Here is a 55218-nt window from a genome sequence, read left to right on the forward strand (position 1 = left end):
TGATTATTTTTTTGCAACACTAAGTTAAGTGAATCCTCTGACATGGCAAAATCCTGAGCAACTTTTTGTTGCTCAGGTACTTAAAAAAAATATTTTATAATAGTGTTGCGGAATTAAGGTTTTTCATCTTATTGCGTTTTAGTCGTTTGTCAAATAACCACGGAGAAGCGTTCCGCTATCCTCTCGTTCAGCACACGGGTGTCGGCATTTATCTTGTCGTCAGTCACTTTGGCATAGATTTGGGTCGTCTCAATCCGGGCGTGTCCCAACATCTTGCTGACCGTTTCAAGCGGAACCCCATGTCCGAGCGTGATTTCGGTCGCATAGGTATGGCGGCCGGCATGAAAAACCAGCGGACAGTCTATGTCACAGAGTTTTGCGATACGTTTTAAGTTAAGGTTCATCGTGCTGTTGGAATACATGGGTAGCAGTTTCCCGTCCGGCGCTGTGTCCCTGTATTTCTCCATGATATGTAACGGCAGGTCCAGCAGGGGGATTTCAAACTCGACTCCGGTTTTCCGGCGCGAGCTTCTGATCCACCATGTGCCGTCATCGGCAAGTGACAGATGCTCTTTCGACAGAAGCCGCATATCACTGTACGGGATGCCGGTGTAGCATGAGAAGAGGAACAAATCCCGTGTGAGATAAAGGTTCGGTCTGTGAAGAGGCATGGTCATAAGCCGTTGCAGTTCCTCGGATGTGAGATACCTCCGTTTCTGTTTCGGGCGCACGGGTTCATAGCCGGTAAACGGGTAGGTGGTGATGATGCCGTCCGCTACGGCTTCACCAACGATGATTTTCAACTGCACGGTCAGGTTGATAATCGTTCCCGGAGAGAGGCGACAATCTGTCCGAAGGTGCGAATCGTAATCCTGTATGAAGGAGAGGGTCAATGCCGAAAACGGGATATCCGACAAGTTGTACTTTTCCCGCATGAACCTTTCCACATGGTTGTAGGCGTTCCGATAGCTTCTCAAACTGCCTTCGGTCCGGTTTACACCCACGCGCTTCGCGAAGTTCTCAATAAACGTGCGGAAGTAGCTCAATAACGTTGTCTGTTCACCAGCCATACCCAACAGCAGACTTTTGACATCATCCGCAGTCACACTGTCACGAACAACCGACAGTTCAGCATAGATTCCCAATGCCATCGCACGGATTTCATCCAGCCGATTGTTGATTTCCTTCGCCTTCACACTTTTGCCTGAAGCACGCCCCGAACTCCATATTGCCTGCGGCACACGGAGTTTCAGGCTGAAAGCCGCTTCAGAATACTTGCCGATGTTCAGCCTTGCCATTACAGGACACATACCATCGGCATCCGCCTCGCTCTTTTTGAGGTAGAACGACACCTTTACATTCGCTTGTTCCATAACCTTTTACTTTGTTTGCAAAATTACCGGATATCGAGCAAATGAACGGCATGACGAATATAGCGGAATATGGAAAGAAGCTCCATGCGTAACATTCAGAACCCGTATTTTTTCCCTTTAGCGAAAAAAGCATTAACTTTGTACTCGCAAAATATGAGTGAAACAGCGTTCTTTACGGTGATGTCAGTGGCAGTGCATAGACCTTTTTCCAATATTGTTTTCGACCTTGAACAGGCAACGGATAAGTAGCAATTTATTTTCCTAACTCCTCCAAAACGGGGCAAAACCATATAATGGACGAATATAGGTAAAACCTACATATCTCCCTTTTATTCCAATAGTTTGCATTATTCCTGCGAAATCCATCCGTATGTGAGCGAGTTTCCGTATCTTTGAACCATTGGAAACAGCCAGTATAAGATAACGACCCGGCAGATGAGGTTGTGATTTGCTTTCATTTTAGTATCTTTGAACCATTGGAAACAGCGAACCGAGTTGAGGTTGTTAATCATTTCTCGTTGTGATTTGCTTTCATTTTAGTATCTTTGAACCATTGGAAACAGCTGCAATTATCGGAAACTACTTCGCAGATTGTTGTGATTTGCTTTCATTTTAGTATCTTTGAACCATTGGAAACAGCCAACAATCAATAATTTCGGTAAAATTAAGAGTTGTGATTTGCTTTCATTTTAGTATCTTTGAACCATTGGAAACAGCGCCAACAATTAAAAATCTAACAGAATACTAGTTGTGATTTGCTTTCATTTTAGTATCTTTGAACCATTGGAAACAGCAATAAATCGAAAATTAAGAGAAGAAAAAGAGTTGTGATTTGCTTTCATTTTAGTATCTTTGAACCATTGGAAACAGCAAGAAGACAAATATACATACGTCCATGGAGGTTGTGATTTGCTTTCATTTTAGTATCTTTGAACCATTGGAAACAGCGCCTTCAAATTGAAAAATATTAAAAATAGAGTTGTGATTTGCTTTCATTTTAGTATCTTTGAACCATTGGAAACAGCATCCAACCATCGGACCATTGTTCGGAAGCTGTTGTGATTTGCTTTCATTTTAGTATCTTTGAACCATTGGAAACAGCTGTTTAGAGAGAATCAGAAAACAAACAGGGTTGTGATTTGCTTTCATTTTAGTATCTTTGAACCATTGGAAACAGCAGTAATCAGATTAGGTGGACAACTGGCAAGGTTGTGATTTGCTTTCATTTTAGTATCTTTGAACCATTGGAAACAGCTGCGCATATACTTTTTCTCGTGAACTTTCCGTTGTGATTTGCTTTCATTTTAGTATCTTTGAACCATTGGAAACAGCCGAACATCAGTAACAAACTAATATACATACAGTTATATTAAACATTAGAATTTAAAAAAGATATAGTTTCCAAGAAAGAAATCCCGCTACATAGCGGGATTTTCTTTTCAGAATAGTTCTAACTGCTGCCCGGGAGTATTCACATCTACTGTTTTTTTCCCATAAAAAAGTTCTATATTTCCAAATTGTTTATCTGTAATACACATTATTCCAATACTTCCGTGCTCAGGCAAAATAGACTTAACTCTTTTTATATGTACCTCCGCATTCTCACTACTTGCGCAATGGCGAACATATATAGAAAATTGAAACATCGTAAATCCATCCTTTTGCAGATTTTTTCTAAAGTCCGCATATGCCTTTTTATCTTTTTTTGTTTCGGTTGGCAAATCAAACAATACAAGTACCCACATAATCCGATATTCACTAAACCGTTCCATTACATCTCCGGATAAGATATTCTGCGCAACTCACCGCTAAAACATTTATATAGAGAAGCCGTAGTCTGCCCAACAGCCACCATTAACGGACTACGTTTTCCCGAAATAATAGTATCCAACGTAGGAATAGTAAGCAGCTGTGCTTTCAATTCTTTTGTCAATCCAATACAATTTATTTCTTCTCCTTTAATCATATCATATACCAACCTATCCACATAGGGGCGATAAGGCTCCATCATATCATCCGCCAAACAATAAGCATTATAACGATTATGATGATGTATTCCCAAAGTAGGTAAAAGTCCACTTGCAACCAAACCACGGGCAACGACCGCCCGCAAAATAGCATACCCATAATTCAACAGATTATTAGGTGGAATACCTTCTCTATCTCTTGTAAAACCTTTTATTTTGAACAAATTTTTCCAATAATAAGCAGCTGCACGAGCCTCCAAGTTATCCGGATCTCCACTTTTCACATCAGCAGCCCATATCTTCATACACTTTATTTCCTCTCCAGTACATTTACTCAATACCGCCGCCTGATTTTCTATTTTAGCCTTTATCGTTTGCTGCCAAAGTTGTTTCATCAATGGCAGAGAAGCGCCAAGTTGCTGTCGAAACCTCTCATTTTGTGTAGTATTTCCATACAAAGGAAGCATCAGACCAACCGGCATACTTTTAGAGTCACAAGTTATGACTGCACAATTATTTTCAAGTAAAGCCTCCAACACTCCCGAAGTAACAGTTATCTGTTTATTATCCAATACCACTATCCCAATATCCTCTATTGGCTTAGTCACCTCAGACACTTGCTTGAACCCTTCGGGCAAGGCACAGCTTTTTACGACCTCCGGCAATTTAATCACCAACTGAGCATTTTTCAAAGAGAGATAAACAGGATTTCCGAAATAAAGCGTTTTCTTAATCATAGTATACAGATTTTACAAATTATTCATTCATCATTTTCCTCAAAAGGAAGTTTTAAGGTATCATCTTGCTTATCTGAATCCAACAAAAAATTGTCGGAAGAAATAATACCTCTACCCAGCTCTTTTTCAGCCTGTTCACGTGCTACTCCGGCAACATTTCCACCACGCTGTGCAACTTGCTTACTTTTAGTAAATGTATCCGGTTTCTCTTTCTGAGAGATTTCCGTAGTGACACGCTCGCCAAGCATCGTGAATATCAATTCCAAATCGGACATATGGTCACGAAGATTCTGATTCTTCTTTGTCAGTCCTTTATATATTTTATAATCCGAAGGGCTTAATCCAAACGTTGCCTTAGATATTTCTGCCGTAAGAATGGCATAATCACTTTTTTCCGTGATTCCCCTTTCTTTCCACTCATCCGTCAAATTCTGACGAATGGCAATTCCTCTCAGACGTTTATCAATCCAATCCTTTGGATAACCCTTCTGCTCATAAAGTTCTTTCATGCGTTCCTGAGCCAATTCCGGATTTTCAATTTCCTGCACACGCTCATACCCCACCTGTGCCAGCCAAAGTTTAAAAGGTTCAGCTTTAGGAGAGGAGATGGATTGAATGATACGGAATAAAGCCTGTACATTTGCCGCCAAAGTTTTTCTTTTTTTTCCTGTATCTGTCAGCATTTCTACCTGGGGACAATTTGTCCCCAGGTAAGTAGCCAGTTCTTCATCCCGTTTTCTCATCTTCTTCAGATAGTCCGTAGGATTCACGCTATCAGTCAATACACCAACTACATCAACAACAGAAAAGTACCATTGCTGCTCTTCTTCGTTCCACATGGAACGGATTTTCTTTTCTTGAAATAACTTTATATTATTCATTTGCTTTATACTTAACTTCTATAATACGACCCAATCTATCAACTTTTACTGGGATACAAATATCTTTTACCATTTCATTATTCCATGCTCTCTGGGCCTTATTATTACTTCCTAATTCAATAGTCGGCAATATTGGATTAGCCACATTTACAGGAATAAAATGTCCCTCATTCCCAGTACAACTTACCATTTTATAAACCCGCCCCCTATCTATCGGCTCATTTATCCTACCAAATTCCCGTTCTTCTTCAGTTGGCAGATACACCAAATCATTAGGAGATAACCAAAACAACAGTTTATCCCCTTTTTCGTTTCTATCCGGAACAGGAATAAGCCCTTGTTTCTCACGTTCTATAACCAAATTTAAGGGGACAGTCTCATACGTCCTTTTTCCATCTTCTGTTGCATAAATAGCAAAGAACAAATTAGTACCCTTAGCGGCTTCCACCCATTTAGTCCCTTTATTACCAAATGCACCAACTCTAAATTTATTTCCACGTGGTTCATACACTCTCACTTTATATATTGGCTGATGTTCTTTTCCATCATTCAACTGTAAAATATTACGATTCATTTCTTCTATTCCTTCTGCAGAAAAAGCCAAATCCGCCTTTCCTTCTTTTGCAGATAAATGATTCAAAAGAATTTTCTGTATGCCAGTATCCGTTACCGATTCTTTTATTTTCTTCTCATTGAAAGTAGAATCAAGTGGTTTACGCACCGCAACCAAAGGTTCAGAAGTATTTTCTGTAAAATAATAGACTGCAACTTTAGCTATATCCAAATCCTTCCAAAAGAAAACATTCTCTTTGAAATATTTTTCAATTTTCTTCTTATCATATTTATATGATAACAATTCAAGAACCTTGCCTTTCACTCTCTTATCAACAATCATGGTAGGAGTATCCAAAGCCACAGACAATCGTACACTTTTTACTTTTCGTAAATTCACTGTTCCAAAAACCGTATCTTTATGCATCGGTTTACGAATAGCCCAACTATCACCGGTTTCCTGTTTCTTATAAACACGATTTCCTTCTGTATCAAAATGTTGATAAATATTAGTTGTTTTATTTATTATACGCAAATTCTGCTTCGAGCTAATCACTATTTTATCCAATGCCTCCCTTGCATCTTGTGTAAAAGTATTCCATGGTTTCTTTATAATCCATCTATAATTACCAGTACCATCTACTCTGCTCTTATCACACAACAATCTCTGCAAATCATAACGGGAGATTTTGGCATTACGGCTTGCAGACTCATTGCTCAAATAGTTCACATGATTCCGCGTAGCGCAAGCTATCACTATTGCATCCATGGCATGATGCCTATGGTCAATACGTTTCTTACTAAACCCTTTCTGATATTCAAGGGGCAATTCCGTCTGAAAAACTTTTTTTCCATCTTTATTCTCCCAATGTCCAAAGCACTGTGTTCCAGTCAAAGCGTTTAAACGTTCAAAACGAGGATATACAATACTGTTCCAAACATCATTCATCCCCCAATCCTTTTTCAGCCTGTCCGTCACGCTTCCCGTGCAAACTAATATATTTTTTGAAACAGCCTCCGGCTCATATTCACCGCTATCATTCTTTTCACGAACAATATTCGACAAAAGCCCTTTAACAACCTTGCTGATATACCGGCTATCGTTCAATTGGCGCTCAATAAATTGCTCGGGAATATCATCCATCAACAATTTCTTCATTTTCACGCCCGATTTAGCATATTGTTCTTTTACAAAACATTCGTAGCTATCCACAGAAAGAATTTCTACCGTTTTTCCAAAACCCACTTCAACTTTCTGCCCGTGATGATTCTTGATAAACTCATACCCCAATTGATTATCTTTCAATTTATTCACAGCAGATTCACATATCACCTTGTTAGAAAAAGAATCATCAAAATAACGAGATTGAGGAATTATATGTTCTATCTCATACGCAGCCGTAAACAATTTTCCCAAAGGTATCAACTCACCGGTATAAGGCGAACGATACTTCTGTTCCAACCATAATTTATAACGCAAAAACTCTGATTTTGTCGGTAGTTTGCTATTATTGAATTTTTTCAATATTACATCTATATCTTCCGGAATCTGTTCTTCCCCTTTCAAAACCGTATCCTCATAAATCCGCAATATTTCTTGCTGACTTGGCGAATAAGGACGAACATTTTCAACCCCATATTCCGGATTCATAAATTCAGCAAGCAATGCCTTTATACGTAGATTAGCATTTTCATTCTCCTGAATTTGCGCAGTCATCCTTTTCCGCTTGTCCGCAGGATTTTTCATCTCACGCCCTAACTCAATGTGAATTTCATCAATCTTCCCAACCTGTTTCCAAATATCTCTAACAACCCTCAATGTTTCGATTATCACCTGCTCTACAATAGGATTGCGCAGTGAATGTTGTTTGAAAGAAGCCAAATAAGCATCAATATCCGCAGGAGTCTCCCATTTAGCAATTTCTTTATTTTCAGAATGGCGATTATACACAACATAACAAGCCAACCATAGCGGAAGCTTCTTAAAACAAGATATATCCGACAAGTTTATCGCCTTTTCTCTAACCTTGGCAGCTATATTCCCGTCATACTCACCTGTCATTATCCTTTCTATTCTGTCTTTAGTTGCATCGTCAATCAAGGACGCATCCCAATACCTTCCACATCTCATCAAAGGCAACAATTTCTTTATTGCCTTAGCAGAATACGATCCATATTCAGGTTTAAAAGGAGGAAACTTCTTGAACACTTCTACAAAGGATTCATTTAATCCGTTCTTAACCGCAAAGGTCCGCAAAGCTTTCTCTATTTCCAGCTTATCACTTACAGAATATAAAATATGCCACAAGGCTGTTTCTTTCTCATCCGATAAAAAATCAAGACTAACACCAAGCTTCTCCAAACGGGAAAGAATCGCATATCTCGTCTCATTACATGGATATAACTTATCCTCAACATAGTTCCAACGATAATTATTGATTTCCTTTTTTAACCCAAATTTTGGATATCTCAGAAAAGCCTTTTGATCTACTTCCTTTCGAGAATTCAGCCAATCAAATAAAGCCACATAATCATCTTCTGTTTTCAAGAACTCCGCTGTTACATCCACATCTAAATGTAAAGTTCCATTTACTTCCTTTTCTTTTTGGTATACCCGAATATTTGAAAGGAAATGCCATAAACGAAACTCCTGAAACAGAGGATGTGATTTGGCTATACACTTTAAAGGAGCTTTTTTGATTTCACCAGTTTCCCTGTTTATATATTCATTTTCCTCGTAAGGGCAATTAGAAATCAGTGACTTTTTAGTTTTCAACGGTCTTTGATAAAATAAAACATCATCCATTAACAGATAAATAAAATCTCTATTAATTATATTTTTCCGCCGCACTTCATTGCCTGGATATAATGCTTCAATACATCTCATGTATAAATCTCTATCTTGCAACTCTGCATGAAAAGCACATTGTTTCTGCAAAATCAAGTTTAGTTCCTCCTTGTAAAGCTTTCGTTCTACTGTCTTCACCAGCTTTCCTATTATTTTTTGTTGTGGATTCTGCAACAGAGTATCATAGATATAACTTCCAATCGTTTTATGAGTATTGGCTATGTCTGCCTCGGTTCTTTTCTTTATCAACATCCAATCATCCTCTTTAGGAGCTCTGAAAGAACGCTTCACCTCACCATATTTATCAAGCTTGGGAGTACCGTCCGGATTCAAGTCAGTAGTTACAATAAATTCTTTTATCTGGTTCTCCCAATCCAATGGAACATTACTGCTTCTACGATATATCCATCCATTCTCTAAGTGCACATTATACCACAGATCCCGACCTTTCTTTTCATCAGTCGCTTCCACCGACAAAACTTTTAATGCATAAAATTCAACAGATTTTCCTGCATTATCTTCCTCTTCTTCTCCTCTAAGCTGGTAATAACCACGTTTCTGATTAAAATTCAAAAGAATCCATGCCAACTCTTCTTTACTTATCATTTCCGTCAAAGCTTTCTTACGGAGATAGTAAATTGTCCAGTCATAAGGTACTTTTTTACCATCGGACACTAATGAAGGTTGGTGTTTTGCAAAATCCGCCAACATCTCATTAAATGCTGTTTGAAATAAAAAAGTATATTTTCCCCGTTCATCCATAAGCCATGGTAATTTAGGTTCACTGTCTGCCAAAAACTTTCCGGGATGCTTTTCGAAATCTATTTCTTTTAAATAATGTTCCGGCAAAAAACCAAGAATCTTCAAAACCTTATGTAATCGTTCACGACGTAACAATTGCCGTTCACGCAGACGGCGTACCCCTCTGAAACGGGTTCTTTCAGCAGTCTGTGATATAGAATTTCCTTTGTCAAAATCTCCCAATATAGCGGCATCCATCGGAATAATTCTGCTTCCTGCCATTTCTATCCAAATTCGTTCGAGCTGTTCTTTTATTACAGAATTTATTACAGCCCATCCTATGCTATTGCTCCCTAAATCAAGTCCCAGTATCGTTTTCATAATATTATTTTTTTATATATCATTCAAAGTTATTTTTTTTATTAATACAAGCATTGCTTTTTCATATTTATTTTATACATTTGCCAAACTAAAATGAAGCAAATCACAATAAGGATTATTCCGTTGTGAAAACATTAGGTTCCCTCGTCCTCAACGGGGGATTTTTTATTTTATAAATTTCTCACCTTCCCCTCCCCTCCGCATTACTAAAAACTATATCTTTGTTCCCAATAATTAATCGTCCGACAACTGTTGCATTATCGTCCAACAGCTGTTTAATTATCGTCCGACAGCTGTTGGACGATAATGCAACAGTTGTCGGACGATTAATTATTAACAAGATAAATATTAGTTCGATTAGCTGCGGAAATAAGCCCTCGAAGCGGCAAAAACAGTTTATCGCTATAAACAAACAAAACATCTTATGAGTGCTTATTACGACCTTTATGAAACGCCTTCACCCGATGGGATAGAAGACAAAAAATCATTCCATGCACGTATCTGTCCCAAAAAGACTTATACCAAAAAGGAATTCGTGGAACATATATCCGTATTTCAACATCTGCCGAAAAATATGGTAGGGGCAGCATTGGACGCCTGCATTGACGAGCTTTGCGACTTATTAGCTAACGGAAACATCGTGGAATTGGGAGAACTCGGGTTCTTCAGTACCTCCTTAAAATGCCTGCGGGAAACAGACGACGAGAAAAAGAAAATTCGTTCCGAATCTGTACAGTTTCAAAATGTAAACCTGCGCATCAGCAGTGTCTTCCGCAAAAAAATCAAACATTCCATGATTCTGGAACGCATCCACTCCACCACAAAAAAAACAAAGAATGAGAAAGCTGCTACGGAAGAAATGAGAAAAGAACGACTTGCACTGTTTCTCCAACAAAATGTGTGTATCAACAAGAACGAATACATCCAGCTGAGCGGATTGACAAGGCATGCAGCCATAGATGAACTGAACAAATTCATCCAACAGGGATTCCTGCGCCGACGAGGAATGGGAAGGTCAACAGTCTATGTTCAGCAAGAGAAAATGCCTAATACAAACAAATAAAGAAAACAATGGAAAATTTGGATAAAACAACTATCACACAGTGGTTCGCTTTTTTCAAAGACCAACTGCTACTAAAGAAAGAGTACACAAGCAACGGAGAAAACAGATACAATATACCATATGGAACCAACCCTCCTGTCCCCCCCGCAACAGGATGCAAAATACATGAGGTAGCTCTGACGAACGGGAACAGAATAAAAGCCTTCGCCCTCGAACAGCCCATGCCCGAAACCGAAGAATGGGTAATGATAGGCTTGCGCGCTTCTTACGACTACCTGCCATTGGCAGATTACCAAGCAGCAGGAAAAGCATTCCAGATACTCTATTGGGACGAGCACAGCCGTTTCTGTCCCGTATGCGGCACTCCTATGGAACAGAAGACTCCTATCATGAAGAAATGCCCGGAATGCAGCAATGAGATGTATCCCCCGGTTTCCACCGCCATCATCGTGCTGATACGGAAAGGCAAAGAGATATTGCTGGTACATGCACGCAACTTCCGCGGAACTTTCCACGGACTGGTAGCCGGTTTTCTCGAAACGGGTGAGACGCTGGAACAATGCGTAGAACGGGAAGTTATGGAAGAAACGGGGCTAAAGGTGAAGAACATCACGTATTTCGGCAGTCAGCCCTGGCCCTATCCCAGCGGATTAATGGTAGGTTTCATTGCCGACTATGAAAGCGGAGAAATCAAACTGCAAGCCGATGAACTCAGTTCCGGCGCATTCTATTCCAAAGACAATCTGCCGGAAATCCCGCGAAAACTAAGCATTGCACGCAAACTGATTGACTGGTGGCTGGAGAATAACGATTAAAGAGTTCAATCTCAGAAGAGGAAAAGAAAAAACAGATTGCGGAAAACACGCGCTCACAAACGAACAACTACGAATGAAACGACTCTCATTCACATCAACCAATCGGCGTGCAACCGCAATCTGTAGTACTATCTGTTAACTGTTGACCTCTGTCGCATATAAGAACAGCATTTAACGGAGAATGATTAGATAATCGGCATAAAGAATATAAAAGAAACTTAATTGAGGCACATCAAAAGCCATATAATGACTCCTTTTAGGAACGGATTACGCGGACTATCCTCTTAACCTTTTTTACAGTCATTCCCTGCAGCCTTTTGTGATATGTTGCGTCTAACCTATAACCAAGGCTCAACAACAAACAGGAATGATTAAAAAGGAATATATATTGCTGGCTATATTATCTGCCGGTTTGTCCTTTCCGGTACAAGGACAGACTATATGGACAAAAAAAGACTCCATTAAGCTGAAAAAGATACTGGACGGAGAAACGGATATACCCATTAATCCTACTGTCAAGCAAGAAATTGACTTATTATTTTCCACACCCGCACATATACGCAGTATTCCCATTTTACCCGTTAAAGAGCTTTTGCCCGAGCGGGAAGACTTCCGACAGACATACGCAATGCCCCAATTCCGGCTGAACAATACACGCATATATCACAACACCCCACTACGGAATAAATACTTCCTGAACATCCAACGGTTCAGTATTTCAGCCACTACGGCATATGACAGAAGAGCAAGAACGCTTTTACAACAAAAGACAGACTTCAAGTTTAACATAACTCAAAAAATCGGCTACCATGTTTACGCAGGATACAGCAGTAGCAGCAGTAAGTCCGCCATATTGCCGGGAGCAGTAAGTCCGCTGTATTTCGGAAGCGGGTTCTCTTATGACATCAATCGACAGGTACAGGTAAAAACCGGCATTGACCGCCGATTCAATATAATCTACAAACGTTGGGAATGGGTGTGGGAAACAAGTGTGGGAGTAGCTTTTTAGATATGAAAAAAGGTGCGAGCGGCTTTCCGCCACTTGCACCTTTCCATATAAAGAGTCAGGCTTTCTTAGATACCGAGTGATTTGCGCACTGCTTCCACTTTCTTTTCAGCCTCAGCGTTTGCATTGCCGTAGCATTTGGAACATCCCATTTCACCCTTCACTTCAATGTAGAACTTAATCTTAGGTTCCGTACCTGAAGGACGAACAGAAATCTTCGTACCGTCTTCTGTGAAGTACTGAAGAACGTTGGATGTTTCGGGCATATCCAAGTCGGTTGCGTTGCCTTTGGCATCGGTAGCTTTCAGAGTCTTGTAGTCCTTAATCAAAGAAACGGCAGAGCCACCGATTTCTTTCGGCGGATTGGCACGGAAATTATCCATCATAGCCTTGATTTCATCTGCACCGCTCTTGCCCGGCTTCACTACATTGACGGTAGTTTCCTTAGAGAAACCATATTCTACATAGATGTCCATCAGGATGTCATACAACGTCTTGCCCTGGTCTTTAGCCCAAGCGCAGATTTCTGCCAACAGTGAACAAGCGGAAACGGCATCTTTATCGCGAACGAAATCTTCGGCAAGGAAACCGTAGCTTTCTTCACCGCCACCGATATATTGCTGCTTGCCTTCGCGCAGGCGGATTTCACGTGCAATCCACTTGAAGCCTGTGTAGCAATCGAGCATTTCAATCTTATTCTTATCGGCAACGGCCTTGATAAGTTCGGTAGTCACAATGGTCTTCACAATGAAGTCCGTAGGCTGCATCTTGCCTGTGGCGATACGGTTCTTGATAATATAATATAAGAAGAGTAAGCAAGTCTGGTTACCGTTAATCAGCACCCATTCGCCTTTATCGTCCTTGCAAGCCATACCTACGCGGTCGGCATCCGGGTCACTTGCCATTACGATGTCCGCATCAATCTTCTTGGCAAGTTCGATAGCCATAGAAAGGGCTTCCGCATTTTCAGGGTTCGGAGAAATCACTGTCGGGAAGTCACCGCTCTTCACCATCTGCTCGGGCACGCAGTGTACATTCTCAAAGCCCCATTCTTTCAGAGAAGCGGGAATAAGCGTTCTGCCTGCACCATGAAGCGGAGTATAAACGATGCTGAGGTCTTTCTGACGCTTAATCACTTCCGGGTCAATGGAAAGAGTGTGAACTTTATCCAAGTATATCTTGTCGATGTCTTCACCGATAATCTGAATCAAATCCTTGTTGCCTTGGAACTTGATGTCCTCAACAGTTACTTTGTTCACTTCATCGATAATGGCAGTGTCGTGCGGAGCAAGTACCTGTGCACCGTCATCCCAATAGGCTTTGTAGCCGTTGTATTCTTTCGGGTTGTGACTTGCAGTCAGGTTGATACCGCTTTGGCAACCGAGGTGACGGATAGCAAAGGAAACTTCCGGAGTAGGACGCAAATCGTCGAAAAGATAAACCTTGATGCCGTTTGCTGAGAAAATATCGGCCGAGATTTCAGCGAACTTGCGGCTGTTGTTACGACAGTCGTGACCCACTACTACGGAAATTTGCTCTTTGTCCTTGAAGCATTTGTTCAGATAGTTTGCCAGTCCCTGGGTAGCTGCGCCTACTGTATAGATGTTCATACGGTTGCTGCCTGCACCCATGATGCCGCGCAAGCCACCTGTTCCGAATTCCAAGTCTTTATAAAAACATTCTATCAGTTCGGTCTTATCTGGATTTTCCAACATTCTTTTCACTTCAGCCTGAGTTTCGGCATCATAAGCCGGGGTAAGCCATTTTTCGGCTTTCTCAGTTACCTGTTTAATCAGTTCTTGATTTTCCATAAGACTATTTTTATATTAAAGGTTAATACTTCATTTTTTTGTTGAGTCACAAATGTAAAAGAATAAGTTCAAATATCCTAATCAATCAGGCATTTTATAGCGGTCGCCCGTTTGTTTTACATATTCTTCCAAAAATTCCTTCGGATAACCCGGACGAACCACGCCGGCAGGCTGGCCGATAGCGTTGCGCTCGAACTTTCCGTCTTTCATTTTACGGACAACACCGTCATTATATTTCACAATAATGAATTCCCCCAGCCGCTTCCATGTGTCGAAAGTGCTTTGTGCCGTCATATTGGTATAGTTTGTCAAGAATGCTTTCGCTTTAGCCGGGTCTTTCTCCAGAAGTTTGGCGGCAACGGATTCAATGCCTTCCTGCGCATCGTTGAAAGTGGTTTCGAGTTCGTTCTGCGTGGCACGTACATCACCAATCATAAGGTCGTAACGAGGATATACCATATTGGAAACCCAGTTGAAAATCCAGAAAGAAGAGTTCCATGAGAAAGTGATGTAGTCCGCACCGTCTACGCGCGAATAGCATACGGGCACTTTATCCGTACAACAGTATACGGGAGTGAATACCGTCATGTTGGCATCATCCGTACCGAACCACAATACACCGCCGATAGCATCGGGCAAAGTGGAACGCATCTGCGCCACAAACACAAAACCGCTCTGCTGTGTAGAAATGGGACGCTCGTTGAAGTATTCCTTATCGCCTACTTTGAATGAAAGAGGAGAAAGACGGTAGGGAGTATGATACGGTCCTGCACCAAAATCCTTACTGATGTCGAGAGGAGTACCTTCGTAATGGTCGCGCATGGCATTCTTTACATCTTGTACGGAGATTTTACGGTTGGGCTTCACGAAAAGCGGCATCGGGGTGTCGGTATCTCCCTGTATATAAGGCAAGAACTCGTTGCCACGGGCGGTAAACATATTAAAGTAGCTCCATACGCGGGCTTCGCAATAACGACGAGCGCCAAAGTCGAGAGGCGCATAGGCATTCGCAAAACTGAAATCTTTGTTTACTCCGTCAAAATAGCCTTTCTCACGGGCAAAGGATATGACGTCGGGAGAATACATACAGTTGTTCTTGTCGTTCATATCAAACTGGTGGATGCGGCTTTGGTTGGCATGTGCGGAGATGCAATCATCAGGTACGCGGACAGCCACCCATACGGCGCCGCGCACACCGGGACCTTTGCCTATCATCTCCATAATCCAGATTTCATTGGGGTCAGCGATGGTGAATGACTCGCCGCCGCTGTAATAGCCGTATTCCTGTACGAGTTCCGTCATCACTTTGATGGCTTCTCGGGCGGTACGGGAACGTTGCAGGCCGAGGTAAATCAGGCTTCCATAATCGATGATACCGGTAGTGTCTGCCAATTCGGGACGGCCGCCAAAGGTCGTCTCACCGATAGTAAGCTGGAATTCGTTCATATTGCCGATGACGTTGTAGGTCTGGCGTGCTTGCTCTATCTGGCCGAGATACTTGCCGGTGTCCCACTCGTGCACATCAATCAATGTACCCTTTTTGTGCATACCTGCGGGATAATGATATAACTCGCCGAACAATCCATAGGAGTCGGCAGAATAGGAAACAATTGTAGAACCGTCCGTAGAGGCGTTCTTACCCACAATGAGGTTGGTACAAGCAAATGCGTTTGCCACAGCTGCCACCACTAACATGACGGAGAAAGTTAATCTTTTCATACTTCTGTTATTATATAGTTTATTTAATAATGCTTTGCTATAAATGAAGAGCTACCATACAAAATGGAACTGCTTCGTGGTTTGATTGCCACAACCGTCGGTTACGGTCATTTCCACAGTATGCTTGCCACCTTTCTTTATATGTTTCGGGTCGAGTTCGCAAACCAAATTGCCGCTAATGGAGTTGGGCTTGCCGAACAGAGCATATTTCCCGTCTATCGTTCCGCGGTAGCTGTTTATTCCCGTCTCCTTGTCCTTGACTTTAAAGACGATGCGTCCCGTACGCCCCCACTGCTGAGGGTTGAGCGGAGTAATCTCCGGCGGTACGGTATCGACAGCCACCGTATAAGTAGCCAAATCGCGGATACGGACTTTCATAAAGCCGTCCTTATAAGTACCCCCTATGCTATACTTTCCGCCCCGTGCCGTAACACCGGCAACGTAATATTTCGATTTATCTTCCAGTCGGTCGCGACGCAAGCCGATACGCATTTCGCAGGCTCCGTGCAAGGGAATACGTGTATTATTCAACCGGTAAGTGAAAGCCACATCCCCGCTATCGGCACGCACGGAATAGTCCAGCCAAACATCATCGTACAGCATTCCGCGCGGTACAACCAGTTCCAAACCGGGTTCTTGAAGATAATTGGTCTTATCCCATTTGAAAGCATACTTTTCACGATGTTCCACGGGACGGATGTCGGTTTTCTTCCCCTGTACGGTAAAACGGACTTTCGAGGTGTTGCCTAACACATCGCTTAAAGTGTACACAAAACGATAAGGACGTTCTTCGTTGATTTCTATCAGTCCTCGATTGCCATTGGAAGCGTGCAACATACGCAGACGGTTGCCCGGTTCGATGAATGACTTCATATACTGACCATGCGTCCATGAATTGATATAGCGGTTTTCCTCGTAGGCAAAACGGTCTACCACACTGCGAAACACTTCCTCACCGTCCACTTCGAGAATCACGGTATGCACACCGTAACGGTTGCCTACTCCGTCCATGTGGTCATAGGCACGAATTCCCGCACCTATCAGTCCCCAAGCTGTGATAGGTTTTACGGGATTTGCAGGGAAGGTCTGATGTATCTGTTTTCCGTTTACTACACCTTTGCCCGGCTGCGGAAACAAGATGATGCCTTCGGCATGAGGGGCGGTATTGTCTTTCACTTTCTTCATAAAGAAAGGCAGCGGGTCAACATAGTCTCCTGTTGCCGACTCAATCATATCCAGATGCAGGTGAGGACCGAAAGAGTAGCCCGTATTGCCGCTAAGGGCTATCACCTGCCCCGCCTTTACCGGATATTCTCCCTGTTCGGGAGCAATCTCCACTTCCCAGCTCTCCTTTTCATATTGCAAATCTTTCACCCTCCGGGCTATATCGCCTACAAATGCGCTGAGGTGGCGGTTGATAGTGGAATAGCCGTTGTCATAATCCACATCGAGCACATAGCCCGAACCGTGCGTCACACGGATGCGTGAGATATATCCGTCTGCCAAAGCACGCACCGGCTTACCAATAGCCCCGCCGGTCTTGAAGTCCAGTCCGCCATGAAAATGGTTGGCGCGTATCTCACCGAAATTACCGGAGAAAACGATAGGGAAATCAAAAGGGGGAATAAAAGATGCTGTCTGCATTTCCGGTACAGCTTCCATATCGGGCGCATCTTGTGCATACCCGCCTTGTGCGCTGCCAACGAAAAACAAAACAGAGAGAAATATAGAGTGTTTTATATTCTTACAAATCATATCTTATTTTTTAATGAATGCAAATATAAAAAGAATAGTTTTCTCCGCCTAAACAAAAAAGCATAATCCTACCGTCTTACCCTATAAATAATCAGGTATTTTCTGTTGTAAAACACCTGATACTGAATGACAATGAGACAGAGAAATCGCTATCTTGCAGCATGTTTAACCATTAACAGATGACATTATGATTATCGGAGTACCCAAAGAAATCAAAAACAACGAGAACCGTGTAGGAATGACCCCTGCCGGAGTAGCCGAGTTGGTGAAAAAAGGTCATACGGTGTATGTGCAGGCTACTGCCGGCGCAAACAGCGGGTTCTCTGACGATGACTACATCGCCGTAGGTGCACAAATCCTGCCTGCCATTGAAGACGTTTATGCCATAGCCGACATGATTGTCAAGGTGAAGGAGCCTATTGCACCGGAGTACAAACTGATTAAGAAGGGACAAGTGGTATTCACGTATTTCCACTTTGCAGCCGATAAATTACTGACCGAAGCCATGATTGAAAGCGGTGCTGTATGTATCGCTTATGAAACCGTGGAGAAAGAAGACCATTCCTTGCCATTGCTTACTCCTATGAGCGAAGTGGCAGGACGCATGGCTACCCAAGTAGGAGCCCGTTTTCTGGAAAAACCGCAAGGTGGAAAAGGAAAGCTGATGGGGGGCGTACCGGGTGTCCGCCCCGCACGCGTACTCATTTTAGGTGGTGGCGTAGTCGGTACCAATGCCGCACAAATGGCCGCGGGAATGGGTGCCGAAGTAATGATTACGGATGTCAACCTGCCACGCCTGCGCTATCTCAGCGAGGTATTGCCCAAGAATGTAAAAACGCTTTATTCTTCGCTCCACAATATCAAAATGGAACTGCCTACCATAGATTTGGTAATAGGTTCCGTACTCATCCCCGGCGATAAGGCGCCTCACCTCATCACAAGGGATATGCTGAAAATGATGAAACCCGGAACTGTGCTTGTGGATGTCGCCATTGACCAAGGCGGTTGTTTCGAAACGTCTCATCCCACTACCCACAGCGAACCGACGTATGTTATAGACGGTATTGTGCACTATGCAGTAGCCAATATTCCCGGTGCTGTACCATTTACTTCTACCATGGCGCTGACTAATGCAACACTACCTTATACGGTAGCATTGGCTTGCAAAGGTTGGAAACAGGCTTGTAAAGATGATCCGGCATTGGCTTTGGGACTGAATGTGGTAGAGGGGAAAGTAACATATAAGGCGGTGGCAGATGTGTTCGGAATGAGGTATGAGGAAATACCTCATTCATAATCCATAATTCATAATTCATAATTCATAATTCATAATTCACAATTTATAATTCATAATTTATAATTCACAATTTATGAATGGTGAGTTATGACTCAACATAACAGCGCAACCCAAGGCTGAAAGCCTTCTATCTCCAAGCCCGGGGTAACACCCCGGGTATATATATATATTTGATTAACATTGCGCCCTGTAAGGGCAGAAGAAAGATAGACAAGTCTTCTGCCCTTACAGGGCGAAAAGAGGTAGAAGGCCTTTTCAGACCCTGGGCGTTGCCCAGGGCTTGGAGATTAAAGCCTTTCAGGCTTTAGTAACCTAAATGTAGTCTCAAAATAAATACAACTTTAAATGCAAATGCTACTTTAAATGTAAATACAACTTTAAATGCAAATGCAACTTTAAATCCGAATACAACTTTAAATCTGAATGTAACTTTCTATCCACTATCTCAATCATTAAACAAAAATTCTTCTTTCTTCGCATACGCCCAATACATAGCTAATGCCGTGATGCACAAATTGAAAACAAACGGAAACTCTTGGGAATTGGTGTGGAATACCCATTGGAAAAAGTCTGTGATGAAAGGAGACAACAGTATGCCAAGATAATTCATCACCATTACAAAAGCAAGGGCAAGTGTCGTTTTCTGAGGGATGGCAGTATCAACTGTCTTATCATAAATCAAAGGTTGAATGATGCCATATCCCAAGCCGACTAAAATACATCCCGGTACAATGAGCCATTCCGTAGGAGAAATCCACATCAACAGCAATCCTGCAGCAATAGCCAAGAGGCTATAAAGTTTGGTCTTATTCCCCAAAAGCTTCACTACACTATCCAACATAAATCCCGGAGCCATAATGGCAAGGAAGAACAGAGAAATCATCAGCCCTGAATTACCGCTTGAAAAGTGATGTGCTTCCATTAAGAAAGGTAAATTAAAAGTAACCACAAGAACTATGTACGTAACCAGTCCGTAGAACAACATTAGCTGGACAAGATGGCGTACGTGTATACCGTATTTACCGGAAATAACAGGTACGGACTTTATGGAAGAAACAGTAGCCGATGCCTGCCTGATTGTTACCGAAGCCGTATCCTTCTTTAAATAAGCCGAAAGAACCAAAGAAACCAACGGTAACAGATATACAACAAAAGGCAAACGCCAGTGTACTTCCGCCAGATAACCCGTTACAGCCGTAGCCACCACCAGCGTCATATTGGTTATGGCAGAACTATATCCAAACTGCCTGACACGATACTCCCCTGTAAAATACCGGGAAATCAATCCCGTAGAAAGCGGAATAATCAATCCTGATCCGATACCGAGCAAAGCGCTGACAGCCATCAGCTGCCACATCTTGGAAGAAAACAAATAAAGAACTCCGCTTGCAGCAAACAGCCAAAGCCCTACCCTCAGTAAACGGATAAAATCTCGTTTCTCCGCCAACTTACCTGCCAATAATACAAAAGGAATAATAAGCAAGGAAGGTAAAGAAGTCAACATTTGTATATCCAACTCTGTGGCATGGGGAAAAATAGTGGAAAGTTCTCCCAAAATAGGCGAAACAGCCAAGCCCGGCAATGAAGTCAGTGCAGAAACAGACCAAATGCCTATAAGCGTAATAAGAGGAATGGTTCCTTGTCCGGTATTAATTTTCATAATTCAAAAGTGGGTTAGTTAGTTGAAGGAAAACAAGCGATGCAACAGAATGTTCGAACAGGGGAAGTGATAACTCCTTTAACTCCTCCAACTCCTAATTAACACGCCTCCCCCGCCCTTTTAATAAACGCCAAATAATGTAAAACGGCGAAACTTTCTTTCGTGAGGGTCGTTGTTGTGGAAAATTCGACGGGGAAGGTCCCCGCCGCCTAAACCTTTAAAAACTTATAGTTATATGAAAGATTTAAATTTCAGAAAAGGAGATGCAAAGACCGAGGTGTTCGGTTCGAACCGAATGTTGCAACCCTCACCGGTAGAAAAAATTCCCGAAGGACCTACCACTCCGGAGATTGCCTACCAAATGGTGAAGGATGAAACTTTTGCACAGACTCAGCCCCGTCTGAACCTGGCTACGTTCGTCACGACTTATATGGACGAATATGCAACCAAGTTGATGAACGAAGCTATCAACATCAACTACATCGACGAAACCGAGTATCCCCGCATCGCTGTAATGAACGGTAAATGTATCAACATCGTTGCCAATCTATGGAACTCTCCGGAAAAAGACACTTGGAAAACAGGTGCTCTCGCCATCGGTTCTTCAGAAGCATGTATGCTGGGTGGTGTGGCTGCATGGCTGCGCTGGCGCAAGAAACGTCAGGCTCAAGGCAAGCCGTTCGACAAACCTAACTTTGTTATCTCAACCGGTTTCCAGGTGGTGTGGGAAAAATTCGCCCAGCTGTGGCAGATTGAAATGCGTGAAGTGCCTTTGACTCTTGACAAGACCACGCTCGACCCCGAAGAAGCTCTGAAAATGTGTGATGAGAATACTATCTGTATCGTACCCATCCAAGGTGTTACATGGACAGGACTGAATGACGACGTTGAAGCGCTTGACAAAGCACTCGACGCATACAATGCCAAGACCGGCTACGACATTCCTATCCACGTAGATGCTGCAAGCGGCGGTTTCATCCTCCCGTTCCTGTATCCTGAAAAGAAATGGGACTTCCGTTTGAAATGGGTGCTTTCCATCAGTGTCAGCGGTCACAAGTTCGGCTTGGTCTATCCCGGTCTGGGTTGGGTTTGCTGGAAAGGCAAAGAATATCTGCCCGAAGAGATGGCATTCAGCGTAAACTATCTTGGCGCTAACATCACTCAGGTCGGTTTGAACTTCTCCCGTCCTGCCGCACAGATTTTAGGACAGTACTACCAATTTATCCGCTTGGGATTCCAAGGTTACAAAGAAGTACAGTACAATTCACTCACAATCGCCAAGTATATCCATGATGAAATCGGTAAAATGGCTCCGTTCGTAAACTACTCCAATGAAGTGGAAAACCCGCTGTTCATCTGGTACTTGAAACCGGAGTATGCAAAGACTGCAAAATGGACTCTGTACGACTTGCAAGACAAGCTTTCACAACATGGCTGGATGGTTCCTGCCTATACACTTCCTGCCAAACTGGAAGATTATGTAGTGATGCGTGTCGTAGTCCGTCAGGGATTCAGCCGCGACATGGCAGATATGCTGCTGGGCGACATCAAGAATGCCATTGCCGAACTGGAGAAACTGGATTATCCCACTCCTACCCGTATGGCACAGGACAAGAATCTGCCGGTAGAAAGCAAAATCTTCAATCACGGCGGAAAACGTCACAAAAAGTAATAAAGTAGTAAAGTAATAAGGTGATAGTGTGGTATTGCTCTATCACCTTTTATCACTCTATCACGTTATATATACATAAATATGGAAAAGAAAATATCAATTTCTCAAATAAAAGAAGTTGCCCAAACAGCCTACAATGAGGTGAAAGGACAAACAGGCGGCAAAAACGCGGATTATATTCCGTACCTTGCCAACATAGACTCCGAGTTATTCGGCCTCAGCATTTGCCTGATGAACGGACAGACTATCAACATTGGTGATACGGATTACCGCTTCGGAATAGAATCAGTCTCAAAAGTGCATACTGCCATACTTATCCTGCGACAGTACGGTGCACAGAAAGTACTGGATATGATTGGCGCTGACGCCACCGGCCTGCCGTTCAACTCTATTATTGCCATTCTGCTGGAGAATGACCATCCTTCCACTCCATTGGTAAATGCCGGCGCTATTTCCGCCTGCTCTATGGTGCAACCGATAGGAAACCCAAACAAGAAATGGGATGCCATTGTGCAAAATATTACTGAACTGTGCGGCTCCGCTCCACAACTTATTGATGAGTTATACAAATCGGAAACGGCCACAAATTTCAACAACCGCTCCATTGCTTGGTTATTAAAGAACTACAATCGGATTTACGACGATCCGGATTTGGCGCTCGACCTTTATACCCGCCAATGTTCACTGGGTATCACAGCCGAGCAATTGGGTATTGCAGCCGGAACGATTGCCAACAACGGTGTTAACCCCGTCACCAAACAAAGCGTATTTGAAGCCGGGCTCGCACCGAAAATCACTTCAATGATTTCCACCGTAGGTTTCTACGAACACTCAGGAGACTGGATGTACACAGCCGGCATACCAGCCAAGAGCGGTGTGGGCGGTGGCGTAATGGCCGTATTGCCCGGCGTAATGGGTGTTTCCGCTTTCGCTCCCCCATTGGACGAAGCCGGTAACTCCTTCAAGGCTCAACTGGCTATCAAGTTTATCATGAACAAACTTGGTCTGGGCGTATTCAACGGTGACAATGTGACGATTGTAGAATAATGAAAATGGCTCTATCAGACTTCGTTTTGCGAAAAAAAGGAATATACGGCATACTGCATATCATCATCCTGCTACTTTCGCTATTCTTGGTCATCAGCATCTCCATCGATACGTTCAAAGGCATCCCTTTCTACGAGCAATCGGTGTATATGGAAGTACAGCTATGGATTTGCGCATTGTTCCTGGCAGACTTTGTGCTGGAATGGATTTTGGCAACAAACAAGAAACGTTATGTTGCCACACATTTCATCTTTCTGCTGGTAGCTATTCCTTATCAGAACATTATAGCCTATATGGGCTGGACTTTCTCACCCGAAATCACCTATATGCTGCGTTTCATCCCGTTGGTAAGGGGAGGCTATGCTATGGCTATCGTGGTGGGTTGGCTGACGTATAACCGCGCATCGGGCTTGTTCGTATCTTATCTGACAATGCTGTTGGCCACCGTCTATTTTTCGAGTCTCGCCTTTTACGTCATGGAGCACGGAACCAACCCTTTGGTTGCGGGCTATGGCGATGCTTTGTGGTGGGCATTCATGGATGTAACTACGGTAGGTTCCAATATTATAGCGGTCACCGTCACAGGACGGGTGCTGTCCGTACTACTGGCAGCGTTGGGCATGATGATGTTTCCCATTTTCACAGTATATGTAACGAGTCTGGTAGAGAGACGTAACAAGGAAAAACAGGACTATTACAAAAAGGCAGAACGGAAACAGGAACCTGCAAACACCACTCCTTAATTGATAAAGCCACGATTTTTCCTTATAAGTGAATATACATAATTAGCTTATACTATCTGTCATTCAGAGCGTAGCGAAGAATCTACTCTCTTGATGTATACACAGAGAAGAGATTCTTCGCTACGCTCTGAATGACAGATGCTCTTGATATAAATTAAATTTCAACACTTACTTATATTTTTTTCACCTAAAACCTTAACTTATGGCAAATATTAAACAAACTGTGAAGCTGGGCGTGTTTACGCTGGCCATCATGAATGTAACGGCAGTAGTATCCCTGCGCGGACTACCTGCCGAGGCCGTGTACGGAATGAGTTCGGCCTTCTATTACTTATTTGCAGCCATAGTCTTCCTTATCCCGACGTCACTCGTCGCTGCGGAATTGGCTGCTATGTTTCAAGACAAACAAGGCGGTGTATTCCGCTGGGTAGGTGAAGCCTACGGAAAAAAGCTCGGCTTCCTTGCCATCTGGGTACAGTGGATTGAAAGTACAATCTGGTATCCTACAGTATTAACGTTCGGTGCCGTATCTATTGCCTTCATCGGCATGAATGACGTGCACGACATGGCGTTGGCAAACAACAAGTATTATACGCTGGTTGTGGTGCTCGTTATCTACTGGCTGGCAACGTTCATCTCCCTAAAGGGTATGAGCTGGGTAGGAAAAGTAGCCAAAGTGGGCGGTTTGGTAGGTACAATCATCCCTGCCGGATTGCTGATAGTCCTCGGTATTATTTACCTCGCCACAGGCGGACATTCCAATATGGATTTCCATAGTAGCTTCTTCCCAGACTTGACGAACTTTGACAACGTGGTGCTTGCCGCAAGTATCTTCCTCTTTTATGCAGGTATGGAAATGGGCGGTATTCACGTAAAGGATGTCAACAATCCGTCCAAAAACTATCCGAAAGCCGTATTTATCGGCGCGCTGATTACGGTTCTTATTTTTGTGTTGGGTACATTCGCTTTGGGCGTCATTATCCCCGCCAAGGATATCAGCCTTACGCAAAGCTTGCTGGTAGGCTTCGATAATTACTTCCGCTATATCCATGCTTCCTGGTTGTCACCGATTATAGCCATCGCACTGGCGTTCGGAGTACTGGCAGGTGTATTGACATGGGTTGCCGGTCCGTCCAAAGGTATCTTTGCCGTAGGTAAAGCCGGCTATATGCCTCCGTTCTTCCAGAAAACAAACAAGCTGGGTGTACAAAAGAACATTCTGTTCGTGCAAGGCGGCGCTGTAACCATACTAAGCCTTCTGTTCGTAGTGATGCCTTCGGTACAAAGTTTCTATCAGATTCTTTCGCAGCTGACGGTAGTTCTTTACCTCATTATGTATATGCTGATGTTCTCCGGAGCTATCGTATTGCGTTATAAGATGAAAAAGCTGAACCGTCCGTTCCGTATCGGTAAAGGCGGCAATGGTTTGATGTGGCTTGTAGGCGGCCTCGGTTTCTGCGGCTCATTGCTCGCATTCGTACTGAGCTTCATCCCGCCCAGCCAGATTTCTACCGGTAGCAATACCGTATGGTTCTCCGTACTTATCATCGGTGCGCTTATTGTAGTGATTGCTCCGTTCATCATCTACGCTTCCAAGAAGCCGAGCTGGGTTGATCCGAATTCGACTTTTGAGCCGTTCCATTGGGAAGAACAACCGGCCGCGCAAGTTGCGGGTAAAACTGCCACAGTGACTGCCGGAACAACTGCTTCGGCAGCCGCAAGCGAGAGCGTCGCATCTTCTTCTACGAAAAATACTCCCCCTAAAGGATAAAGACAGGCTTGCCATATAATTTTGCCTATAATGAAAATCCGGTATGATGTACATCAAAAGGATTTTTCATTATAGGCAATATCTTTTCTAACTTTACTAAAACGTACCCGACGATTTACTAAATCTCCGGCAACGATTTACTAAATCTTCCCCATTGTTTTAGTAAATCTCTATCTGCGCACGCCCGCTGATAACCCGCTACCAGTTCATTCATTACTTCCGCAACCGTTTGTATTCCTTTCTCATGGAGCAAGGCGGAAACCTGTCCTATTTCAAGCTCACCTTCTTCAAGGTCTCCTTCAAAGATACCGCGTTTGGCACGTCCTCTCGACAAGAGAATACGCAATTCATCCTCAGTAGCTCCAACAGCCTCAGCTGCCATCACCGCCCGCTGAAAATTACCGCGAGCCAGACGTACCGGAGATAATTTCCTTAACAACAAACGGGTGTCGCCCTCTTTCAGATGCAGGCAATATTCTTTAAATACCTCACTGGCTGAACTCTCTTCCGTTAAAGCAAACCGTGTACCTATCTGAACACCCTCAGCTCCCAATGCACGCATCGCAAGAATCGCTTCGCCGGTAGCAATGCCGCCAGCCGCAATCAATGGCAATGCAGTAACCGCACATACAGCCGGTATCAAACACAGAGTAGTTGTCTCTTCACGCCCGTTATGCCCGCCGGCTTCAAAGCCTTCGGCAACAATAGCATCTACACCGGCCTCTTCAGCCTTCATAGCAAACCGGGATGACGAAACAACATGCACTACCGTAATGCCGTGTTTCTTTAACCACCCGGTCCATGCCTTAGGATTGCCGGCAGATGTAAACACGATGCGTACTCCTTCATCGACCACAATCTGCATGATTTCTTCTATCTGAGGATACATCAAAGGAATATTCACTCCAAATGAATGATGCGTAGCCGCACGGCACTTTTGTATATGTTCACGTAAAGTTTCGGGATGCATGGAACCTGCCCCCAATAAGCCTAAACCACCAGCATTACTCACTGCCGACGCCAATCGCCAGCCACTACACCACACCATACCACCTTGTATGATGGGATACTTTATCCCAAACAGAGAAGTTATTCTATCCATTATTTATCCTTTAAAGGTTTATCTTTATGAACAAGAATAAGAGAGATAAAGTTCGATATTTAAAAAATTAAAAAAAAGATACCTCTATTTTATAATTGCGTCTTTACGGCGGGCGCTAATAGAATCACCATAGTTTTTTAATACTTCCAATGTACGCGCACGGCGCTTGGCAGCCTTCCAATTCCAAAACTCTTTTGTAAAAGGACGCATAAAGTCACCGGAGATTCCACCGCCGCCAACACCTCTCCAGCTACCTACCGCCATATTATTGGCACGTTCGGTCACCATATAGCGTAGTCCGGTAGCTTCTATCTGTTCCAGACTTTCACGCGGTCCGGCATCTAACGGGCGTTTAGCCCAGTTTGTATAGATTTTGAGTTTTGTCAATTCATAGAACGGATTGCCCCGCCATGTATTCTTATTTACTGTAATCTTTTTCTGATAAACCGGATCCCAGTTGTATTTGGTGTTGGCTGTATATGGGCGCAGAGTCAGCACGACTTTTTTCTCCGGCATCTGAGGTACTGCAGGCAAAGATGCGTCAAAATCCAGCCATGATTTAGTTTCCTCCATTTTCTGAGAACCTAAAGGAGATTCAATACCTATCTCCTTCAATACGTCCGGATTCAATTTCACCTCTCCCTCTCCATTCAGCAATTGGCGCAAACGCAAAGAGTCCTGCGGAGTCCACTCTTGAGCGTAAAGAGGGAAGGCTACCGTACATAGCAGCCCTAAAAAGAGAATAATATATTTCACCCGATTAATTCCTTATACTTTATACCTTACACTTCATACCTCATCCAACAGAGCCTCACCACCACATATAACCACTTCCACAGAGCGGTTCGTCATAACAGGGGTCAATAGTCCACATGGTACGCGGATATTTCCTGCCCTCCCACCAGCGACGGTAACGAGCGGCTGCATCCAAGACCTCTTCATCAGTCAAAAAGTAAATGCCTTCATAGTTCTCGGCATCAACATGTACCATTTTGCACCCCATTGAAGCATTATGTCCCAAACGAATTGTTTCTACCGTCCATAGGATACATTCACCCAACCGCAATTTTCCACCTGCCGAATAAGAAACGGGAGCCAACGGGAAAGAAGGTATTACCGTCAAATCCTCTGCGTACTTCAAGAGTTCCTCAATGTCCTCTTTGGCAAACTTAGGAACATTGCTCAGTCCCTCCGGACTTTGAGTAGAATATTTTCCCGCCCTCAGTTGTTTTACAAACAACTCTACGTCCGGATGATTATAATCCAGTGACTCTTCACCACAAGATACAAGCGAAAGGCAACATACCATTGCGAGTATCACATACCCATATTTATATATTTTATAGAAAGTACTCATTTTGTTGTACAGCATTTAAGGTTAATAAGTCATACGCAATCCGCACAAAAGATTCAAATTCACGGGGCGTTCAGTCCTCAAGGTTCTGGTGTCGGAGTCTGTATCGAAATGATGAGAAACCGAAGGTTCGGCAAACAAGGCAAAACGGTCATTCAATTTATAACGAACCCCTATACCTGCCGCAACTGACAGTTGAACAGGTTCCGCATCAAAACCATTATCCCGAGCGCCGGCAATACATTTCTCGGCAGTTCCTCCTATGGTGGCATACAAATCGACTTTCGAAATGCTTGCCAGTGTCATGTTCAGTTTTACCGGAATACCTAAAGTATGCAGCGTACGGTCGGCATGCAGACGATTGTACTGTACACCCGTTTCCAATGCAAGCCAATTGTTCAGACTGCGTTCTACTGTAACTCCGGCCGTCAGCGGCATATTATAGTCTCCTTTAGGAAGAGAAGTCCCCAAAGCTGCTTTCAAAGCCCACTTTCGTGATTTCTGATATTTTAAAAGAGCATCTTCCGGTTCTTCTTCCGCAGAAACGGACGGGAAAATATCAGAATCGGAATTACCCTGAGTGGTGGTATTCTGATAAGGATTGCCGTTGTGTGAAACAGTATTGTTATTGAAGTAACCGCCACCGGTCTGTACTCGTTGTCTGATAGTGATAGAAAGCCTCACGGAGACAGATTCATTTTCATCTTCCGATTGGGTAGCCATACCTGCAAGAATTCCGTTGGCAGGCTGCTTTATACCGGGTTTCTGCGCTGCCGGAGTTGCCTGATGTATGGAGGGGAAAGACTCCTGTACCACATCACCGTTCAAACTGCCTTCCGGCGTCAAAGCAGCCACTTGCGTAAAAGCCTCCTTTATTTCTTCTTTCGGAGAGAAATACCAAAAAGCAGCCGAAGCAGCTCCCAACACAAACAGAACGGATGCAGCAGCCGCTACCCGATAATATTTGGGAGAAAGAAAGGCAGCCTTCTTCCGACTTACAGCCGAAGATGCCACATCTTCCTGCAACTTCTCCCAAAAGCCATCACGCACCGTCATTTCCGCCCCGGTCAGGCGGTTGCGGAATAATCCGGTTATTTCATCTTTTTCGTTCATTGTCAGTATATTCTTTAATTCTTTTCGCTAACATACATTTGGCACGATGCAACTGCGAGGTGGATGAATGTTCCTTGATGTGGAGCAGTTCCGCTATTTCCTTATGCGATTTCTCCTCGAACACATACAAGTTGAATACCGTACGGCATCCGTCGGGAAGTTCCGCCACAAATGCCATCAGCACTTCCTCAGAAAGTCGGTTTCCGCTTTCTACAATACTTGCTTCATCCTGCACATCGGGCAGCTGTTCTTCATTCACTACCAATTGGCTAAAACGGCGTTGTCTCCGCAGATAGTCAATGGCCTGTGTCACCATCACCCTCGTCACCCAAGTGCCCAATGCACATTCTCCACGAAAAGTAAAGTGGGTGAAGATTTTGATAAAGCCATCATGCAAAACATCGTGTGCCGCATCCATATCGCCCGTATAACGGTAACATACCGCCAACATCTGTTTGGAATAGAGAGTGTAAAGTTCCTTTCGGGCGGAATCTTTTCCTGCCCGGCAGCCCTCTATCAGTTCTATCTCATTTTCCAATGTCAGTGCTCGTTTTACGGACGCCTCTTCGCGTCGTTTGTTAGTTAGACGCAGCACCTTTGAAAATGCTGCTGAATTAATTATAAAAAGAAGTTAAAGAAATAAAGAACCTTTCAATACATCCAGTGCATCTATTCTATAAAAGATTTGTCGCCATAATCATTTTATTTTAAATCATATCTTTCTTCAAGCACTTGTATTGCCTTGTCTATACGTCTTCCCACGCGTTCTATGTAGTCTGGTGTGAAATAGTTCTTCGCTACCCTGACAAAGTTCCGTACCGACCTATCCGACAAGTAGATATCCCATGCCCCATATCCTCCACGATTTATCTGGTTCGTCTGTTCGTCAGTCAGTGCCAAATGGAAAGGGACCATAATTTCATCCTTCATATCGTAATAGCCATTCATAGTCGCCTTGAATCCATCCAATACTTCATAGATTCCGGTCAACTGCAACAATAATTCTTTATCTGAAATCTTCTGCATCAACATGGAACTTTTAAGTATATCCAATGCATTCTGACTATAATAGAAGCTGCGGATATGCCCCAAAAGAAAGCGGAACTGTATCAATGAATCTTCCGGTATCGTCCGATGCTTCAGGTCATACTCCACCAACAAACCGGAAAGGTGTTCATCCTCTCTGAACTCTGAGACGATACTCTCGTAATTATCCCGGTTGCTTTTCAGTTCATCCCTAATCAGCGACATGGTGGCTCGAATATCTTTCTTCTCGGAATTTTGAGTAACCAGCTCACTGCCGACAAAAGTAATCAGTACACCAATCACCACAATGGAAGTCTGCCGGATGTAGTCCCCTACTTGCCAACCTTTGACAGTTGTCTTTACTTTATTCCAAATTATGTTTTTCATATATTTCCATTATATCATCTATCACTCCGAAATACATCCTCTGTTTAGGGCTGACGCACCATCTGTTTTTCCATTGTCGATAATCTATTGATTATTAACAGAAAAGCCTTTCATAAGAATTGCTTCATGAAGGCAAATTTATGAAAGGCTCTTCTATTTATTCAGTAATACAGTTCCTACCTTTGTCAGCATGCTTTAAAACTCATATCAAGTCCTTTTACGGAATGCGTCAAAGCACCGACTGAGATAAAGTCTACGCCACATTCGGCATAGTCGCGCAAGGTATCGAATGTGATACCGCCGGATGATTCCGTTTCATAACGACCTGCAACCATTTCGACAGCTTTTTTGGTCATTTCAGGCGTAAAGTTATCAAACATGATGCGGTCTACTCCACCCAAGTCAAGCACTTGTTGCAGTTCATCGAAGTTGCGCACTTCTATTTCTATCTTAAGGTCTTTCCCCTTCTCTTTGCAATATTCTTTGGCGCGGGTAATGGCTTTATCAATACCTCCGGCAAAGTCTACATGATTATCTTTCAACAAAATCATATCAAACAAACCTATACGATGGTTTACGCCCCCACCAATCTTTACCGCCATCTTTTCCAGAATACGCATACCCGGAGTAGTTTTACGAGTATCAAGCACACGGGTATTCGTACCTTTCAACTTCTCGGCATATTTGTGGGTCATAGTGGCAATACCGCTCATACGTTGCATGATGTTCAGCATCAAGCGTTCGGTTTGCAACAAAGACTGCACTTTTCCTTCTACAACCATAGCTACATCACCCGGTTTCACTTGGGCGCCATCGTTGATGAACACTTCCACCTTCATAGTCGGGTCGAAACGGCGGAACACCTCTTTGGCTACTTCAATGCCGGCAAGGATACCGGTTTCTTTAATCAAAAGTTTGGATTTGCCCATTGCCGTAGCAGGAATGCACGAAAGGGTGGTATGGTCACCATCACCTATATCTTCGGCAAAAGCCAGGTCAATCAACCTGTCAATCAATTCTTCTTCCTTATTCATTTGTCTTATCTATTCTTATTTGATGTATTACATATTTATTCGCCACTTTCCTAAAGAAACAATTCACTCGGAAGCTTCCGTTTGCAGTTGTCAAAGTACCAATTATAAAACCGGACTCATCACGTTTGCCCTGATGATTTACAGTAAAACCGCTAACTTGATTACCGGAAAAGAAAACAGCCATCTTTTCCTTCGCCGCTTGACGGTCTACATTGACTGAGCGGTTCTCAAGAATCAGCTCTACCTTATCACTCAGATACCCGTTCAGCTCCTGAGAATTCCCTTTGTTAAAGGCCGTAACCACCCCTGTCGGCACATCCTGCGCCATGAGCGAAACCGCCCAAAACAAGAGACAGCCCCATAATATTACTACTCGTTTATTCATTTTCACAAGTATTAATGATAGGCAAAGGTAAGCAAATCTTGCAAATAACAAGAAAAAAAGACTACTTTCTTTAGTTACTATACAAATTCAAATATTATGGAAAAAATATTGGTATTAATATAAAGACATAATTTTTCTCCTTCACCATCTTTAATCAAACTACTTTTTAAGTTCTCGTTTCGTTGACAACGATGTAAAGGTGAAAATATAGACGGGCATAAACAAAGAAAACAGCCCGGAGAAGGCTGTTTTCTGAGAATGATTTATAATATATTGATTTTCAACTATTATATATCTATTAGTTATTATCTCTTATCATTATTATGTATTTAATAAGTTCGTAGTACAATTTCAAATGCTTCCGCATAATTTACTCCCCATTGACTACCTCTAACTGCCGCCAATCCATAGATGTATTCAGCAGAACGAGGATGTGGATAAGGACGCATCACACCTCTATACATAGACAATGCTTTTATTTTAGCATCAATCCCCTCCTTTTCCACTTCCACATAGCAATTTGGACGAAACAAATTCATAGCACTGTTAATAGCCCATTCCGAACATGACGGAACTTCCATATACCAAAATTCCTTAATACGTTTAACCTCTGGTCTGCGCTGGAACAGGCGAATAGCCTCCTGACATGCCATTGAAGTCTGTAAATGGTCGTTGTTTGTATCAGCAGGATGATGCGTGATTACTACATCCGGCTCACTCTCCTTGATGGCAGACTCAATAAACTGTACCAGCTTCAGGTGAGGCACAGTGTTCATTTCGATATTCGGGAAAGCCTCCTCATAAATTTTGTTCACCCCAAGGAACTTATTCGATGCATTCGTATCATCCTCAAGTTCATTGTCCTCTGGACGGAATGCACGTGCCTTTGCTTCTGTGCACATAATGCACACATCAATAATATCACCATTATGTGACCATTTCCACATCGAAGCACCTGCTCCAAGAGTTTCATCGTCAGGGTGAGCAACTACAAGTAAGTATTTCATACTATTATTCTATTCAACTTAATTCAAATTCATAATAATTTGTTTCGTATTTCTTAAATCCGAAACCTGATGCCCCCCTAAGCACATAAACATACGCACCCGAGTCCCTAACCACAAGTAGGCAACTGCCCATAGGAACAGCTATATATAGGAGACAGTTCATGCGTCAACCAACTATCGTTTCAAGATTAAGTGAGTGTATTCTGTCAGTTCTTCAATCAGCATAAGCGAGGATTACACAACCATATGCGCATTAGCGATTCTGCGAATACTCTCCTCGTAACTCACCACACGATATTTGCCGTCAAAGTGGTTCGACAGCTCCATATCGTACACAATGCTACCAAACACTTTGTGGATAAAATCCAACTGAGGCACTTTACTCAACAAACGAAGAACTGGATTGAAGATGCGAGTCTGCCACATCTTGTTACCCGCAGACTTAGCAATGTCAGCTACAATCTTACTAATCTCGATATAGCACTCCTGCTGCGGATAATAAATACCACCCTTATTGTTCTCTATAATCAGACGTATCAACTCACAAAGATTGTCCACATATACCATGCTCTGCTTGTTTTCCAGTTTAGGGAAGACAGGCATCTTCTTTGCAAAATTCACCAGACGGGGAAAGTTATCACGCGCAAACTCGCTATAGATTAATGGTGGACGTATGATAGCTATCTGGAATGTATCATCCAGCAGCTTCTGTAATCCTCTTTCTGCCATCATCTTACTCTTGCCATAAATAGTAGGCTCAGACGGTACAGTCTCTGCCGTGATTATCTTCTCCTCGCCCAATCCGCTCATATCGCCATACACAATCTGACTACTCATCTGTACGAACATAGGTACACCCTCACTCTTTGTTTTAGTTGCTATATCGATAGGCAACTGACCATTCACAGCATAATACTGTTCCTCACTACCCTGACGTGCATTTGCATGAGCCAAACCGCTCACATTATAAACCGCATCATATCCGTGAAAGTCAGTCTCTGCCCACTTTCGGTTCATACTATCCACCGCATCTATCTGCCAGTCAGAATAGTTCTTTTTTATATATTCTGTAAACTTGTCACCGATGTATCCACCGACGCCAACGAGCATCACTTTCTTCATATTACTTAAAGTTTTCCCAGTTCTTAATCACCTCATCCCAAGGGCCACAATCCTCCTTATCGTAGATATATACACATTTGGCGTCCTTGAATTCGCGGAGCCACTCGGGCAGCGAGCACATACCGCCTTCCACACGTTTGGCATAGTCGATCACCTCACTCATACTAGTAAAAGGTTCAAACTCCTTGCGATCGGCCGGATCAATGCAGCCATTCTCCATACCCTTAATCCAAAGATAAGGTAAAGGCATACCAGCAAACTTACCCGTCGGATTCCAAGCCGAAGCACGGAAGTTGGTCTCCATAAAATAATATGTACCATCCTTGTCAATCAGGAATTCCACTTCAAATACGCCTTCAAAACCGATTTCCTCGAACATCGCCTGAAGTTTCTTTTCCATCTCCTTATCCTCAAACATCTTCACGTCGTGATAAGGGCTGTAGTAACCCTGAATCAAGTACTTCCACTTCATCTCAGTCACAATCTGCATCTCTTTACCCTTGTTAATACAGTAACCTTCGAGAGCCATTTCGTTCTGCTTGTCCACAAAGTGTTGGATCATAATCAGCGGACTCTCAATCTTAACGATAGCTTCACGGAGTTCCTGCTCGCTCTGACAGATATACACATCGGACTTCCAGCTACCCGAGTTTGGCGAGATGTCCTTGGTGATAATCGGGTACCAAAGATGCTCCGGCAGTTCGTCTTTCTTGCTGATCACATACGAATCCAGCACATTGAAGCCATACTTCTTTGCCAACTGCTGAATCTCGTACTTATCCATAAACTCATTGATTCTGCCAGTACAGCCTGCATTGTAAGCGATAAACTTATCCTTCCACTCATTATAGTGCAGATCAAAGTAACCCACCGACTTGTCGTCCGAGAATACGATATAAGGCTTCTTGCCCGTTTCTTCCACCAGATGACCATACTGCTTCATCAACAAACGGAAGCCATCTTCTACCGAGTCCACACGATGTAACTTCGAGATATATTTGCTCTTCGTAGCCACCTCGTATCTACGCTTCACCGAGATATAAACAGGATTGATACCATTCTCGCCCAAGGCGCGAATCATGTTCAGCGGATTATAGTGCTCCAGTGCAAACACTATGCACAAGTGACCGTTGTATTGATTATTCATTATTGTATAGTTTATTTATTCTTGATTACGTTTACCAGATACTCAATCTCCTCCTTGCCATAACGCTGGTCAATGGTAATCGGAATCACGTAACGGCTGATCCAGTGCTCAAAGCTCTCTACAGGTTGTTCCTCGCAGATGTAATTCCACCAGTGTCCCTGGAAGTGCTTGGCCGCAAACAATTTTTGAATCAATGCATCATCCTCCACTACCAACGGATACACCATCGGAATGGTCTCCTCATCCATATAACGAGTAGGATCAACCTTATTGATGCCACTCAAGCACTTATGCGCGTAGGCAAAATTTCCCTTACGCTTCTGCTTGTTATAGGCATAGTCTTCCGCATCCACCAGCGTGCGGGTCAGTTTCGACATTCGCATACAGTCCTCGGCATCAATGCGATGTTCGTTCAAACTACGTGCCTCATAACCCTTCCCCTCACAACCGTACTCAATTCGCTTCAAGAGGAAAGCTGCCGTATCCGAACTGTAGCACTGCGGATATTCCTCCACATATTTATGCGCATCCTTGCCAACAACGTATGCACCATCAGGAGTACCCACAAATTTTCGGCACGAATATACCATCAAAGCACCCTCCACCGGATGGCAAAAGAACGCCTGTGCACAATCAATAATAGTATGTTCATAGGATTTAGCCAACTCGGCCATACGATTGCTCGACATGATGCCATAGTAGTTTACCAGTAATACCGCATCATCCTCCTTGGCTTCAATATCCAACGGATTCCAATCTTTGTCCTGATGGTAGAAACACACCTCCACACCCTTCTTCTCAAAAGTCTTGCGAATCGAATCACACTGGTAAATCGGAATCCAAATGCGTTTACATCCGGTTACACGGAAAGCATGCCAAATACCCATGCGACCAGTGTTCAGTCTGGCAATATCAGTTTCTTGATTGTAGAGTTCACGGCCTTTAGGCAGTTGTAACTCAAGAAATGAACCTATCTCCATCTTTACTTATCCTTTTTGGTCAACAATCTGATCGTCCGTCATTTTCGGAGCACGCACGCTATCGGTAGGACGTTGGAAACCGAGTACAATGGCAAAGGTTTTATAGAACACCAACCAATCTAGTTTCAAGTTCCAGTTACGCACATAATAAAGATCAAACTCAGCCATCTGCCGGCGATTCTCCGACTCCCCCTCATGTACAGCCTCCCAACCGGTAATACCGGGGCGCATCGACTGACGCTCCTGCTGTTCAGTCTCGGTCATCACCAACATTTCTTTGGCCAAGATAGGACGAGGTCCAATAAATGACATCTCACCCTTCAGAATATTCCATATTTGGAAGAGTTCATCCGTATTTGTCTTGCGCACAATTCTGCCCCACTTCTTCAGTCGTACCTCATTGGGCAGCAACTCACCATTTTCATCGCGCTCGTTAGTCATCGAGCGAAGCTTATATAGTGTAAACAACTTGTTCTTGTAGCCCACACGCTCTTGCTTGAAGATAGGCGAAGACTCAGGCGACACCACCTTCACAAAGATGATTCCGCACAACAATACCAATGATGCCGGAATGAACAGAATCAATGCCAATATCAAGTCAAAAAGCCTCTTTACATTTTTTTTCATTATATCTTATTTTTTACTTATTCAATTGTAGCTATCTATTTTTCTAAATAGCACAACCAACTCATTTATGAGGATTTACAGATATAGTAGATAATTGGATTTAACTTTCATTCATTGATAAAACAAGATAATATTTACTTCTTGGGTTCTACGCCCCATTTATTAAGCAACTTCTCCACTTCGGTAGGAATCTCACATATGAAATCATTTTCGCGAGGAATAAACCCATCTAACTTTTCCCAAGCATCCACAATAGAATAGGTTCCATCCAGTATATACCCCTCTTGAGAAAGTTTGCGAACAATTTCTGTTTGGTGGTCGTTCAGCATCTCGTTATATTTCTTCAAACGAGCTACTGCTATACACTTCTTCCCCTTTTGTATGGCGCTAAACAGAGCGCCACTACCAGCATGACTAATCACCACATCGGCCTTTGCCATGTACTCCTTAAACTCATTCTCGGGCACATAGTCCAAACATTTGATGATATCAGATGCATAGTGTGTATTGCCCAACTGAACTACAAACTCATTATCGGGATGCAGTGTATCTATAAGTTCCTCCACCATCCGCAGACAGCGAGGAAACTGATTGCCTTGTGTACCTAATGTTATAAATACCATAATTGTGTACTTATACTAATGTTCCATAATACTTTGCTTCAGGATAGAGTTCAAGCATCTCTGGCCATTGCACAAAGATTTGATCGGCCATTTTATGTACCAAAATTCCGGTCATCGAGCGTGCATACACCTTAGCACGAGTTTCAATAAAAATAATTTTACTGCCATGGAGTTTGCCAATAATGAACAGAGGTACGGCAATATTACTGCCGGTAGAGATAATCACCTTAGGACGATACTGTTTCCATATTTTTCGACTGGCAAAAAGCATCTGAAAGTAAACAACCAGAAACGACCACCGACTACCGCTCTCGTTATCCTTCACCTCCTTACGTCGTGAAGACTCACCCTCCATGATTTCAATATGTCCAATGTTCTTCAAAGCTAGTATTTCCTTGGTTGCTCGCACATTGTCTGTCACCAATACAGACTCATACTTGCCGAACAACTCCTTCATTGCCATCATCTGACTGAAATGTCCACCTTGATTACAGGCGAACATTACAGTATTGGTTAGTTTTGACATTATTCTAAATGTTAATTACAGAACGATATAAGTCATAAATCTTGTTTGCAACCGAATCCTCATCCAATTGCAGTTGAATTACTTTGTCTCTTCCCAACAAGCCATTCTTCTTATGCAAAATCGATTCTGTAACCAATTGGGCAAGTTCCTCTGCATTATGTTCTTTTGAAACAAAACAATCCTTTACTCCATCAAGCAACATTTTTACATCACCAACTGGAGTTGATACACAAGGAAGGTTACAACACATAGCTTCTTTTATAGCTTGAGGAGAACCTTCTGACTTCGATGTCATCAGCAGCAAATCACAGTTTGAATACAATTGTGCAATTTGCTGACGAGTCATATTCTTCAGTTCACGTTCCTCTGCATCAACATGATACTTCTGCTTCAAAATTTCAAGCGTTTCACAGAAGAGAGAATAATTCTTTACCTGACGCTCATGATTACTTGGAAATACAATCTGCACTTTATTATGAGTCTCCGTCTTTTCCAATGGTTTAAAAGTTTGCAAATCTACAGCACATGGCACCATGTGGGTATTTGAACAATAAGGCTTTATCAGAGACTCCATTTCATCGTTCAGGATAACGGCTGCATCAGAATTCTTTGCTGTAATCCTCGACACAAAAACCGATAATCTTCCATTACCACCTTTTGGCTGTATATCGCTTCCGTGAAATGTGGTAATCGTTGGCAAATGCTTTACAAAAGGATTGAGATGATACATTCCTGCCAATCCATAATGGATATGGACTAAATCGTAATTGCCTTTATTGACTTTCTTTGCGACACCAAATATTGATTTCATGTATTGCCACTTATCACCGAAACCATTGATATAATACACATCAAAGTTTACATCAGGCTGCAATCGTTTAATGGCTTGCACTTGTTCATAAACAAAAATGCCATGATAAGGATGCTCCTCGGTCGGATAGACGTTTGTGACTATTAAAACATTCATAGAGTAAATATGCTCTTCTAAAAAGCAACATTATAAAACAATATCATTGCCATTATACCAGCAATGTATATCTTATGGAACTTGAGTTCTTTTCCATCTAGGTTCTGAATTCCATAAGCAGTCAGAATCATTATAAACGGAAATACGACAAAGCGATATCTGAAATCGAAAGAGAAAGACATCATTAAAACCATCAGACTATTGAGCAATATGGTTGATAGCATAACGAAAATATGATCTCTTCTGCTAATTGCCTTGATAAACCCTCCTATGAAAAGCGACCCCCAAAGAATGGATATGAAAGCTGTAAAATTGGGCATTGTAATATAGGAAATTTTATCGGCAGTTGAAACAAATGAAGGAATCGGTCCTATAAATGCGAACAAACTGTTTGCTATCATAGATAAAATTCCTCCCAAGCCAGAGTCTGCATAGTGCATAGCATGCATATCATTAAACACATTTTCAGATAATCCTCTCATTACCAACAGATAAGCAGTAAGTTTTGTCCCAATATATATACAAACACCAAACAACAATGCTAGTATAAATACGTTCCTTAAGTTAAGTTTTACATATTTCGCAAACCTTACCGATACAATTGCAAGAATCAACATTGGCAAGAATGCTAATCGGAATAATACAGTCAATGCAGAAAAAAGAATCAACATCAACAAATTACCAATATACTTTGTTGTATAGTAACGAATAGAATAATAGGTTGCACCAACAACAAACAAGGTAAAGAAGTTCTCCTTAAGACCATTGGCAGAGGTCACAACAGAATAGGATAACGTACCTAAAATAGCAATCACTAATTTGGAATATTCAGAATTGATATAGTAGCTAGCAATTTTATAAGTATAATTACACAACATGGTGACGGCTATACTATTAGCCAAAAGTGCCATATGTATACCAAAATTATTTCCGAACATTCTATAGATAAAATACAAGATATATGCAAATCCCGAATCATCCAAATCAAGATCTTCTATACAAAGATTCATGAAATCTGATAGCGAATATCTGCTAGCCTTGAGTGCATCCATATGATAGTCCAAGGCATCCATAGGAATTGGACCAAGAGGGTCATTCCAATGTTCGATATAAAACAAACGAATGACTACACTCATTATAAAATGTGCAGAAAATATTATGAACAAAAGGCTACCTTTAGTTATTTTCTGACTAATTGATAAGACAAACAAGCTAGTCATTACCATCATAATCTGCATAGACAAAACACTTACATCAGGTGCAAGCTTCTGTCTAGACGATATCAAACAAGCAACTAAAAGAAAGATATACGAAACTCCCAAAAATCGAAAGTTCATAAATCTTATTGAGGATATTGAGTTCATAAATTAAAAACTATCCAAATCTAATTTTCTTAAATTCCAGCTATTTGCTTTGAGAACATTGATTCCGTTTATTTCCCAATTAATTTCACCTGTTTTATCACATTGTAATGAGTAAACGAGAGATGGTGGAGTTTTTCTTATGCGATGTAAAAACGGAATCGTATAGAAACCTAACTTTTTTAGGAGTTTTGATTCGCTTACATCACCCTCTGGCTTCCAAACAAGTACCTCTGTCGGCCTACAATATCTTCTAAAGAAATAATATGATTTTTCAACGTAATTTTCATCTGAATATAAAACAAGCCCAAGATTGAAATCTTTCAAGTCTGTACTTGACAACATTAAGAAAGATAATAGTACATCATTGGCATCAAACGCTTGCACAAATCGATAAAACTTGTTAGTTCTTGTCATGCGCCATTTCAGATTGTCTGAATCAACAGACGAGTGTATTGTGCCTGACCTGTCTAGAACATAAATGGATTGAATCTCCTTATCCGACAAGGAATCCGTTATCTTATATTTAATTCCGCTCTTTACAATTTCAATATTACTTGTATTGTGAAAATTTTCCTGAAAACCGAAAAGCCTTTCCTTCAGAATACGTCCCCATGAAAAATCGTACATGTGGCGAAGAGGTATAAGGTCTACAAAGCCAATCTTCTTATTTCCATAGTATGGTATCCAAGACGGACCTGTATCAAGAATTAGCTTTATACCTTCTTTTCGTAATACATCTATAGAAAAACGATTCATCTTTGAAAAGAGTCCCTGTTTTCTGGCACTTGGTATAATAACAGTATCGCAGATTTGTGCAACGACCTCACTTTTTTCTCCTATTATAAACTTATTTAGAAAGATACCTCGAAATCCAACGACTTCATTGTCTGAAGTAACTGCAATGGTACTAAGGCACTTATTATAATTTGGATTCTTGTGGTAAGTCCAATCGAAGCGCATTTTTCTACCTTCGAGGTCTTCCTTCCACAAATAGCGTTCTATATCGGCACATTGCTCAAAATAATCCTCTGTATATAACTTTATTGTATACTCCATAATTATCGGTTGAAAAAGTTTCGTTTGATTCTTCTAATCAATTCAATTACATTGTAGTTCTTTACTCGATAGTCAATAGTCATAAGTAACTCTTTATTATGACTAACAATATTGAACTGATGACCGCCGAAATTATAGTCAGAGAATGCTGTACTGTAAATGCGATCCTTGTAAACCTGCTCGGAGTATTTTTCAGCAGTCAACTGTTCTATTTGCATCAGAGTAATGTCTTCTCCATAACTTGAAACACAAATTTGAGCAGGGCGATACAACCGATCATTGAAAGAGAATACAGCACCTCCGTTTCGGCCATAATCATTACCTGTATAAATCGGAGACCTAGGGTGCTCTTTATATGGGCCGTCAAGTGAATCAGAGACAAATAGATATTGATTGAAAACTTCTTTTTCTTTAACAGATGTAAACAGATAGTACTTTGCCCCCTTTTTAATTATAGAGGAATCTACCCACTGGCGTTTCTCGTCTATAATAACCTTAGACAATTTCCATTTACTCAGATTATCATTGCAAGCTTCATAAAGGCGAATTGTTCCACTATATCCAGCTTCCGGCAACATATATACTTTACCATTATCCTCGAAAACATACGGGAAAGACAAGTGGAAAGCCTCCTTTAATACATCTATCTCGTCTGACCACACCTGCATATCATTAGTAAAACGCATGCAAATATGACCAATACCATACCATCTGTCTTGTCTCTCATAAAACAGATACAATCTCCCATTGTATGAAAACAGGAAAGGGTCTGCAAGAAAAATGATTGGCTCTATCTTAAATAAGTCGGTATCAGACTCAAACTTCTTAATTAGAACACCTTGACTTTCTCCAAAGTCCTCTGCTTTTAGCTTGTTTATGCTAATGTTAAAGTTATTAATATATAAATTAAACATTCTTTACACCCTTTCGGATAAGTTGATCAAGTAAAGAGAATTCAGATTTGAAAGTACGCTTCGATGCCGCCATCTCACACATTTTTTTATAATCAGCCCGATTAGTCTTAACTTCTTTAAGGTAGATGAGCAATTCTGTAATTGTGTGAAAATCATAATTCGGATGATTCTTTAATACAAAACCTTCCTTTCCATGGCGTACACTACGAGCATAATCTCCTGAATACTCAGTACAAATCATTGGAACGCCTGCAGCAAGGTACTCACATATCTTTGTAGGAGAAGACACTGTGTTTAGTACAAGATCATCCCTCAAAAGGAAACCAGCATCTAAAAGTTTCAAATATGATGGTACTTCTGCAGGTAGCAGGTCCTTGATGTAATAGTTCTCTACACCCAATGCATCGAGTTGTTTTTGTAAGTTAGCAGAAATATCAAAACCAGTATAGATTACTAAAAAAATACGATTATCTTGTTTATAGAGTTTGATAGCAAGATCTACAATCAGTTCAATGTTCTGCCAAACTTGTAGACCTCCGCAATAGCCAAGGACAATTCTATTCTCTGTTAATTTCATCAAATCACCCTCGTAAGCGTTACAATTGTACAACTCAGTGTTAACACCACAAGAAATAATCGAATTGGTTGCAATCTTTGTATCAGTATTCTTCTCTAACTGTTTGCAAAGATTCTCGGATACGGTTATACAGACATCAGAATACTTGATAGAACAAACTTGGTCGAAAAGGAAATTATCAGAACACCATTTCTTATGTGTAGGTTTCGAAGTATATTCGTAATAGCCATCGCCATGGAAGTCGGTAATACGCATAGAAGAGTCGCCAATGAAACGCAAGGGCAAACCATCCACCTCGCTCTGAACCACATCGTAATGTTTGATTGTAGAGTAGAGCCATCCTACTAGATATTTATAATAACGCAGAAGCAAAGCAAGAGGTTTATTCTTGGTCCTTGGAAACAGATAGGGTACAAAAATCCAGTGCACACTATTGTCTACATATTTTTTCAAAGATTTCCAATAGCTAAGATCCTTGAACAGACATAAAACATCAACTTCGTAACCAGCCTCCTTATAACAATTGATATAACAGTTTAATCTATGCTTAGCTCCTTCATTCAGATGCATGATAAGACCTGCACCTGAAAAAATTATTAATACTCTAGGCATTTTATAATAATGATTTATACATTACAGTATTCGAATATTTTGATAAGATTTTTATTGCACGCAAAGCGGACAAACTTAAATCTTTAGGGTGATCTATATAGGTTATCAAATCTTTATCATTAACAAAAAAGGCTAACAAAATCGATAGAATAGACCTTTGAGACAAAGTGTATCTGGAATAATTAACATAATTATCAGGCTTCGGCTCCTCCTGATAGTCACCTCTTATATGAGTACCGTCAGTTATACATTTTAAATTATTAAAAACTTTTTTATTAAGCCAGTCTAATCCTTTATAGACAATAGTTCTTCGATAGGAAGAAATTGGCACCTCTATAAATTCCCCCTTATCATCAGGAATAATTACATCATTTTCATACCTCCACATTTCGCCATCTGGAGAATCTACAAAATTAAAATAGGAATACTTATTCTTACCGTATGCTCCTCGTGCTACGGACGAGTCAATCTTGATACCAGCCTCCTTGAATGCTCGTTTTAGGCAGTCGAATGGTTGTACTGCCCATCCACCAGCCCTGAAAGCAACAATCTTGTACTCTGAATCAACCTCACGCGCAATGTTTGTGAGCAGATTTGTTCCCTCCACAAACATATCTACAATCTCCTTCTCAGAAAAGCTATTAAGACTGTAGTGACGAAATTCGGAAAAGTCCCATGTACCATCGCCATTATATTTGGCATCTACCCAATGAGGGTGAATATGCAATTCTATGCGGTGACCTCGGTAAACCATATCCTTGAGTTGATCAATTATGAGTTGATGGTCTGCTAAGGTACGTTCAGTATTCGCTTCTTTCAAATACTTTAGCATCTGCCAATCTACGAAAAAGTTACCCTTAAAGCTAACGGAATCCATTGCATCGAGCAGGAGGTTAGTAGGTTCTATCAAGGACCTCAAAACCGTCCCTGATCTATCGCCAAAGAACAGCTCGTAGTCGTATGAGAGGATGATTTTTTTCTTCTGAAACATAAATTATCTGTTACCTGTAAGAACAGGCATTATGGGTTTGAACAATTTATTTAGTACGTGGTAGTATACTACAGATATTCCATATACCATGAATGGACTCAACAAATACAATAAGCATAGTAGCCATTCATTCTGGAGAGAAAAACATTGCTCAAGCTTAATACAAATTGTAGTAGGAGCAATAAACAATCCGCATGCATGTATGGCATATACAAAGAACGAGCTTTTATCGATTATGCTAGGGATGGTAATGCTGTATCTTTCATTGATTGATTTTGCCAGCCATATCATCGCTATTGCCACTAGTATGGTTGTCATCTGCTGTATGTATCTTAATCCTTCCTGAGACTGTGGATACTGATATAGTCCAATGACAATAGATGTTACAGCCAAGAAAACAATAAGCCAATTGAGCCACTCTGAATTTATCAGGCAAAACTCCTTTTTGTCAACAGCCATATAGGCTCCCAAAGTAAAGAACAGAAATGGACGTAAGTTGGATATAACTGTCAGTTTGCTTGAGTTCATTATTGTTTGTGTTTTCAAAGTTTCTTTTTAACAATATCTATTATTTCTTTCAACGAATCATTTTTCGCTATTATTGACAGACCTACATAGCATACAAAAAACATAAATCCTCCAACAAAGAATTGCATGTACATATTATCAAAACTATAGACAGGAATTGAAGCAACGAGTACCCCTATGACACCCAATACCAAGCTAGGGGTGAAGTCTTTTATCTGTTCCCAGATAGATACTCCGATTAGTTTTTTTGTATATGCAGAGTTTAGCACCATAGCCAATAGCCCGTAGCTTGCCTTACCAACACAAAGGCCTATTAGGCCAAAAGGCACGGATACTATAAGAATCAGGAAGGCAGTAATCTTTTTAATCACCTCCAGTTTGAGGGCTAGATCTGCTCTACCTTTGACATAAATCAGATTGCGGTTTATGCTGCTAATATGTTCTAACAAAAAGCCACAGCAAAGAATTTGCATAAGCACAATGATATCTGCCCATTTTTCTGTAAGAAGAATTAGCACCAAAGGTTTTGCAAGAACGAGTAGACCAAGTAACAAGGGCATTATTATGTAGCTGGACAATGATATATATTTGCGATAAACAGAAACCAATTGGCGTTCATCGCTTATCTTGCTCATGATTGGAAACGTGACACGCGAAAAAACCTCAATGCAAGTGTATGCAGGCATCGAAGTAAACTGTTCGGCGCGTGAGTAGTAACCCAACTGAACTGGAGTGCAGAATTTTCCGATTATTATAGGATAGAGATTGGCGTAAATTCTATCAATGATATTGGCTACCATTAAGCGCATACCGAATGGAAACAAACGGCAAAATGATGATACATCGAAAAAGCATACTGGTTTCCACCTTTGAGTGATGGCATACATACCGGTCATCATAACTGCAGAAGTTAAATATTGTCCTACCAGAGCCCATACTCCGAACCCCTTATAAGCAAATATAATACCTACTACACCTGAGAATAATGCTGAAATGACAGTAACTTTAGCAACAGCCTTAAAGTTGACGTCAACAGTCATTCGCACTTTATGTATGGCAGAGAATGAAAATATTATAATTCCCAAACTCTGAATCCTCAGATATAATGTAACATCGTTATTGTAGAACAACGATATATAAGGAGCCGCAAAGAACAAAATAAAGTAACAGCATACAGACAGTAAAACATTGAACGTGAATATTGTCGAATAATCACGTTCAGTCTTATTCTTGTCCTGAATCAGTGCTGTAGCAAAGCCTCCGTCTATAAAGACTTGCGATATTGTGATAAACACAAAGATGATGGCAACGATACCATAATCCTCAGGCATAAGGAGGCGAGCCATTATGACACTAATCACAAATTGGACCACCTTTGTTGACGCAGACTCTACGAAGGACCATATTACTCCCTTTACAGATTTGCTTTTAAGATCTTCTGCCATATTAAGTTAGTATCTTCCCACTTTTATAATTTGTTCCCAAAAGTTACTTTCTTTACATAATTCTATAGGAATACTCCTGAAATTGCGTTCATAAAGCGGTGTCTGATAAACGTTAGGATCAGCATGCGCATTTTTTTTTGGCGTCATGAAATCCTTTCCATAGAGAGTTTTCAAGATTTCTACTGAGTTACATGGAATTTTAATTTTCTTATTTCTGAACTTCCAAGTCATAGTTGAAGTTTCATAGGGCACAACAACATCTTTTGCTCTAAAGAGATTCATACTGCTTGAAAACAACCAGTCATATCCCGTGATAGCCAATGGGAGAAAAATGTGCGTTTGTGACCCTACATCTATATATGAGAAATAAATATCACATGTTAACCCTTTGAACTTCATAGGAAGTTGGCATCCTTTAAAATCAGAAGCGACAAAAATATTACTGAACTCAAATCCGTGCTTTTTCAAAGAAATCAGAAGATTATCTGACAAGCTTCTGATATCAAGTGCCATATCAATATCATCATCATGAGGGATAAAATCATTATTTCTGTATATTCCCAACAAAGTTCCAAACATAGGAATAAAAGTGATACTAAGTTCGCTAGCTACATCGTAATAAGCTTGTAATGCTTCACCACCAACGTTCTGTAGTAATGTACACGCCTTTTTTATCTTTCTCTCTTTTTTTATCTTATCTATTCCTGTAAATTTTAAAATGGAACGAATTAATGTTTTTGCAATCATATCAATTATTACTTTACTATGATGTTATACAGTAGGCGTACAGTGTTTTTATCAAGCACAATAGGATTATTCTTAAGCCTTGTTGTGTTTATTGAGTTTGTCAGTATTTGTATTGAAGCATTGCGTTCGTTATCAACTGGATTTACTAATACTAATTTTGACAACATGTCCTTAAATTTACTTATTGCTTCTTGTGTTGTATCACAATTCATTGCCTTAGCTATATCATTGAATATACAAATAAGATGTTCTGTTCCTCTTGTATCTACACAATAGTTCTCGTGATACAAATTATCAAGCATATATTTCCATATAACAGGTAAACACACTGCTACTGCATGCCCATGAGGGAATCCATAAAGAGAAGTAATCTTGTAGCTCATGGCGTGAGCAGCTGTGGTTTGAGTGATGTTGATGGCGCGACCGCTGTAATTAGCTCCCAACATGATATTGGCAGCTGCCTGATCATCGTTCTCAAAGATATACTTCTCCCAGTTCTGCATGATGAGTTCAATCGTCTTACGACTGTACTCATAGCTTTCTTCAGTAGAGTTGACTGACCACCAAGATTCAATACCTTGACAAAAGGCATCCATCATAGTGCACTTCTTCTGATACTGAGGAAGCGATTTCAGAACAGATGGCTCCAAAAAGGCGTAATTTGGTAGAATACCATCGTTTGTGACGGTCTGTTTTGCTCCCTCGTAATACATAACAGCATTGTGTGTGCTTTCACTACCGGTTCCCGCAGTGGTTGGAATGGCGATGAAAGGAATCTTAGTGCCATCAATTTCTACACGTGTATTCACCAAAGGAGGAAGGATTGCGTCATTTCCCTCTTTAGCCAGTACTGCAAGTTTGATACATTTTGCCACATCTATCGGGCTACCGCCTCCGATAGCCAGAATACCATCGCAGGCCTCTGATTTGAATAGTTCAATACCTTTACTTATCTGTTCATACAACGGATTAGGCGTAAATTCGGTGAAATAAATCCTCTCGATATCCAGCAACTTAATCATATCCTTGAAATTGAGCGATTGATAAGAACGAGAACCGGTAACAATAAATAACTTCTTGCTACCACTCTCATTCAATATCAGAGGCAATTTATTGATTCCCTGAATGATATTCTGCTGCATAACTTAGTTCAATTACTTCTGAAGAAAGGCCATAAGAGCCTCTTTGTTTTGAATAGGAGTCGTAGTAGGACGACCGAGATCCTTGCGGTTGCCCTTCTTAACACAAATCTGCAGAAGTACAGGACCTTCTGCATTCTTTATTTCAGCAAGTTTTGCTTCGAGTTCCTCCATGGCCTCTACCGAATAGGTTACCGCATAACCCACTGCTTTAGCAACGGCACAAAGGTCAATCTTGAGACCAACAGTAGGCTGGCCACCTACAGAGTCGTGTGCACCATTATTGAATACTATATGCACATAGTTTTTACACTTCATGCTAGCAGTAATGGCCATATTACCCATATGCATGATGCTAGCACCATCTCCATCAAAGCAATATACTCTACGTTCAGGTTTCTGGAGTGCGATACCGAGAGCAATCTGTGAAGCGTGCCCCATAGAACCTACAGTAAGGAAATCACGCTCATGACCCTGGTTCCATGCGGTACGTGCCTCAAAAAGCTCGCGCGAAATCATACCGGTGGTTGATACGATGCAGGCGTTATCCTCGATGCTCGAAGTTACCTTCCGTATTGCTTCCTCGCGAGACATGGTGAGGTCGTTCACCTCAATATTCTGAAGTTTGTAGGCATCGAAGGTATCCTTCTCGATAACAAGCGCATAGCACTCGTTGGTAACCTTCATAAAGTCGACAGCAATCTTGATCTGCTTTGCAACACTCTCTTCGTCCTTAGGCAGGATAGCATAGTTGATACCCATGGTGTTTAACAGACCGGTAGTCACCTTACCTTGCTTTATATGCTGAGGCTCATCATGTACACCGGGGCGGCCTCTCCAACCGATAACGAGCAGTACAGGAATATTGTATACCTCCTTATCGGTAAGCGAAGCTAACGGATTGATTATGTTGCCCTCACCGGAGTTCTGCATATAAACTACAGGTACTTTGCCTGTTGCCAAATGATAACCAGCAGCAATACCCATAGCACCACCTTCGTTAGCAGTAATGATGTTCTGCTCAGCAGGAAGATTGTCGGTAATGTAGGCACAGATATTCTTGAGCAGTGAGTCAGGAACACCAGCATAGAAATCTATGCCGTGTTCCTTAAGCGTATTTACGAAAAATTCAGGTCTTATCATCGTCGCTGATTAGTTCTTAGTTCCAGGGATAAGTTCGAGAATCTCCTTGATAGGCATGCAGTACTCAGCAACAGCCTCCTTCGAACGAGAGTGCATAAGGATAGACTTGGCGCAGTTCATCATTGCAGGATAAGAAGCACGAAGCATATGGTTAGCATAGATTACTACATTGATACCCCAAGATGCGAGTTCCTCCTCGGTAAACTGGTTGTAAGTGGTAGGTACTACTACAATAGGTACATCGGCATACTTAGTACGGAACTGGTGACAAAACTCTTTGATGTCCTCACCAGTTTTCTCTTTCGAGTGAATCATGATGCCGTCAACACCAGCCTCAACATAGGCAAAGCAACGCTTGATAGCATCAGAAATAGGCTTGCCAGCGATGAGCGACTCACAACGAGCAATGATCATAAAGTCATCGGTGATCTGAGCGTTCTTACCAGCCTTGATCTTAGCACAAAAGCTTTCGATGGTATCCTGAGTTTGGACGGCATCTGTACCGAAGAGCGAATTCTGCTTCAGACCCACTTTATCCTCGATGATAACTGCCGATACACCAAGACGCTCAAGAGTACGTACGGTAAATACGAAGTGCTCGAGTTTGCCTCCGGTATCACCATCATAGATGAAAGGCTTGGTAGTTACCTCAAGAGCATCGTTCAGACCGTGGAGACGAGTAGTCAAATCAACAGCCTCGATATCAGGCTTTCCCTTAGAAGTAGAATCAGTGAGCGAAGAAGCCCACATACCATCAAACTCACGCCTTACGTTATTCACCTCTACGCAAGTATTCTCAGCGATCAGACCTGTAAGTCCAGAGTGCGACTCAAGTATGCGTACAACAGGTTTAGCAGCAATGAGACGGCGGAGACGTTTCATACGAACCTCAGGAGTAGTACCGATTTCCTTCAGACGCTGGTTAAGCATAGAGCTGGAGATACCTTGGGTGTAAGGAATGTCGATTACCTTACCACCCCACTGCGAGATGCAGTCTATAACGCGCTGGCGAGTTTTCTGCTGAACCCCCTGTTTCCAATCATCACCATGGAGTACGTAATCAGGACGTACCTTTTCAAGGTTAGGAACGTAATCAAGAGTAGTTTGAGGTATTACCTCATCAACACCCTTGAGATTAGCAACGATCTCACTTCTCTGCTCGTAAGTGAGGTAAGGCAGACGTTTATAGCTAGCGATAGCCTCATCAGTAAGGATACCTACCACCACACGACCAAGTTTCATTGCCTCGTGAATGATGTTCAAATGACCTGTATGAATGATGTCAGCAGACATACCAACATAGACTGTTTTTTTGTTGTCCATAATATTTGTTATTGTAAGTACTCTATTTAGGACACACCCCTTAATTAAGGCACTTTGAAGTGTCCTAATTAATGGGTATGTTAAATAATAAGTTTTGAAATTAACATTGCCTCATTGCCAAAGTGATTTAGTTGTTACTATTGAATTACACCTCATAACGGTCAGTGTCTTTGTCTGCGAGCACATCGGCTATGCGGCGGCAAGCTTGACCATCGCCATAGGGGTTGACAGAATGTGACATCTGTTTGTAGGCAGTTGCATCATCAAGGAGGGTGCTGACCTCACCCACGATCTTATCATAATCGGTGCCGACAAGGTGAACGGTACCCGAAGCAAGAGCCTCGGGACGTTCGGTGGTGTCACGCATAACAAGAACAGGTTTACCAAGCCCCGGGGCTTCTTCCTGAATTCCACCCGAGTCGGTAAGTACAATAGTAGCTTTAGCCATTAGATGTACGAACTCGAGGTACTGCAAGGGCTCAATGAAGAAGAAGTTAGGACGGGTGAGATCTTCACCAAACACCTCGTGAATTGGCTTACGCACATTTGGGTTGAGGTGCATTGGATATACAAAGTCTACCTCTGGATACTTCTCACTGAGGTCCTTCATGGCGGTGACCATGCGGATGAAGCCGTCGCCGAAATTCTCACGTCGATGGCCGGTGATGAGGACGAGTTTCTTACTGCCATCAAGGCGGGTGACGTCATAACCGGTATTAAGCAGTACTTGGTTCTGCTCCTGAGCAAGAACGGCATCGGTGTTGAGTTTGTCAACGACCATGTGGAGGGCATCGATCACGGTATTGCCGGTGACATAGATATTGCCGTGGACTTTCTCCTCCTGCAGATTCTTCTCGGAGAGTGGGGTCGGCGAGAAGTTATAGGTGGCAATGCGTCCGGTGATTTGACGATTCATCTCCTCGGGCCACGGGCTGTAGATATTGTGCGTACGGAGACCAGCCTCAACGTGCCCCACAGGAATCTGTGCATAAAAAGCGGCCAAGGCTGCGACGGTGGAGGTAGTAGTATCGCCATGAACGAGGACTACATCGGGGCGGCATTCTTTGAACACGTCGCACATACCAGTGAGAATGCGTGAGGTGATGTCGGTGAGATTCTGACCTTGCTTCATGATGTTGAGGTCGTAATCGGGACGAACGTCAAAAATGGTGAGTACTTGGTCAAGCATTTCGCGATGCTGACCGGTGACGCACACGACGGTTTCAAACTCGGTACGGCGCTTCTGGAATTCCTTGACCAAGGGACACATCTTGATAGCTTCCGGTCGGGTTCCGAAGACCAGCATAATTTTCTTTGCCATATTAATAAGCAGTATTATCTAGTACTATTAGTGTTGGGGGTATTCAGTAAAAATTCAATTATGAGTATACTCCAATAATTTTTAATCTCTGCGGAAAACGTCGCGTGTGTATACTTTATCCTCTATATCTTTGAGGCAATCGTCAAAGCGGTTAGCGATGATTACATTCGACTGAGATTTGAACCGGGCGAGATTATTGACTACCTTGCTTCCGAAAAAGAATTCGCCATCGGAAAGGGTGGGTTCGTAAATGATAATATTAGCACCTTTGGCTTTCACACGTTTCATGATGCCTTGAATAGCACTCTGACGGAAATTGTCTGAATTCGACTTCATGGTAAGGCGGAAGATACCGATGGTAACAGGTTCCTTCGAACCGTCGTACTGGTTGTTCTCGCTATAACTATACCAACCTGCCTTGCGGAGTACGGCATCAGCAATGTAGTCCTTACGGGTTCTGTTACTCTCCACGATAGCGGACATCATATTCTGAGGCACGTCTTGATAGTTAGCAAGGAGTTGTTTGGCGTCCTTTGGCAGACAGTAACCGCCATATCCGAAACTGGGGTTGTTGTAGTGTGTACCGATGCGTGGGTCAAGACCGATACCGTTAATGATGGCGGCAGAGTCAAGACCTTTAACCTCGCTATAAGTGTCCAACTCATTGAAGTAGGATACACGAAGGGCAAGGTAAGTGTTGGCAAAGAGTTTCACAGCTTCCGCTTCTTTCAAACCCATATAGAGTACAGGAATATTCTTGGTGCACCTGTATTGCTCCATAATAGGATTCTCGGCAGAAGGACCTTCTGCACTTTCCACAAGAAGTTGGGCAAATGTCTTGGCAGCCTCCTTCATGTGGTTGCCTTGAATCTGACGGATGGCTTCATTCTCCTCTTCCCATTCTGCTCCCATCATCTTGGGATAGCCTACAATGATGCGGCTTGGATGGAGATTATCGTAAAGAGCCTTACTCTCACGCAGGAACTCGGGAGAGAAAAGAAGTCGGAACTCACGACGTTTACCGCCCGCTAATGGTTCCATCTGTGCAAACGTCCGTGCGTATTTCACATACAATGAACGGCAATAACCCACAGGGATAGTTGACTTGATAACCATGGTTGCCTCAGGATTCACACTCAGTACAAGATCGATGACATCCTCGATATGGTGGGTATCGAAGAAGTTTTTCACAGGGTCATAGTTAGTGGGGGCGGCAATAACCACAAAATCGGCATCTTTATATGCTGCAGCACCATCAAGCGTGGCAGTAAGGTTCAGTTGTTTCTCTGCAAAGAACTTCTCAATATACTCGTCTTGAATAGGACTGATACGATGATTAATCTTCTCAACCTTCTCTGGAATTACATCTACAGCGACTACTTCATGGTGTTGCGAAAGCAATGCAGCCATGCTTAGACCAACATAACCAGTGCCGGCTACGGCAATTTTTAATTCTTGGTATTCTCTCATCTTTGTAAGCACTCTATTACTTCTACCTTGCTTATTCTTAATAAAGTAGAAGATTAATTTTTTTTTAATTGATATGATTTTATTTCAGCATTTGTAAGCATTCTATTTGGACCATCCATTAGCATCCAACTTTAGCGTCACCCCAAGGAAAGCCGCTACAAGACGGTTGCCTAATAAATAACATCAAAAAGGACATTGGCTTTTAAGATTTATTAGAAGCTCTTGAAATAATCCAATACTGATACACATTGCATCTTACAGGTTGAGATTTTTGAGCACTAACTTTGCAAATATTTACATCTATTTTTATTAAAATTTGCTTACTAATCATAGGGTCTTGTGACACCCTGCCACCACTCTTGCGTAACTTTTCTTTCACGCCTACGCGCGCAGGAAGGAAAAAACATCTGAAACAAACAAACTCAGAACGTGTGTATTTCTGCACGTGCGCATAAAGGAAAAGTTGCGCAACTAAGGTGGCAGGGTGTCAAACGGCACTACCTGTTACAATAATCCAGCCGGAGACGTTCGCACAATTCCTTCAGCACAATCAATAACATCTCATCATCGTGCCGGAACTGGAGCTCGTCTATGTAGCAACGGATTACGGCATAGTACAGATAGAAGTTTGAATTGAAGCCCTTTTTAAATTTACATAAGTTTTACTGCTCATACCGGTGCAGCGGCACACTGCGCGGTCGGTCAGACGGACGCCGCATACCTCTATCGTTTCCTGCAACAAGACCAGGAAATCTCCCAATTCAGCATTGGGACAAAATTTACTCTTCATTGTCATTTCAAATTTAAACAGTTTTAATATTCGCACGTAACAGCTCATGCCAATGAAGTTAAATTCATTTAAATATCCATGATTTGTTTTCCTTGTATAGAGGGAAAACAAGCAATTATAAAATGCGGGAAATTATCCCCAACTTTGCGGTATGTTTATAACGAAATATCACAAAAAATACTTGATAATGGAAAATCACTCAACAAGATCTGTCAGTCCAACATTCTGTATTGCAATTCTAAAGAACCTCTTTACGATGCTAAAGTACCACTCTGCAACGCTAAAGTGGCACTCTACGAAAGCTCTATTCTTTCACTTCTTCCCACGGATAGGGATTGTCCACCACATTCTGAAATTCATCGATGGCTTCCCGCTGCGCGGTGGTGAGCGATGCGGCATCCCAAGATGCAATAATTGCACGGGCAACATCCGCCAAAGGCTCATCGTAAACCTCACCATAGCAAGCCGTAAGCAAACGGAGTTTCAACAATGAAGCGGGAAGAGCTTCAAGAATATCCCAACAGCGGTTCAAAATCTCCTGAATATGTTCCTGCTTTTC

The 55218-nt window shown here is 42.0% G+C and carries 47 protein-coding genes and 1 CRISPR repeat array; of the genes, 8 read left to right on the forward strand and 39 right to left on the reverse strand.

What is annotated here, in order from left to right; all coding sequences use genetic code 11:
• Positions 1–149: 149 nt before the first annotated feature.
• The 5 genes from KG118_RS16570 to cas9 form a co-directional block, all read right to left on the reverse strand.
• Entirely contained in the window at positions 150–1373 is a 1224-nt protein-coding gene (locus KG118_RS16570; RefSeq protein WP_008766703.1) for a site-specific integrase, read from the reverse strand.
• 440 nt (positions 1374–1813) lie between these two features.
• Positions 1814–2705: a CRISPR direct-repeat array (repeat unit 47 nt; unit sequence GTTGTGATTTGCTTTCATTTTAGTATCTTTGAACCATTGGAAACAGC).
• Between the two features lie 107 nt (positions 2706–2812).
• On the reverse strand, positions 2813–3145 hold the full coding sequence (gene cas2 / locus KG118_RS16575; RefSeq protein WP_117712379.1) for a CRISPR-associated endonuclease Cas2: 333 nt from the start codon (positions 3143–3145) through the stop codon (positions 2813–2815).
• Positions 3145–4077: a type II CRISPR-associated endonuclease Cas1 gene (gene cas1, locus KG118_RS16580; RefSeq protein WP_117712377.1), complete on the reverse strand. Its 933-nt coding sequence runs from the start codon at positions 4075–4077 to the stop codon at positions 3145–3147. Before cas1 ends, cas2 begins: the two co-directional genes overlap by 1 nt.
• Positions 4078–4100: 23 nt before the next feature.
• Entirely contained in the window at positions 4101–4958 is an 858-nt protein-coding gene (locus tag KG118_RS16585) for a BRO family protein (protein WP_117712376.1), read from the reverse strand.
• On the reverse strand, positions 4951–9480 hold the full coding sequence (gene cas9 / locus KG118_RS16590) for a type II CRISPR RNA-guided endonuclease Cas9 (RefSeq protein WP_117712374.1): 4530 nt from the start codon (positions 9478–9480) through the stop codon (positions 4951–4953). The genes KG118_RS16585 and cas9 overlap by 8 nt, the downstream gene beginning before the upstream one ends.
• 424 nt (positions 9481–9904) lie before the next feature.
• Between cas9 and KG118_RS16595 the strand changes: the two genes are divergently transcribed.
• The 3 genes from KG118_RS16595 (at position 9905) to KG118_RS16605 (ending at position 12367) form a co-directional block, all read left to right on the forward strand.
• A complete protein-coding gene (locus tag KG118_RS16595) occupies positions 9905–10543 on the forward strand; it encodes an HU family DNA-binding protein (protein ID WP_117712370.1) in 639 nt (212 codons plus the stop codon).
• Positions 10544–10551: 8 nt separating this feature from the next.
• Positions 10552–11358 carry an NAD(+) diphosphatase gene (gene nudC, locus KG118_RS16600; RefSeq protein WP_117712368.1) on the forward strand — a complete coding sequence of 269 codons (807 nt, stop codon included), beginning with the start codon at positions 10552–10554 and terminating at the stop codon, positions 11356–11358.
• Positions 11359–11725: 367 nt separating this feature from the next.
• Entirely contained in the window at positions 11726–12367 is a 642-nt protein-coding gene (locus KG118_RS16605) for a DUF4858 domain-containing protein (protein ID WP_117712366.1), read from the forward strand.
• A 65-nt stretch (positions 12368–12432) separates the two neighbouring features.
• Here KG118_RS16605 and KG118_RS16610 read toward each other — a convergent pair whose 3' ends face one another.
• From KG118_RS16610 to KG118_RS16620, 3 genes are all read right to left on the reverse strand, one after another.
• Positions 12433–14175: a phospho-sugar mutase gene (locus KG118_RS16610; protein ID WP_117712364.1), complete on the reverse strand. Its 1743-nt coding sequence runs from the start codon at positions 14173–14175 to the stop codon at positions 12433–12435.
• 81 nt (positions 14176–14256) lie between these two features.
• Positions 14257–15894: a C69 family dipeptidase gene (locus KG118_RS16615; RefSeq protein ID WP_117712363.1), complete on the reverse strand. Its 1638-nt coding sequence runs from the start codon at positions 15892–15894 to the stop codon at positions 14257–14259.
• Positions 15895–15945: 51 nt separating this feature from the next.
• The gene (locus KG118_RS16620; RefSeq protein ID WP_117712361.1) at positions 15946–17649 is read right to left on the reverse strand and encodes a M23 family metallopeptidase; all 1704 of its coding nucleotides are present in this window, start codon (positions 17647–17649) and stop codon (positions 15946–15948) included.
• Between the two features lie 187 nt (positions 17650–17836).
• On the opposite strand from KG118_RS16620, the gene ald reads away from it, so the two are divergent.
• Positions 17837–18946 (forward strand): alanine dehydrogenase, encoded by a 1110-nt coding sequence (ald, locus tag KG118_RS16625; RefSeq protein WP_117712360.1) that lies wholly within the window; start codon positions 17837–17839, stop codon positions 18944–18946.
• A 445-nt stretch (positions 18947–19391) separates the two neighbouring features.
• Here ald and KG118_RS16630 read toward each other — a convergent pair whose 3' ends face one another.
• Complete coding sequence (locus KG118_RS16630; protein ID WP_117712358.1) at positions 19392–20606, reverse strand: MFS transporter; 1215 nt, start codon at positions 20604–20606, stop codon at positions 19392–19394.
• A gap of 235 nt (positions 20607–20841) precedes the next feature.
• Between KG118_RS16630 and KG118_RS16635 the strand changes: the two genes are divergently transcribed.
• The 4 genes from KG118_RS16635 (at position 20842) to gadC (ending at position 25839) form a co-directional block, all read left to right on the forward strand.
• Complete coding sequence (locus KG118_RS16635; protein ID WP_117712357.1) at positions 20842–22278, forward strand: glutamate decarboxylase; 1437 nt, start codon at positions 20842–20844, stop codon at positions 22276–22278.
• Between the two features lie 81 nt (positions 22279–22359).
• Positions 22360–23325 carry a glutaminase A gene (gene glsA / locus KG118_RS16640; protein WP_117712355.1) on the forward strand — a complete coding sequence of 322 codons (966 nt, stop codon included), beginning with the start codon at positions 22360–22362 and terminating at the stop codon, positions 23323–23325.
• The gene (locus KG118_RS16645; RefSeq protein ID WP_117712354.1) at positions 23325–24068 is read left to right on the forward strand and encodes a potassium channel family protein; all 744 of its coding nucleotides are present in this window, start codon (positions 23325–23327) and stop codon (positions 24066–24068) included. The genes glsA and KG118_RS16645 overlap by 1 nt, the downstream gene beginning before the upstream one ends.
• Before the next feature lie 202 nt (positions 24069–24270).
• Entirely contained in the window at positions 24271–25839 is a 1569-nt protein-coding gene (gene gadC, locus KG118_RS16650) for a putative glutamine/gamma-aminobutyrate antiporter GadC (RefSeq protein ID WP_117712352.1), read from the forward strand.
• Between the two features lie 118 nt (positions 25840–25957).
• On the opposite strand, the gene KG118_RS16655 is transcribed toward gadC, so the two are convergent.
• From KG118_RS16655 to KG118_RS16800, 30 genes are all read right to left on the reverse strand, one after another.
• Positions 25958–26941: an NAD(P)H-dependent flavin oxidoreductase gene (locus KG118_RS16655; protein WP_117712350.1), complete on the reverse strand. Its 984-nt coding sequence runs from the start codon at positions 26939–26941 to the stop codon at positions 25958–25960.
• A gap of 84 nt (positions 26942–27025) precedes the next feature.
• Positions 27026–27697 carry a DUF4858 domain-containing protein gene (locus KG118_RS16660; protein ID WP_117712348.1) on the reverse strand — a complete coding sequence of 224 codons (672 nt, stop codon included), beginning with the start codon at positions 27695–27697 and terminating at the stop codon, positions 27026–27028.
• A 55-nt stretch (positions 27698–27752) separates the two neighbouring features.
• Positions 27753–28298, reverse strand: coding sequence for a DUF4943 family protein (locus KG118_RS16665; RefSeq protein ID WP_117712518.1), 546 nt, complete (start codon positions 28296–28298; stop codon positions 27753–27755).
• A gap of 21 nt (positions 28299–28319) precedes the next feature.
• The gene (locus KG118_RS16670; protein ID WP_117712346.1) at positions 28320–29408 is read right to left on the reverse strand and encodes a porin family protein; all 1089 of its coding nucleotides are present in this window, start codon (positions 29406–29408) and stop codon (positions 28320–28322) included.
• On the reverse strand, positions 29392–29946 hold the full coding sequence (locus KG118_RS16675; protein WP_117712516.1) for an RNA polymerase sigma factor: 555 nt from the start codon (positions 29944–29946) through the stop codon (positions 29392–29394). Before KG118_RS16675 ends, KG118_RS16670 begins: the two co-directional genes overlap by 17 nt.
• A 164-nt stretch (positions 29947–30110) precedes the next feature.
• A complete protein-coding gene (locus KG118_RS16680) occupies positions 30111–30821 on the reverse strand; it encodes a hypothetical protein (protein ID WP_117712344.1) in 711 nt (236 codons plus the stop codon).
• Between the two features lie 185 nt (positions 30822–31006).
• Entirely contained in the window at positions 31007–31855 is an 849-nt protein-coding gene (nadC, locus tag KG118_RS16685; RefSeq protein ID WP_117712342.1) for a carboxylating nicotinate-nucleotide diphosphorylase, read from the reverse strand.
• Positions 31848–32240, reverse strand: coding sequence for a DUF4783 domain-containing protein (locus KG118_RS16690; RefSeq protein ID WP_117712340.1), 393 nt, complete (start codon positions 32238–32240; stop codon positions 31848–31850). The genes nadC and KG118_RS16690 overlap by 8 nt, the downstream gene beginning before the upstream one ends.
• A 329-nt stretch (positions 32241–32569) precedes the next feature.
• Positions 32570–33247, reverse strand: coding sequence for a PIG-L deacetylase family protein (locus tag KG118_RS16695; protein WP_117712338.1), 678 nt, complete (start codon positions 33245–33247; stop codon positions 32570–32572).
• 234 nt (positions 33248–33481) lie between these two features.
• Positions 33482–34369, reverse strand: a complete 888-nt coding sequence (locus KG118_RS16700; protein WP_117712336.1) for an NAD-dependent epimerase/dehydratase family protein — start codon at positions 34367–34369, stop codon at positions 33482–33484.
• Position 34370: 1 nt separating this feature from the next.
• The gene (locus KG118_RS16705) at positions 34371–35516 is read right to left on the reverse strand and encodes an ATP-grasp domain-containing protein (RefSeq protein ID WP_117712334.1); all 1146 of its coding nucleotides are present in this window, start codon (positions 35514–35516) and stop codon (positions 34371–34373) included.
• Between the two features lie 11 nt (positions 35517–35527).
• A complete protein-coding gene (locus KG118_RS16710; protein WP_117712332.1) occupies positions 35528–36496 on the reverse strand; it encodes a hypothetical protein in 969 nt (322 codons plus the stop codon).
• Between the two features lie 6 nt (positions 36497–36502).
• Positions 36503–37123 (reverse strand): sugar transferase, encoded by a 621-nt coding sequence (locus KG118_RS16715; protein ID WP_117712330.1) that lies wholly within the window; start codon positions 37121–37123, stop codon positions 36503–36505.
• Between the two features lie 134 nt (positions 37124–37257).
• A complete protein-coding gene (locus KG118_RS16720) occupies positions 37258–37746 on the reverse strand; it encodes a glycosyltransferase (RefSeq protein ID WP_117712328.1) in 489 nt (162 codons plus the stop codon).
• A gap of 10 nt (positions 37747–37756) precedes the next feature.
• On the reverse strand, positions 37757–38272 hold the full coding sequence (pssD, locus tag KG118_RS16725) for a PssD/Cps14F family polysaccharide biosynthesis glycosyltransferase (protein WP_117712326.1): 516 nt from the start codon (positions 38270–38272) through the stop codon (positions 37757–37759).
• A gap of 4 nt (positions 38273–38276) precedes the next feature.
• A complete protein-coding gene (locus tag KG118_RS16730; protein WP_117712324.1) occupies positions 38277–39239 on the reverse strand; it encodes a glycosyltransferase family 4 protein in 963 nt (320 codons plus the stop codon).
• 17 nt (positions 39240–39256) lie between these two features.
• The gene (locus KG118_RS16735) at positions 39257–40375 is read right to left on the reverse strand and encodes a hypothetical protein (protein ID WP_147331372.1); all 1119 of its coding nucleotides are present in this window, start codon (positions 40373–40375) and stop codon (positions 39257–39259) included.
• A 231-nt stretch (positions 40376–40606) separates the two neighbouring features.
• The gene (locus tag KG118_RS16740) at positions 40607–41659 is read right to left on the reverse strand and encodes a GNAT family N-acetyltransferase (protein WP_117712320.1); all 1053 of its coding nucleotides are present in this window, start codon (positions 41657–41659) and stop codon (positions 40607–40609) included.
• Between the two features lie 2 nt (positions 41660–41661).
• Positions 41662–42573: a glucosamine inositolphosphorylceramide transferase family protein gene (locus tag KG118_RS16745; protein WP_117712318.1), complete on the reverse strand. Its 912-nt coding sequence runs from the start codon at positions 42571–42573 to the stop codon at positions 41662–41664.
• The gene (locus tag KG118_RS16750) at positions 42566–43762 is read right to left on the reverse strand and encodes a glycosyltransferase (RefSeq protein WP_117712316.1); all 1197 of its coding nucleotides are present in this window, start codon (positions 43760–43762) and stop codon (positions 42566–42568) included. The genes KG118_RS16745 and KG118_RS16750 overlap by 8 nt, the downstream gene beginning before the upstream one ends.
• Position 43763: 1 nt before the next feature.
• Positions 43764–44753, reverse strand: a complete 990-nt coding sequence (locus KG118_RS16755; protein WP_117712314.1) for a polysaccharide deacetylase family protein — start codon at positions 44751–44753, stop codon at positions 43764–43766.
• A 542-nt stretch (positions 44754–45295) separates the two neighbouring features.
• Positions 45296–46726 (reverse strand): lipopolysaccharide biosynthesis protein, encoded by a 1431-nt coding sequence (locus tag KG118_RS16760; RefSeq protein ID WP_117712310.1) that lies wholly within the window; start codon positions 46724–46726, stop codon positions 45296–45298.
• 6 nt (positions 46727–46732) lie between these two features.
• The gene (locus KG118_RS16765) at positions 46733–47473 is read right to left on the reverse strand and encodes a LicD family protein (RefSeq protein WP_117712308.1); all 741 of its coding nucleotides are present in this window, start codon (positions 47471–47473) and stop codon (positions 46733–46735) included.
• 8 nt (positions 47474–47481) lie between these two features.
• Positions 47482–48615 (reverse strand): phosphonoacetaldehyde reductase, encoded by a 1134-nt coding sequence (locus tag KG118_RS16770; protein ID WP_117712306.1) that lies wholly within the window; start codon positions 48613–48615, stop codon positions 47482–47484.
• 12 nt (positions 48616–48627) lie between these two features.
• Entirely contained in the window at positions 48628–49755 is a 1128-nt protein-coding gene (aepY, locus tag KG118_RS16775; protein ID WP_117712304.1) for a phosphonopyruvate decarboxylase, read from the reverse strand.
• A gap of 9 nt (positions 49756–49764) precedes the next feature.
• On the reverse strand, positions 49765–51078 hold the full coding sequence (gene aepX / locus KG118_RS16780; protein WP_117712302.1) for a phosphoenolpyruvate mutase: 1314 nt from the start codon (positions 51076–51078) through the stop codon (positions 49765–49767).
• A gap of 145 nt (positions 51079–51223) precedes the next feature.
• Positions 51224–52399 carry a non-hydrolyzing UDP-N-acetylglucosamine 2-epimerase gene (gene wecB / locus KG118_RS16785; protein WP_117712300.1) on the reverse strand — a complete coding sequence of 392 codons (1176 nt, stop codon included), beginning with the start codon at positions 52397–52399 and terminating at the stop codon, positions 51224–51226.
• Positions 52400–52480: 81 nt separating this feature from the next.
• Positions 52481–53869: a UDP binding domain-containing protein gene (locus KG118_RS16790; RefSeq protein WP_117712514.1), complete on the reverse strand. Its 1389-nt coding sequence runs from the start codon at positions 53867–53869 to the stop codon at positions 52481–52483.
• A gap of 604 nt (positions 53870–54473) precedes the next feature.
• Positions 54474–54659, reverse strand: a complete 186-nt coding sequence (locus KG118_RS16795) for a hypothetical protein (protein ID WP_117712513.1) — start codon at positions 54657–54659, stop codon at positions 54474–54476.
• A 304-nt stretch (positions 54660–54963) separates the two neighbouring features.
• Positions 54964–55218, reverse strand: a 255-nt coding sequence (locus KG118_RS16800; protein ID WP_249671504.1) for a UpxZ family transcription anti-terminator antagonist, incomplete at its 5' end; no start/stop codon positions are given.

The sequence above is a fragment of the Bacteroides propionicigenes genome (assembly GCF_018390535.1).
GTDB classification, from domain to species: domain Bacteria; phylum Bacteroidota; class Bacteroidia; order Bacteroidales; family Bacteroidaceae; genus Bacteroides; species Bacteroides propionicigenes.

Bases quoted from the DNA above. Each gene is read 5' to 3' on its own strand.
- KG118_RS16570 (WP_008766703.1), bottom strand. From the start codon at position 1,373: ATGGAACAAGCGAATGTAAAGGTGTCGTTCTACCTCAAAAAGAGCGAG.
- cas2 (WP_117712379.1), bottom strand. From the start codon at position 3,145: ATGGAACGGTTTAGTGAATATCGGATTATGTGGGTACTTGTATTGTTT.
- cas1 (WP_117712377.1), bottom strand. From the start codon at position 4,077: ATGATTAAGAAAACGCTTTATTTCGGAAATCCTGTTTATCTCTCTTTG.
- KG118_RS16585 (WP_117712376.1), bottom strand. From the start codon at position 4,958: ATGAATAATATAAAGTTATTTCAAGAAAAGAAAATCCGTTCCATGTGG.
- cas9 (WP_117712374.1), bottom strand. From the start codon at position 9,480: ATGAAAACGATACTGGGACTTGATTTAGGGAGCAATAGCATAGGATGG.
- KG118_RS16595 (WP_117712370.1), top strand. From the start codon at position 9,905: ATGAGTGCTTATTACGACCTTTATGAAACGCCTTCACCCGATGGGATA.
- nudC (WP_117712368.1), top strand. From the start codon at position 10,552: ATGGAAAATTTGGATAAAACAACTATCACACAGTGGTTCGCTTTTTTC.
- KG118_RS16605 (WP_117712366.1), top strand. From the start codon at position 11,726: ATGATTAAAAAGGAATATATATTGCTGGCTATATTATCTGCCGGTTTG.
- KG118_RS16610 (WP_117712364.1), bottom strand. From the start codon at position 14,175: ATGGAAAATCAAGAACTGATTAAACAGGTAACTGAGAAAGCCGAAAAA.
- KG118_RS16615 (WP_117712363.1), bottom strand. From the start codon at position 15,894: ATGAAAAGATTAACTTTCTCCGTCATGTTAGTGGTGGCAGCTGTGGCA.
- KG118_RS16620 (WP_117712361.1), bottom strand. From the start codon at position 17,649: ATGATTTGTAAGAATATAAAACACTCTATATTTCTCTCTGTTTTGTTT.
- ald (WP_117712360.1), top strand. From the start codon at position 17,837: ATGATTATCGGAGTACCCAAAGAAATCAAAAACAACGAGAACCGTGTA.
- KG118_RS16630 (WP_117712358.1), bottom strand. From the start codon at position 20,606: ATGAAAATTAATACCGGACAAGGAACCATTCCTCTTATTACGCTTATA.
- KG118_RS16635 (WP_117712357.1), top strand. From the start codon at position 20,842: ATGAAAGATTTAAATTTCAGAAAAGGAGATGCAAAGACCGAGGTGTTC.
- glsA (WP_117712355.1), top strand. From the start codon at position 22,360: ATGGAAAAGAAAATATCAATTTCTCAAATAAAAGAAGTTGCCCAAACA.
- KG118_RS16645 (WP_117712354.1), top strand. From the start codon at position 23,325: ATGAAAATGGCTCTATCAGACTTCGTTTTGCGAAAAAAAGGAATATAC.
- gadC (WP_117712352.1), top strand. From the start codon at position 24,271: ATGGCAAATATTAAACAAACTGTGAAGCTGGGCGTGTTTACGCTGGCC.
- KG118_RS16655 (WP_117712350.1), bottom strand. From the start codon at position 26,941: ATGGATAGAATAACTTCTCTGTTTGGGATAAAGTATCCCATCATACAA.
- KG118_RS16665 (WP_117712518.1), bottom strand. From the start codon at position 28,298: ATGAGTACTTTCTATAAAATATATAAATATGGGTATGTGATACTCGCA.
- KG118_RS16670 (WP_117712346.1), bottom strand. From the start codon at position 29,408: ATGAACGAAAAAGATGAAATAACCGGATTATTCCGCAACCGCCTGACC.
- KG118_RS16680 (WP_117712344.1), bottom strand. From the start codon at position 30,821: ATGAAAAACATAATTTGGAATAAAGTAAAGACAACTGTCAAAGGTTGG.
- nadC (WP_117712342.1), bottom strand. From the start codon at position 31,855: ATGAATAAGGAAGAAGAATTGATTGACAGGTTGATTGACCTGGCTTTT.
- KG118_RS16690 (WP_117712340.1), bottom strand. From the start codon at position 32,240: ATGAATAAACGAGTAGTAATATTATGGGGCTGTCTCTTGTTTTGGGCG.
- KG118_RS16695 (WP_117712338.1), bottom strand. From the start codon at position 33,247: ATGAAATACTTACTTGTAGTTGCTCACCCTGACGATGAAACTCTTGGA.
- KG118_RS16700 (WP_117712336.1), bottom strand. From the start codon at position 34,369: ATGAAGAAAGTGATGCTCGTTGGCGTCGGTGGATACATCGGTGACAAG.
- KG118_RS16705 (WP_117712334.1), bottom strand. From the start codon at position 35,516: ATGAATAATCAATACAACGGTCACTTGTGCATAGTGTTTGCACTGGAG.
- KG118_RS16710 (WP_117712332.1), bottom strand. From the start codon at position 36,496: ATGGAGATAGGTTCATTTCTTGAGTTACAACTGCCTAAAGGCCGTGAA.
- KG118_RS16715 (WP_117712330.1), bottom strand. From the start codon at position 37,123: ATGAAAAAAAATGTAAAGAGGCTTTTTGACTTGATATTGGCATTGATT.
- KG118_RS16720 (WP_117712328.1), bottom strand. From the start codon at position 37,746: ATGGTATTTATAACATTAGGTACACAAGGCAATCAGTTTCCTCGCTGT.
- pssD (WP_117712326.1), bottom strand. From the start codon at position 38,272: ATGTCAAAACTAACCAATACTGTAATGTTCGCCTGTAATCAAGGTGGA.
- KG118_RS16730 (WP_117712324.1), bottom strand. From the start codon at position 39,239: ATGAATGTTTTAATAGTCACAAACGTCTATCCGACCGAGGAGCATCCT.
- KG118_RS16735 (WP_147331372.1), bottom strand. From the start codon at position 40,375: ATGAGTGTAGTCATTCGTTTGTTTTATATCGAACATTGGAATGACCCT.
- KG118_RS16740 (WP_117712320.1), bottom strand. From the start codon at position 41,659: ATGGAGTATACAATAAAGTTATATACAGAGGATTATTTTGAGCAATGT.
- KG118_RS16745 (WP_117712318.1), bottom strand. From the start codon at position 42,573: ATGTTTAATTTATATATTAATAACTTTAACATTAGCATAAACAAGCTA.
- KG118_RS16750 (WP_117712316.1), bottom strand. From the start codon at position 43,762: ATGCCTAGAGTATTAATAATTTTTTCAGGTGCAGGTCTTATCATGCAT.
- KG118_RS16755 (WP_117712314.1), bottom strand. From the start codon at position 44,753: ATGTTTCAGAAGAAAAAAATCATCCTCTCATACGACTACGAGCTGTTC.
- KG118_RS16760 (WP_117712310.1), bottom strand. From the start codon at position 46,726: ATGGCAGAAGATCTTAAAAGCAAATCTGTAAAGGGAGTAATATGGTCC.
- KG118_RS16765 (WP_117712308.1), bottom strand. From the start codon at position 47,473: ATGATTGCAAAAACATTAATTCGTTCCATTTTAAAATTTACAGGAATA.
- KG118_RS16770 (WP_117712306.1), bottom strand. From the start codon at position 48,615: ATGCAGCAGAATATCATTCAGGGAATCAATAAATTGCCTCTGATATTG.
- aepY (WP_117712304.1), bottom strand. From the start codon at position 49,755: ATGATAAGACCTGAATTTTTCGTAAATACGCTTAAGGAACACGGCATA.
- aepX (WP_117712302.1), bottom strand. From the start codon at position 51,078: ATGGACAACAAAAAAACAGTCTATGTTGGTATGTCTGCTGACATCATT.
- wecB (WP_117712300.1), bottom strand. From the start codon at position 52,399: ATGGCAAAGAAAATTATGCTGGTCTTCGGAACCCGACCGGAAGCTATC.
- KG118_RS16790 (WP_117712514.1), bottom strand. From the start codon at position 53,869: ATGAGAGAATACCAAGAATTAAAAATTGCCGTAGCCGGCACTGGTTAT.
- KG118_RS16795 (WP_117712513.1), bottom strand. From the start codon at position 54,659: ATGAAGAGTAAATTTTGTCCCAATGCTGAATTGGGAGATTTCCTGGTC.